Source organism: Rhodophyticola sp. CCM32, from assembly GCF_004751985.1.
GTDB lineage: Bacteria > Pseudomonadota > Alphaproteobacteria > Rhodobacterales > Rhodobacteraceae > Rhodophyticola.
In genome coordinates this window covers 288358-345705 of the sequence record NZ_CP038492.1, presented here as the reverse complement: position 1 = coordinate 345705, position 57348 = coordinate 288358, and the positions used below count along the sequence as shown (strand labels likewise).

At 60.7% G+C, this 57348-nt stretch carries 55 protein-coding genes and 4 pseudogenes (2 of these 59 cut by a window edge); 33 read left to right on the top strand and 26 right to left on the bottom strand.

What is annotated here, in order from left to right; genetic code table 11:
- The 16 genes and pseudogenes from E2K80_RS01710 to E2K80_RS01635 all read left to right on the top strand — a co-directional run.
- Nucleotides 1-1403: the 3' portion of a CTP synthase gene (locus E2K80_RS01710; RefSeq protein WP_135372162.1), read on the top strand. Its footprint begins 241 nt before the window's first position; the window shows 1403 of its 1644 coding nt (coding positions 242-1644); the start codon falls outside the window, past its left edge; its stop codon occupies nt 1401-1403.
- Between the two features lie 658 nt (nt 1404-2061).
- Entirely contained in the window at nt 2062-2640 is a 579-nt protein-coding gene (locus tag E2K80_RS01705; protein WP_135372160.1) for an outer membrane protein, read from the top strand.
- A 272-nt stretch (nt 2641-2912) separates the two neighbouring features.
- On the top strand, nt 2913-3800 hold the full coding sequence (locus E2K80_RS01700) for a PhzF family phenazine biosynthesis protein (RefSeq protein WP_135372158.1): 888 nt from the start codon (nt 2913-2915) through the stop codon (nt 3798-3800).
- 60 nt (nt 3801-3860) lie between these two features.
- Nucleotides 3861-4304, top strand: coding sequence for a tellurite resistance TerB family protein (locus E2K80_RS01695; protein WP_135372156.1), 444 nt, complete (start codon nt 3861-3863; stop codon nt 4302-4304).
- Entirely contained in the window at nt 4301-5041 is a 741-nt protein-coding gene (locus E2K80_RS01690; RefSeq protein ID WP_135372154.1) for a phosphate/phosphite/phosphonate ABC transporter substrate-binding protein, read from the top strand. Before E2K80_RS01695 ends, E2K80_RS01690 begins: the two co-directional genes overlap by 4 nt.
- Before the next feature lie 121 nt (nt 5042-5162).
- On the top strand, nt 5163-5945 hold the full coding sequence (locus E2K80_RS01685) for an ABC transporter ATP-binding protein (protein WP_135372152.1): 783 nt from the start codon (nt 5163-5165) through the stop codon (nt 5943-5945).
- A 27-nt stretch (nt 5946-5972) separates the two neighbouring features.
- Nucleotides 5973-6701, top strand: a complete 729-nt coding sequence (locus E2K80_RS01680) for a transporter substrate-binding domain-containing protein (protein ID WP_135372150.1) — start codon at nt 5973-5975, stop codon at nt 6699-6701.
- Nucleotides 6702-6753: 52 nt separating this feature from the next.
- Nucleotides 6754-7266 (top strand): dihydrofolate reductase family protein, encoded by a 513-nt coding sequence (locus tag E2K80_RS01675; protein WP_135372148.1) that lies wholly within the window; start codon nt 6754-6756, stop codon nt 7264-7266.
- A gap of 6 nt (nt 7267-7272) precedes the next feature.
- Nucleotides 7273-8154, top strand: a complete 882-nt coding sequence (locus E2K80_RS01670) for an ABC transporter permease (protein WP_135372146.1) — start codon at nt 7273-7275, stop codon at nt 8152-8154.
- The gene (locus tag E2K80_RS01665) at nt 8151-8990 is read left to right on the top strand and encodes an ABC transporter permease (protein WP_135372144.1); all 840 of its coding nucleotides are present in this window, start codon (nt 8151-8153) and stop codon (nt 8988-8990) included. The genes E2K80_RS01670 and E2K80_RS01665 overlap by 4 nt, the downstream gene beginning before the upstream one ends.
- Nucleotides 8987-10320, top strand: a pseudogene (locus E2K80_RS01660) (glutamine synthetase family protein). The gene E2K80_RS01665 and the pseudogene E2K80_RS01660 overlap by 4 nt, the downstream one beginning before the upstream one ends.
- 62 nt (nt 10321-10382) lie before the next feature.
- Nucleotides 10383-11068: pseudogene (locus E2K80_RS01655) on the top strand (type 1 glutamine amidotransferase).
- On the top strand, nt 11061-12413 hold the full coding sequence (locus E2K80_RS01650; protein WP_135372142.1) for a glutamine synthetase family protein: 1353 nt from the start codon (nt 11061-11063) through the stop codon (nt 12411-12413). The pseudogene E2K80_RS01655 and the gene E2K80_RS01650 overlap by 8 nt, the downstream one beginning before the upstream one ends.
- A 3-nt stretch (nt 12414-12416) precedes the next feature.
- Nucleotides 12417-13705: pseudogene (locus tag E2K80_RS01645) on the top strand (NAD(P)/FAD-dependent oxidoreductase).
- A gap of 314 nt (nt 13706-14019) precedes the next feature.
- Nucleotides 14020-15216, top strand: a complete 1197-nt coding sequence (locus tag E2K80_RS01640) for a DegT/DnrJ/EryC1/StrS family aminotransferase (protein ID WP_135372140.1) — start codon at nt 14020-14022, stop codon at nt 15214-15216.
- Nucleotides 15217-15327: 111 nt separating this feature from the next.
- Nucleotides 15328-16695 carry an aminotransferase gene (locus tag E2K80_RS01635; protein ID WP_135372138.1) on the top strand — a complete coding sequence of 456 codons (1368 nt, stop codon included), beginning with the start codon at nt 15328-15330 and terminating at the stop codon, nt 16693-16695.
- A gap of 53 nt (nt 16696-16748) precedes the next feature.
- Here E2K80_RS01635 and phaR read toward each other — a convergent pair whose 3' ends face one another.
- From phaR to phaC, 3 genes are all read right to left on the bottom strand, one after another.
- Nucleotides 16749-17315 carry a polyhydroxyalkanoate synthesis repressor PhaR gene (gene phaR, locus E2K80_RS01630; RefSeq protein ID WP_135372136.1) on the bottom strand — a complete coding sequence of 189 codons (567 nt, stop codon included), beginning with the start codon at nt 17313-17315 and terminating at the stop codon, nt 16749-16751.
- Nucleotides 17316-17485: 170 nt separating this feature from the next.
- A complete protein-coding gene (locus E2K80_RS01625; protein WP_135372134.1) occupies nt 17486-17929 on the bottom strand; it encodes a phasin family protein in 444 nt (147 codons plus the stop codon).
- Nucleotides 17930-18069: 140 nt separating this feature from the next.
- A complete protein-coding gene (phaC, locus tag E2K80_RS01620; protein ID WP_135372132.1) occupies nt 18070-19872 on the bottom strand; it encodes a class I poly(R)-hydroxyalkanoic acid synthase in 1803 nt (600 codons plus the stop codon).
- Between the two features lie 119 nt (nt 19873-19991).
- Here phaC and phaZ point away from each other — a divergent pair, with 119 nt between their 5' ends.
- Nucleotides 19992-21275, top strand: coding sequence for a polyhydroxyalkanoate depolymerase (phaZ, locus tag E2K80_RS01615; protein WP_135372130.1), 1284 nt, complete (start codon nt 19992-19994; stop codon nt 21273-21275).
- Between the two features lie 24 nt (nt 21276-21299).
- Here the strand turns inward: phaZ and E2K80_RS01610 are convergent, their stop codons facing one another.
- From E2K80_RS01610 to E2K80_RS01555, 12 genes are all read right to left on the bottom strand, one after another.
- Nucleotides 21300-22001: an alpha/beta fold hydrolase gene (locus E2K80_RS01610; protein WP_135376438.1), complete on the bottom strand. Its 702-nt coding sequence runs from the start codon at nt 21999-22001 to the stop codon at nt 21300-21302.
- 91 nt (nt 22002-22092) lie between these two features.
- Nucleotides 22093-22851 carry an SDR family NAD(P)-dependent oxidoreductase gene (locus tag E2K80_RS01605; RefSeq protein ID WP_135372128.1) on the bottom strand — a complete coding sequence of 253 codons (759 nt, stop codon included), beginning with the start codon at nt 22849-22851 and terminating at the stop codon, nt 22093-22095.
- Nucleotides 22851-23510 (bottom strand): hypothetical protein, encoded by a 660-nt coding sequence (locus E2K80_RS01600; RefSeq protein WP_238475615.1) that lies wholly within the window; start codon nt 23508-23510, stop codon nt 22851-22853. The genes E2K80_RS01605 and E2K80_RS01600 overlap by 1 nt, the downstream gene beginning before the upstream one ends.
- A gap of 254 nt (nt 23511-23764) precedes the next feature.
- Nucleotides 23765-24814 (bottom strand): ABC transporter ATP-binding protein, encoded by a 1050-nt coding sequence (locus tag E2K80_RS01595; RefSeq protein ID WP_135372126.1) that lies wholly within the window; start codon nt 24812-24814, stop codon nt 23765-23767.
- A 3-nt stretch (nt 24815-24817) separates the two neighbouring features.
- On the bottom strand, nt 24818-26098 hold the full coding sequence (locus tag E2K80_RS01590) for an MGH1-like glycoside hydrolase domain-containing protein (RefSeq protein ID WP_135376436.1): 1281 nt from the start codon (nt 26096-26098) through the stop codon (nt 24818-24820).
- Between the two features lie 5 nt (nt 26099-26103).
- Complete coding sequence (locus E2K80_RS01585) at nt 26104-27318, bottom strand: carbohydrate ABC transporter permease (protein WP_135372124.1); 1215 nt, start codon at nt 27316-27318, stop codon at nt 26104-26106.
- Nucleotides 27315-27554, bottom strand: coding sequence for a hypothetical protein (locus tag E2K80_RS01580; protein WP_135372122.1), 240 nt, complete (start codon nt 27552-27554; stop codon nt 27315-27317). The genes E2K80_RS01585 and E2K80_RS01580 overlap by 4 nt, the downstream gene beginning before the upstream one ends.
- A complete protein-coding gene (locus tag E2K80_RS01575) occupies nt 27551-28789 on the bottom strand; it encodes a carbohydrate ABC transporter permease (protein ID WP_135372120.1) in 1239 nt (412 codons plus the stop codon). Before E2K80_RS01575 ends, E2K80_RS01580 begins: the two co-directional genes overlap by 4 nt.
- An 81-nt stretch (nt 28790-28870) precedes the next feature.
- The gene (locus E2K80_RS01570; protein ID WP_238475614.1) at nt 28871-30229 is read right to left on the bottom strand and encodes an ABC transporter substrate-binding protein; all 1359 of its coding nucleotides are present in this window, start codon (nt 30227-30229) and stop codon (nt 28871-28873) included.
- A 27-nt stretch (nt 30230-30256) separates the two neighbouring features.
- A complete protein-coding gene (locus tag E2K80_RS01565; RefSeq protein WP_238475613.1) occupies nt 30257-31342 on the bottom strand; it encodes a LacI family DNA-binding transcriptional regulator in 1086 nt (361 codons plus the stop codon).
- A 97-nt stretch (nt 31343-31439) separates the two neighbouring features.
- Nucleotides 31440-32414, bottom strand: coding sequence for an alpha/beta hydrolase (locus tag E2K80_RS01560; protein WP_168193069.1), 975 nt, complete (start codon nt 32412-32414; stop codon nt 31440-31442).
- 21 nt (nt 32415-32435) lie between these two features.
- A complete protein-coding gene (locus E2K80_RS01555; RefSeq protein WP_135372116.1) occupies nt 32436-33182 on the bottom strand; it encodes an alpha/beta hydrolase in 747 nt (248 codons plus the stop codon).
- A gap of 153 nt (nt 33183-33335) precedes the next feature.
- Between E2K80_RS01555 and E2K80_RS01550 the strand changes: the two genes are divergently transcribed.
- The 3 genes from E2K80_RS01550 to thrS all read left to right on the top strand — a co-directional run bounded on the left by E2K80_RS01550 (nt 33336) and on the right by thrS (nt 36544).
- Complete coding sequence (locus tag E2K80_RS01550; protein WP_135372114.1) at nt 33336-34079, top strand: ArsR/SmtB family transcription factor; 744 nt, start codon at nt 33336-33338, stop codon at nt 34077-34079.
- The gene (locus E2K80_RS01545; protein ID WP_238475612.1) at nt 34079-34489 is read left to right on the top strand and encodes an MAPEG family protein; all 411 of its coding nucleotides are present in this window, start codon (nt 34079-34081) and stop codon (nt 34487-34489) included. The genes E2K80_RS01550 and E2K80_RS01545 overlap by 1 nt, the downstream gene beginning before the upstream one ends.
- Nucleotides 34490-34597: 108 nt before the next feature.
- Nucleotides 34598-36544, top strand: a complete 1947-nt coding sequence (gene thrS, locus E2K80_RS01540; RefSeq protein ID WP_135372110.1) for a threonine--tRNA ligase — start codon at nt 34598-34600, stop codon at nt 36542-36544.
- Between the two features lie 166 nt (nt 36545-36710).
- Here the strand turns inward: thrS and E2K80_RS01535 are convergent, their stop codons facing one another.
- Nucleotides 36711-37487 (bottom strand): Stf0 family sulfotransferase, encoded by a 777-nt coding sequence (locus E2K80_RS01535; RefSeq protein ID WP_135372108.1) that lies wholly within the window; start codon nt 37485-37487, stop codon nt 36711-36713.
- A 121-nt stretch (nt 37488-37608) separates the two neighbouring features.
- Nucleotides 37609-37977 carry a hypothetical protein gene (locus E2K80_RS01530; protein ID WP_135376433.1) on the bottom strand — a complete coding sequence of 123 codons (369 nt, stop codon included), beginning with the start codon at nt 37975-37977 and terminating at the stop codon, nt 37609-37611.
- Between the two features lie 355 nt (nt 37978-38332).
- Here E2K80_RS01530 and E2K80_RS01525 point away from each other — a divergent pair, with 355 nt between their 5' ends.
- From E2K80_RS01525 to E2K80_RS01510, 4 genes are all read left to right on the top strand, one after another.
- Nucleotides 38333-38680, top strand: coding sequence for a BufA1 family periplasmic bufferin-type metallophore (locus tag E2K80_RS01525; RefSeq protein ID WP_135372106.1), 348 nt, complete (start codon nt 38333-38335; stop codon nt 38678-38680).
- 64 nt (nt 38681-38744) lie between these two features.
- Nucleotides 38745-39599: an MNIO family bufferin maturase gene (gene bufB, locus E2K80_RS01520; RefSeq protein WP_443216543.1), complete on the top strand. Its 855-nt coding sequence runs from the start codon at nt 38745-38747 to the stop codon at nt 39597-39599.
- Nucleotides 39600-39604: 5 nt separating this feature from the next.
- Nucleotides 39605-40351, top strand: a complete 747-nt coding sequence (locus E2K80_RS01515) for an HvfC/BufC N-terminal domain-containing protein (RefSeq protein ID WP_135372104.1) — start codon at nt 39605-39607, stop codon at nt 40349-40351.
- A complete protein-coding gene (locus E2K80_RS01510) occupies nt 40348-40905 on the top strand; it encodes a DoxX family membrane protein (RefSeq protein ID WP_135372102.1) in 558 nt (185 codons plus the stop codon). The genes E2K80_RS01515 and E2K80_RS01510 overlap by 4 nt, the downstream gene beginning before the upstream one ends.
- Here the strand turns inward: E2K80_RS01510 and E2K80_RS01505 are convergent.
- Nucleotides 40898-41224, bottom strand: a complete 327-nt coding sequence (locus tag E2K80_RS01505) for an arsenate reductase family protein (RefSeq protein WP_135372100.1) — start codon at nt 41222-41224, stop codon at nt 40898-40900. The two genes, E2K80_RS01510 and E2K80_RS01505, sit on opposite strands and share 8 nt — an antisense overlap.
- Before the next feature lie 223 nt (nt 41225-41447).
- Between E2K80_RS01505 and E2K80_RS01500 the strand changes: the two genes are divergently transcribed.
- Complete coding sequence (locus E2K80_RS01500; RefSeq protein ID WP_135372098.1) at nt 41448-41654, top strand: cold-shock protein; 207 nt, start codon at nt 41448-41450, stop codon at nt 41652-41654.
- Between the two features lie 174 nt (nt 41655-41828).
- Here the strand turns inward: E2K80_RS01500 and E2K80_RS01495 are convergent, their stop codons facing one another.
- The 3 genes from E2K80_RS01495 to thyX all read right to left on the bottom strand — a co-directional run bounded on the left by E2K80_RS01495 (nt 41829) and on the right by thyX (nt 44611).
- Nucleotides 41829-42230 carry a DUF2177 family protein gene (locus E2K80_RS01495; RefSeq protein ID WP_135372096.1) on the bottom strand — a complete coding sequence of 134 codons (402 nt, stop codon included), beginning with the start codon at nt 42228-42230 and terminating at the stop codon, nt 41829-41831.
- 285 nt (nt 42231-42515) lie between these two features.
- Entirely contained in the window at nt 42516-43565 is a 1050-nt protein-coding gene (locus E2K80_RS01490) for a type I restriction endonuclease (protein WP_135372094.1), read from the bottom strand.
- Between the two features lie 131 nt (nt 43566-43696).
- Nucleotides 43697-44611: an FAD-dependent thymidylate synthase gene (thyX, locus tag E2K80_RS01485; protein ID WP_135372092.1), complete on the bottom strand. Its 915-nt coding sequence runs from the start codon at nt 44609-44611 to the stop codon at nt 43697-43699.
- A gap of 251 nt (nt 44612-44862) precedes the next feature.
- Here thyX and E2K80_RS01480 point away from each other — a divergent pair, with 251 nt between their 5' ends.
- The gene (locus tag E2K80_RS01480) at nt 44863-45291 is read left to right on the top strand and encodes a VOC family protein (protein WP_135372090.1); all 429 of its coding nucleotides are present in this window, start codon (nt 44863-44865) and stop codon (nt 45289-45291) included.
- A complete protein-coding gene (locus E2K80_RS01475) occupies nt 45288-46013 on the top strand; it encodes a DUF1194 domain-containing protein (RefSeq protein ID WP_238475611.1) in 726 nt (241 codons plus the stop codon). The genes E2K80_RS01480 and E2K80_RS01475 overlap by 4 nt, the downstream gene beginning before the upstream one ends.
- A 90-nt stretch (nt 46014-46103) precedes the next feature.
- On the opposite strand, the gene E2K80_RS01470 is transcribed toward E2K80_RS01475, so the two are convergent.
- The 5 genes and pseudogenes from E2K80_RS01470 to yajC form a co-directional block, all read right to left on the bottom strand.
- Nucleotides 46104-46472: an Mth938-like domain-containing protein gene (locus tag E2K80_RS01470; RefSeq protein ID WP_135372088.1), complete on the bottom strand. Its 369-nt coding sequence runs from the start codon at nt 46470-46472 to the stop codon at nt 46104-46106.
- A gap of 20 nt (nt 46473-46492) precedes the next feature.
- Nucleotides 46493-47245, bottom strand: a complete 753-nt coding sequence (locus E2K80_RS01465) for a sulfite exporter TauE/SafE family protein (protein WP_135372086.1) — start codon at nt 47243-47245, stop codon at nt 46493-46495.
- Entirely contained in the window at nt 47238-48209 is a 972-nt protein-coding gene (secF, locus tag E2K80_RS01460) for a protein translocase subunit SecF (RefSeq protein WP_135372084.1), read from the bottom strand. Before secF ends, E2K80_RS01465 begins: the two co-directional genes overlap by 8 nt.
- Before the next feature lie 3 nt (nt 48210-48212).
- Nucleotides 48213-49880, bottom strand: coding sequence for a protein translocase subunit SecD (secD, locus tag E2K80_RS01455; RefSeq protein WP_135372082.1), 1668 nt, complete (start codon nt 49878-49880; stop codon nt 48213-48215).
- 25 nt (nt 49881-49905) lie between these two features.
- Nucleotides 49906-50192: pseudogene (gene yajC / locus E2K80_RS01450) on the bottom strand (preprotein translocase subunit YajC).
- A gap of 152 nt (nt 50193-50344) precedes the next feature.
- On the opposite strand from yajC, the gene E2K80_RS19730 reads away from it, so the two are divergent.
- The 6 genes from E2K80_RS19730 to E2K80_RS01420 all read left to right on the top strand — a co-directional run.
- Complete coding sequence (locus E2K80_RS19730; RefSeq protein WP_135372080.1) at nt 50345-52447, top strand: pentapeptide repeat-containing protein; 2103 nt, start codon at nt 50345-50347, stop codon at nt 52445-52447.
- A 108-nt stretch (nt 52448-52555) separates the two neighbouring features.
- Nucleotides 52556-53848, top strand: a complete 1293-nt coding sequence (gene serS / locus E2K80_RS01440; protein WP_135372078.1) for a serine--tRNA ligase — start codon at nt 52556-52558, stop codon at nt 53846-53848.
- Nucleotides 53826-54587, top strand: a complete 762-nt coding sequence (locus E2K80_RS01435) for a hypothetical protein (protein WP_135372076.1) — start codon at nt 53826-53828, stop codon at nt 54585-54587. Before serS ends, E2K80_RS01435 begins: the two co-directional genes overlap by 23 nt.
- A gap of 115 nt (nt 54588-54702) precedes the next feature.
- A complete protein-coding gene (gene surE / locus E2K80_RS01430) occupies nt 54703-55488 on the top strand; it encodes a 5'/3'-nucleotidase SurE (RefSeq protein WP_135372074.1) in 786 nt (261 codons plus the stop codon).
- Nucleotides 55489-55492: 4 nt separating this feature from the next.
- The gene (locus tag E2K80_RS01425; protein WP_135372072.1) at nt 55493-56134 is read left to right on the top strand and encodes a protein-L-isoaspartate(D-aspartate) O-methyltransferase; all 642 of its coding nucleotides are present in this window, start codon (nt 55493-55495) and stop codon (nt 56132-56134) included.
- 123 nt (nt 56135-56257) lie between these two features.
- A protein-coding gene (locus tag E2K80_RS01420; protein ID WP_135372070.1) for a M23 family metallopeptidase crosses the window boundary here: on the top strand, nt 56258-57348 show its 5' portion. It continues 34 nt past the right edge of the window; the window shows 1091 of its 1125 coding nt (coding positions 1-1091); its start codon is at nt 56258-56260; the stop codon falls past the right edge of the window.

Here is a 57348-nt window from a genome sequence, read left to right as displayed (position 1 = left end):
TCGCCGCGCGCAACACCGACAGCGTCTCGTCAGGGCGGATTTATTCCAATGTGCTGGAAAAGGAGCGCCGTGGCGATTACCTGGGCAAAACCATTCAGGTGATTCCCCATGTCACCAATGAGATCAAGGATTTCATCGCCATCGGCGAGGATGAGGTTGATTTCATGCTGTGCGAGATCGGCGGCACCGTTGGCGATATCGAGGGGTTGCCGTTTTTCGAAGCGATCCGCCAGTTCGGGCAGGACAAACCGCGCGGCCAATGCGTGTTCATGCATCTGACGCTGCTGCCCTATATCAAGGCAAGCGGAGAGCTGAAAACCAAGCCGACCCAGCACAGCGTCAAGGAAATGCGCTCCATCGGGCTGGCGCCTGATATTCTGGTCTGCCGGTCCGAGGGGCCGATCCCGGAAAAAGAACGGGAGAAACTGGCGCTGTTCTGCAATGTCCGCCCCGATGCGGTGATCGCCGCGCAGGATCTGAAATCCATTTACGAGGCGCCGCTGGCCTATCACCGCGAGGGGATGGATCAGGCGGTGCTGGATGCGTTCGGCATTGCGCCCGCACCGAAACCCAATCTCAGCGTCTGGGAAGATGTGGCCGACCGCGTTCACAACCCCGAGGGGGAGGTGCGTGTGGCCATTGTCGGCAAATACACCCAGCTTGAAGATGCCTATAAATCCATTGCCGAGGCCCTGACCCATGGCGGCATGGCCAACCGGGTGAAGGTAAAGGCCGAATGGATCGACTCGGAAATTTTCGAGCGCGAAGACCCCGCGCCCTGGCTGGCAGGGTTTCACGCCATCCTGGTGCCCGGCGGGTTCGGAGAACGCGGCACCGAGGGCAAGATCAAGGCGGCGGAATTCGCCCGCACCCGCGGCATTCCCTATCTGGGCATCTGCCTTGGCATGCAGATGGCGGTGATCGAGGCGGCCCGCAATCTGGCCGATCTGGGCGATGCCGGATCGGAAGAGTTTGACCATGAGGCGGGCAAGAAACGCTTCACCCCCGTGGTCTATCACCTGAAGGAATGGGTGCAGGGTAATCACAAGATCAAACGCAAGCTGGGCGACGACAAGGGCGGCACCATGCGCCTTGGGGCCTATGACGCGGTGCTGAAAGAAGGCTCCCGCGTGGCCGAAGCTTACGACGCGGTGGCCATCGAGGAACGCCATCGCCACCGCTATGAGGTCGATATCCGCTACCGCGAGGCGCTGGAGGATCAGGGGCTGATCTTTTCCGGCATGTCGCCCGATGGCCGCCTGCCCGAGATCGTCGAGGTCAAAGACCACCCCTGGTTCATCGGGGTTCAGTTCCATCCAGAGCTGAAATCGAAACCCTTCGCACCGCATCCGCTGTTCCGCGATTTCGTGCGCGCGGCCAAGGATAATTCCCGGCTGGTGTGATCTTCGCTAAGGTTGAGCACCGCAGTGGAGGCGGCAACAGCCATCTGCTGTGCATCGCACGCATATACCGCGCCACTGATCTATGAATTTGCGGGTTCAGCCTGAAGTTATAACGCCGGACTGAAATTCTGAACCACCCCGTATCATCTTGTCGCCCGGCGGCTCTGCCGGGCAGCGTCTGAACCGCCTCCACGGTGTGCGGGCGTTTCTCGCCCTCCTCTCGGTTCGGGCTCTGCCCTCTGCGCAATGCCTACAGCCCCCCGCCTTTAAAACACCCTGCCTTAAACTTGAATCACAAATACCCTGCCACGCTTCGCGTTCTCGGGACATTTGTGATGCGCGATGTCTCGGGTGTAAGGCAGCATGCTGTAATTTGAGCCATGACATATCGCCACTGCCCCGAGAACGCCAAAGGCGCGGCAGGGCAATGGTGATGCGGGGTTTAAGGCGGGGGCTGTAGGCGATGCAGAGCTTTTGCCTGCGCTCTAACCATATTGAAAATACGCGTTTAAACCGACGTCGACAGGCCGCATTTTCCGATACAAGGCTTACTCGAAACGCTTCCATTCGGTACGGGTTTTGAACCATTTTTCCATGCCGTCCGACAGACAGGCGAACCCTGACATTTATGCCAGGGCGATTTTAGGAGAAATTTGAGATGTCAAAATTCATTAAAACCCTTACCGCCGCTGCGGCTGTTTCTGCTGCCGTAGTCGGCACGGCCTCTGCCCAGGACGCGTTGCAATGGCAGGGCTTCTATGGCGGTCTGGAAATCCAGTCGATTAACCCGGACATGAGTAGCCTCAATCTCCCGTTTGGCAGCGACGAAAACGTCGTGCTGTTTGGCGGCTATAATCACGCCCTTGGTGGGGACTGGGTTGTCGGTGGTGAGTTGAGCTATGGCAGCGACGCCACCGCAACGGCAATCCCGGGCCTTGATCTGACCCTGGAAGACACGATCACGCTGCGTGGCCGGGTTGGGTATACCATCGGGAATGTGTTGCTCTACGGCAGCCTGGGCTATGTAGACACCGATGTGTCGCTTGCCGGCCTATCCGGTGATCTGTCCGCGGATGGCCCCGTCTTCGGTCTGGGCTTTGAGGCGATGATCGCCAACAATATTTCCGCCCGGATTGAATATTCCCGTTCGAGTATGGACCTGTCCGGCGGCGGTGTGCCCCCAGGGTTTGATATTGATACAAACGCAGTTTCACTTGGCGTGGCCTATCATTTTTGATCCCATATATCTCATCCTCAAGCAGGGGCGCCGTCTGGTGCCCCTGTCGCGCTGCGGCAAGTCTGATCGGGTTATGGGTATATACGTTCTTTAGAGTACCCTGCCTTAAACCTGAGACATCGCGCATCACAAATACCCTAGGAACGCGAAGCGTGGCAGGGTATTTGTGAGTCAAGTTTAAGGCAGGGTGCGTTAGCTTGCCATTCCTCTTGGCCCGGCCAATTCTGAATATCGCCCGGACCCCGTGAGCCGCTTGCCGAAGGAACCGTAAGATGTTGAAGTTTTCCACCTATGACGTGTTCGCCGACCGGGGGTTTGCGGGCAACCCGCTGGCGATTGTCGAAGGAGCTGACGCGCTTGGCACATCGCAGATGCAGACCATCGCGCGGGAGTTCAACCTGTCCGAGACCATATTCGTCCAGACCCCGGACGATCCGGCCCATACCGCCAAGGTCCGCATCTTCTTCCCGACCGATGAGATTCCCTTTGCCGGCCACCCCACTATCGGCTGCGCCATTCATCTGGCGACAACAGCCCGGCCCGAGGGGGACTTCGAGACCTTGATCACGCTGGAGGAGCGCGCGGGCCTGGTGCCGGTCACCGTGATCCGCGCAGGGTCGGCCATCACTGCGGAATTCACCGCCCCGAAACAGCCCGTGGCCCTTCCCGGCAAGGCGGAACCGGCGCAGATTGCTGCGGCCCTTGATCTACCCGAAGACGCCATTGGCCCACATAAGCCCGGCATATGGCAAGCCGGTCCGGCCTTTATTTATGCCCCGGTTGCCGATCTTGATGCGCTGGCCCGGGCCCGCCCGGTTGAACCCCATTGGTCGCAAATGGTGGCTGCCGCCGGGCTCGACAGTGTCTATCTTTATACCGGTATCGGGCAGGACAGCTATCAGGCGCGTATGTTCGACCCCGGCGCGGGTATTCCCGAAGACCCTGCAACCGGGTCGGCCAGCGCCATTCTGGCCGCGCAATTGCTGGCCAATGGCGCGCTTGGCGATGGCACGATGGTGACCCATCTTTCCCAGGGCATCGAAATGGGCCGCCCCAGTCAGATACGCCTGACCACCGAGATCTCGCGCGGCAAGATCACTGCGATCCGCGTCGCGGGCAGCGCAGTGCCAATCTCTTCAGGGCGTATCAGATGCCCCTGAGGCGGGCATCTGAGACAGGGCCAGCTTTACGCGGGCCGCAAAATACCCATATGAAGGCCCATGTTTGGTGATTTCATACGCCGCCTGACGGCGCCCGAGCCGGAACCCCTGTCCGATCCCGATGCGCGGCTGGCCCTTGCCGCGCTTCTGGTGCGGATTGCCCGGACCGATGGCGAATACGCCCAGGCCGAGATTGACCGGATCGACCGCCTGCTGGCCAGCCGCTATGGTCTGTCCCCGTTCGAGGCCAGCAAGTTGCGGACAGATGCGGAAACCGTTGAGGCGCAGGCCCCCGATACGGTGCGCTTCACCCGCGCGATCAAGGATGCCGTCGCCTATGAAGACCGCGAACAGGTGATCGAATCCCTTTGGGAAATCGTGCTGGCCGATGGCATCCGCGATCAGGATGAAAACGCCTTGATGCGGCTTGTGGCCCCGATGCTTGGCGTCAATGACCGCGACAGCAATCTGGCCCGCCAGCGGGTGACTGCCCGCCGCCCATGATCGCCGCCCTGCCGATGTATGACCGGGCCGAGACGCGGGGCGCGACCGACCGGTTATGGGCGCTGATCGCCCGGGCCCTGCAGGATCAGGGGGTTGATGCGCCCGCCACGCTGATCCGCGACACCGATCCCTGGGAGATCTGGCAAAGCCCCGATCTGATTCTGGCGCAGACCTGCGGATTGCCCTATCGCGCCCGGCTGGCGCCCCATGTCACGCTGATCGCCACGCCTGATTATGCCCTGCCGGGCTGTCCACCCGGCCATTACAACAGTGTCATCATCGCCCGGGCGGCTGATGCCCCTGCCGGGCCAAGCCCCGCGCCGCACCCGGCGGTCAATGATCCGCTCAGCCAGTCGGGCTGGGCCGCGCTCTCAGTCTGGGCCATTGAGAGCAAACTTGACCTGAAGACACCCCTGATCACCGGGGCGCATGAGGCCTCGGCCCGCGCCGTGGTTGACGGGCAGGCCGATCTGGCCGCCATTGATGCCCAGACTTGGCGGCTTTTGACCCGCTATGCCCCCTGGACCGCCAATCTGACAGAGATCGCCCGTACCGCGCCGACACCGGGGCTGCCGCTGATCTCTGCCAAAACCCGGGATCCTGAACCGATCCGCAAAGCGCTGCACAATGCGCTGGAGGCACTGGCACCCGCAGACAGGCAGATGCTGGATTTGCAGGGTTTCCCGATCATCCCGAAAGCCGCTTATCTGGCGCAACCAATCCCGCCCGCGCTTTAGGCATGCGCTGATTTTTTGGGCGCATACGCGCCCTTACCCAAGGTCTACTTGCCAATAATTCATTGCAATTGACCCGATTCTGAGGACAAATCCCTGAAACAAACAGGGAAGCTGCCGCCCCGTGACTTCTGTGCCCCCGCCGGTGATCGAAATCTCTGGCCTACATAAAAGTTTTGGTGCTCTGGACGTGCTGCGCGGTGTCGATCTGCGGGCTGAGGCGGGCGATGTGGTGTCGCTGATCGGGTCGTCCGGGTCGGGCAAATCCACGCTTCTGCGCTGTGCCAATCTGCTGGAAGACAGCCAGCAGGGCGAGATTCTGTTTGAAGGGGAAGCGGTGCATTGGCGCGGCACCGGGAATATCCGCCGCCCGGCGGATGCGGCCCAGGTGACCCGCATCCGCACCAATCTTTCCATGGTGTTCCAGCAATTCAACCTCTGGGCCCATATGACCATCCTCCAGAACGTGATGGAGGCCCCGGTCACGGTTCTGGGTGAGGAGAAGACGCAGGTAGAAACCCGCGCGCGTGCCCTTCTCGACAAGGTCGGCATCGGCTCCAAATGCGCGGCCTGGCCTGCGCAGCTTTCCGGCGGTCAGCAACAGCGCGCCGCCATCGCGCGGGCACTGTGCATGCAGCCGCGCGCCTTGCTGTTTGACGAACCCACCTCGGCCCTTGATCCGGAGCTTGAGCAGGAAGTTGTCAAGGTTATCAAGGATCTGGCCACGGAAGGCCGCACCATGATTCTGGTCACCCATGACATGCGCTTGGCCCGGGATGTCAGCGACCATGTCATTTTCCTCCATGAGGGCCGCATCGAAGAAGAAGGCCCGCCCGAGCAGATTTTCGGCGCCCCCAGATCACCGCGTCTTCAGCAATTCCTCAGCCATGGCCATACCGCCGCCTGAGGCAATACCAACCAGGGAGTATCAAAAATGAAAAACATCATCCTTTCCTCCGTCATTCTGGCGATGTCCGCCGGTGTCGCGCTGGCCGACGGGCATTCGGTTGTCCGCATGGGCACGGAAGGCGCCTATCCTCCTTACAACTTCATCAATGATGATGGCGAAGTGGACGGGTTTGAACGGGTTCTGGGCGATGAGCTTTGCGCCCGCGCCGAGCTGACCTGTGAATGGGTCACCAATGAATGGGATTCGATCATTCCCAATCTGACCTCGGGCAATTACGACACGATCATCGCGGGGATGAGCATCACCGATGAACGTGATGAAGTTATCGACTTCACCCAGAATTACATCCCGCCCGCCTCGTCCCTGTTCATCGCGCTCAGCGATGATGCGGATCTGGAAAGTGGCGTGATCGCGGCCCAGACCAACACGATTCAGGCGGGCTATATCGCCGAGACCGGCGCGGTATTGCTGGAATTCGCCACCCCCGATGAAACCGTTGCCGCCGTCCGCAATGGAGAGGCCGATGCGGTGTTTGCAGATGGCGATTTCCTGCTGCCGATTGCCAATGAAGATGCGGATCTGCGGGTTGTGGGCGACCCGGTGCAATTGGGTGGCGGTGTCGGCATGGGCCTGCGTGAAACCGATACGGACCTGCGTGACACATTCAACGCCGCGATCCAGTCGATGAAAGATGACGGCACGCTGAACACCCTGATTGTGGAATGGTTCGGCGAAGACGCCGAAACCTTCTGATCTGACGAAAGACTGCCCCGGTTTTCCGGGGCAGTCACAGTTCGGGGGCAGGATGCTTCGCGGCTATATCTCTTGCAGCGCAGATGGGTATGTGGCCGACACCGATGGCGGTGTCGGGTTTCTGGACCCGTTTCAGGATGTGGCCTTCGGCCATGACGCCTTTTTCGCCGGGATTGATACGGTGGTCATGGGGCGGCACAGCTATGATCAGATCATCGGCTTCGATGTGCCATGGCCCTATGCGGCGAAAACCGGCTATGTCGTCACCTCGTCTCCGCTTGGCGACCCGCCCGCTGATGTAACCCGCTGGAGCGATAGTCTGGAAAGCTTCGCCGGGGCGATGCGGGATCATCAGGTCTGGGTTGTCGGCGGTGCCCGCCTTCAGGCCGGGTTTATCTCTCTTGGGCTGCTCAGCCGGCTGGAATTGTTCATCATCCCCGTTCTTCTGGGCGCGGGTATCCCGCTTTACCCGGCCGGAACGGCGCAGGCGCTGCGCCTGACCGACACCGAAATATTCGACAAGGGAATCGTGAAGCTGGATTATCAACTGGCAAACGGGGTCTGAGCCGCAATGTTCGAATTCTGCGCAGACCCGGACATGTTGGACAATTTCCGGTGGTTCAGCTGTTATCTGACCAACGGCGTGCATCTGCGCTTTTACGAAAGCTTTCTGACGGTCCTATTTCTGCTGGCGGTCACCGCACCGACCGCGCTGGCCTTCGGCTTTGTCGGCGCCATGGCGTCGCGGTCGCAGGTCGCGCCCCTGCGCTGGCTTGGCAAGACCTATACCGCCATGGTGCGCGGCGTGCCCGATATCGCGTTTTTCCTGTTCTTCGTGATTGCGCTGGATCAGGGGCTGGAATGGATCAAACATCAGGTGATCTGCCCCGACTGGACCGACCCGATCCGCCAGGGCGCGAATTTTCTGGTCTGTAGCGCGGCGAAAATCCCGCAAAACAACGCCCCGCAATGGGTGCATGAAACCTATAATTTCACCCTCGCGGTCTTTACCTTCGCCATCGTCTTTGGTGCCTTTGCCGCCAATCTTCTGTTCGGGGCGATGCGGGCGGTGCCGCGCGCGCAACTGGAAACCGCCGAGGCCTATGGCATGTCGCGGCGGCAAAGCTTCTGGCGTATTCTGGTGCCGCAAATGTGGATCTATGCGCTGCCGGGCCTGTCGAACCTGTGGATGATCCTGATCAAGGCCACCCCGCTTCTGTTCCTGCTTGGGGTCGAGGATATCGTTTATTGGGCGCGCGAGCTTGGCGGCTCGCGCACCTCGACCTATCAATACCCGCATCCTGACTGGCGGCTGTGGTATTTCCTTGGGCTTCTGGTGTTCTATCTGGGCATGACGCGGATTTCGGAAATCGTGCTGGGGCGTCTGACCCGGCGATTGTCTCACGGGCAGGCGACCATGGCGGGCGAAGACCAGCGGAAGGCCGCGTCATGAGTTGCTGGCAGACCCTTCAGGATTACGGGCTGCGCAGCCTCGGCTATGGCGAACGGCTGCTGCCGCGCGGTGACATCACCCTGTGTGAACAATTCACCCTGATCGGATCAGGCATGATCTGGAACATCTATTTCGGCACGCTGGCCCTGATCACCGGTTTCTTCTTTTCTGTCACCCTGGCCGTCGCCAAGAACACACGGTCAAGGCTGACCCGCAAACCCGCCGAATGGTTCATCTTTGCGTTCCGGGGCTCACCGCTCTTCATCCAGTTCTTTCTGGCCTATGAGCTGTTCGTGCTGTTGCCGCGCCTCGGGGTCGACATCCATCTGGGATTTACCGAGATCACGGTCGAAACCCGCTGGCTGGCCCGCGCCTGGCTTGGGGCGCTGATCGTTCTGTTCTTCAACACCTCTGCCTATGCGGCCGAGATTTTCTATGGCGCGCTCCGCTCGGTCCCCAAGGGCGATCTGGAGGCCGCCGACGCCTATGGTCTGACCGGCTGGTCACGGTTTCGCCGCGTGGTCTTCCCCACCACCATGCGTCTGGCCTGGCCGTCTTACACCAATGAGGCGATCTTTCTGTTCCATGTCACCACGCTGGTCTATTTCTCGGGCTTTCCGGCGTTCCAGCAGAAGGGGGATGCGCTTTACTACGCGCAGTATTTTGCGGATCGCACCTTCAACCCGTTTGTCCCCTACCCGATCGTGGCGGGGTATTTCGTTATGCTGACCCTCTGCATTATCCTGCTGTTCGGGGTTATCAATGGCCGTCTCAATCGGCACCTTCCGTCCGAAACCCGGTCCCGCATCCGTTATCGTCCGAACCTGATCAGATGAGCAGCTATCTTGACGAGCACCCTGAAGTGACATCGATCCGCGTCGCTGCCGCCGATCTCAACGGGCAGGCGCGGGGCAAGCGGATTGCGCGGCGCTATGCGGGCAAGGTGGAACGGGACGGAACCCGCTTTCCCTATTCGGTGATGAATCTCGATATCCGGGGGAGGATATCGACAACAGTCCACTGGTCTTCGACAGTGGCGACCCGGATGGCGTTCTTTACCCGACCGAACGGGGGTTTCTGCCGATGCCCTGGCTTGCCTCCCCCTCGGCATTGCTGCCGATCTGGATGTTCCATGAGGATGGCCGCCCCTATGAGGGCGATCCGCGCCAGGCGCTGGCCCGGGTTCTGGAGCGCTATACCGCGCGCGACCTGACCCCGGTGGTCGCGACCGAGCTTGAATTCTACCTCATCGATGATCAGGGCCCCGATCTGCGGGTGCCGAAATCTCCGGTTTCCGGCAAGCGCCGCCATCAGGCGGAAACCCTGGCCATGCGTCAGTTGGATGCGTTTGATCTGTTCCTGACGGATCTCTATGACGCCTGCGAGGCGATGGATATTCCCGCAGACACCGCGATTTCCGAGGCCGGGCCGGGCCAGTTCGAGATCAACCTGATGCACCAGCCCGACGCGTTGAAAGCCGCCGATGACGCCTGGCTTTTCAAGCTGATGGTGCGCGGTCTGGCCCGCACACACGGGTTCGCCGCCAGTTTCATGGCCAAGCCCTATGCCGATTACGCGGGCAATGGGCTGCACAGCCATTTCTCGATCCTTGATGCGGACGGGCAGAATATCTTTGACGATGGCACAGCCAGGGGCTCTGCCCGTTTGCACCATGCCGTTGCCGGTTGTCTTGCCGCCATGTCCGGTTCGATGCTGATTTTTGCGCCCCATGCCTCCAGCTATGACCGGTTTGTCACCGGCTCTCACGCCCCTACGGGCATCACCTGGGGATATGAAAACCGGACCACGGCGCTGCGCATCCCCGCCGGTGCGCCCGCGGCCAAGCGGATCGAACACCGCGTCGCGGGGGGGGATATCAACCCCTATCTGTTCATCGCGGCCATTCTTGGGGCAGCGCTGAACGGTATCGAAGACGCCGCCCAACCTGCCCCGGCGCTGACCGGCAACGCCTATACCCAGATGCCCGACCAGCTTCCCACCACATGGGAGGCCGCAATCGACGCCTTTGCCACAAGCCCCCATATCACGCGCATTTTCCCGCGTGAACTGGTGACCAATCTGCTGGCCACCAAACGCCAGGAACTGCATTATATGGCTGATCTGACCGCGGAAGAGCAGCGACGCCTCTATCTCGACACCGTGTAACACCTCTTGTCGCGCCCCCGATACAGACATAGCTTTGCGGCAGAGACAGCAAGCGAGCCCCCATGATCATCGGCATTCTGCAAACCGGCCACCTGCCTGAGGAAATTCAGTCCAAGGGAGGCAATCTTGATGCACTGTTCATGCGTCTTCTGGACCGGCAGGGCTTTACCTTCCGTACCTTTCCCGTGATCGATATGGTCTTCCCCGCCGGGCCGGAAGCGGCGGATGCCTGGCTGATCACCGGCTCCAAACACGGCGCATATGAAGATCATCCCTTCATCCCGCCGCTGGAAAATTTGATCCGTGCCATCCGGGATGCAGGCCCCCCTTGATCGGCATCTGTTTCGGGCATCAGATCATCGCCCAGGCCCTTGGCGGCACAGTTGAAAAATTCTCCGGCGGCTGGTCCGTCGGGCGGCAAAGCTATCAGATGGGCGGGCGCGAGATTATGCTGAATGCCTGGCATCAGGATCAGGTCACCACCCTGCCGGAGGGTGCCGAGGTCATCGGCCATTCCGATTTCTGCGCCAATGCCATGGTGACGTATGGCGACAGGATCATGACCGTGCAGGCACATCCGGAATTCGATATCGACCATGTGCGCGGTCTGATCGCCCATCGCGGGGCGGGTGTCATTCCCGATGCACAACTGGATCAGGCCCGCCGCGACCTGTCCAAACCTGTCGACAATGCCGATATGGCAGCGATGATGGTGGCCGTGCTCAAACAAGCCCGCGCCGATGCGTGAGTTCATCGAAAAGCTGCCTGAAACCGCCCGGACCTATCTTGATGGCCACATGCTGGACGAGGTCGAATGCATTGTGTCGGATCTGGCCGGTGTCGCCCGTGGCAAAGCCATGCCCGGCGCGAAATTCGCCAAGCAAAGCCGGTTCTACCTGCCCAATTCGATCTTTTTCCAGACGATCACAGGGGATTGGGCCGATGCCACGCCAGAGGGCTATACCGAGCCTGATATGGTTCTGACCCCCGATTTCGACACGGCCATGCCCGCCCCCTGGACTGCCGACTGGACCCTTCAGGTGATCCACAATATCGACGACCAGCAAGGTCGGCCCGTGCCCTACGCCCCCCGGAACGTGCTGAAACGGGTTGAAGCGCTTTATAACGCCCGGGGCTGGCAGCCGATTGTGGCCCCGGAAATGGAATTTTTCCTTGTTGCCCCGAATACCGATCCGGGCCAGTCGATCAAACCGCCCATGGGCCGGTCGGGTCGGCCTGCGGCCGCGCGGCAGGCCTATTCCATGTCGGCGGTGGATGAATATGGCCCGGTGATCGACGACATCTATGATTTTGCCGAGGCACAGGGGCTGGAGATTGACGGTATCCTTCAGGAAGGCGGCGCCGGCCAGATCGAGCTGAACCTGCGCCATGGCGATCCGGTCAGACTGGCCGATGAGATCTTCTTTTTCAAACGCCTGATCCGGGAGGCCGCCCATCGCCACAACTGCTATGCCACCTTCATGGCGAAACCGATCGAGGGTGAACCGGGCAGCGCGATGCATATCCACCATTCGGTTCTGGGGGTGGATGGCCGGAATATCTTCTCTGACCCCGACGGATCGGAAACCGCCGCGTTCGGCCATTTCATCAGCGGCATGCAACGGCATCTGCCTTCGGCAATTGCCCTGCTGGCGCCCTATGTGAACAGCTATCGCCGCTACGTTCCCGATTTCGCGGCACCGATCAATCTGGAATGGGGCCATGACAACCGCACCACGGGCATCCGCATCCCGATCTCTGACGCAAATGCGCGGCGTGTTGAAAACCGCCTGCCGGGGATGGATTGCAACCCCTATCTTGGCATCGCAGCCAGCCTTGCCTGCGGCTATCTTGGCCTGACCGAGGGGCAGGACCCGGCGCCTGAATGCATCGGTGACGCCTATGCCTCGGAGGATGCGGTCCCCCATGGGCTTGACGCAGCGCTGGAACTTTTCACCGCAAACACGGCCATGGCCGATGTGCTGCACCCGGAATTCTGCCGCGTCTATGCCGCTGTCAAATCTTTGGAATACAAGGAATTCCTGCAAGTCATCTCCCCATGGGAACGGGAACATCTGCTGCTGAATGTTTAAGAGATGAATCTGCTTTTCACCAATGATCAGCAAGGACATTACCCGCCCAGCTGGTATGCGGATGTCACCCCGGCCCTGCCCCCTTCCCCACCCTGCGCGGAGAGAGCCGGGCAGATATCTGTGTCATCGGCGCGGGCTATACCGGCCTGTCCGCTGCGCTCCACCTTGCGCGCGCGGGCCGCAAGGTGGTGGTGCTGGAGGCCCATCGCGTGGGGTTCGGCGCCTCGGGGCGCAATGGCGGGCAGGTTCTCGGCGGTCAACGGCTGGACCAGATCAGGCTTGAACGCATGGCGGGCCCTGACGATGCCCGGAAACTCTGGGAGACCGCATCGGCCTCGGTGCACCTGGTCCGCGCGCTGATCACCGAGGGCGGCATCGACTGCGACCTGCAACCCGGCGCGATCTCTGCCGAGGTTACAGCCAAAGGCGCGGCAAGGCTTGCCGAATATGCGGCGGTTCTGGCCGACCGGTATGGCGCTACGGATATCGAGATACTCGATGCCGATGGCATCCGCCGCTACATCCATTCAGAGGCATATGCCGGCGGCATTCTTGATCACGGCTCTGCCCATCTGAACCCGCTGGCCTATGTGATCGGTCTGGCCCGGATGGCAAAGGCCGCAGGTGTCACGATCCATGAAAACGCTCTGGTCCATCGCGCCCTGCCCGGGCTGGTCACCACTGCCACCGGTCGGGTGATCGCCGATCAGGTTGTGCTGGCCTGCAACGGGTATCTGGGGCGTCTGAACCGGCACATTGCCGCCCGAGTGATGCCGATCAACAATTTCATTGTCGCAACAGCCCCCCTGCCCGAAGGGGCCGCCCTGCACAGGCGTATCTGCGCCGCCGACAGCAATTTCGTCGTCAACTACTACCGGACCACCCCGGATAATCGCCTGCTGTTTGGCGGCGGCGAAACCTATGGCTACCGGTTCCCCCGTGATATTGCGGCATTGGTGCGCAAACCGCTGGCCCGGACCTTTCCGCATCTGGCGGATGTGCCCCTGACCCATGCCTGGGGCGGCACATTGGCGATCACGATGAACCGGATGCCCTGTTTTGCGCAACCTGAACCGGGGCTCTGGTCTGCCTCGGGCTATTCCGGCCACGGCGTTGCCATGGCCACGCTTGCAGGCAAAATGATCGCGCAGGCGATCCGGGGCCAGAGTGAGGGTTTTGATCTGATGGCGCGCCTGCCCTCCGCAGGATTTCCCGGTGGCGCCGCACTTAGATCGCCGCTGCTTGCCTCGGCAATGGCCTGGTACAGATTGCGTGACACATTCGGCATCTAGAGTACCCTGCCTTAAACCTGAGACATCGCGCATCACAAATGTCCCGGGAACGCGAAGCGTGGCAGGGTATTTGTGATTCAAGTTTCAGGCAGGGTGCTTTAGGGTCAGGACCCTAAAGCCTTTCGGGTTTTCATTGAGACATGATCATCGCTTTTCGCGTTCGACCGAAAGAAGAGGCCGCGAACAAGCGATTCAATGTTAACTCGAAAGACTATAACTGCCAAAAAATGACAGATCCATACAAGCTTTTCTGGTCAGCCCGGGCATCAGGGTGTAAATATTTATGGAATGAAAGTTTTCAAAAAGGTGAAATGATGGCCCTCGCCCCCAATGTTTATGACGCTGAACCGATCCCCGATACCGCGCGTGCCGAGATTGACCGGCTGCTGCAATCCGGTGACCTGTTCCGCTACACCGCGCCCGAAAACGCACCGGTGGCCCTGCTGGAACAGGAATTTGCCGCGCTGATGGGCAGCAAATACGCGCTGGCTGTTTCCTCCTGCTCTGCCGCGCTGTTCCTGTCGCTCTGCGCCCTGGACCTGCCAAAAGACGCGCGTGTCCTGATCCCGGCCTTCACCTTCGCCGCTGTCCCCTCTGCCGTGGTTCATGCCAATTGCCTGCCCGTTCTGGTTGAGGTTGCCGGGAATTATCGCATCGACATGGAAGATTTCGCCGCGAAACTGCCCGGCGCGGATGCCGTGATCATCAGCCATATGCGCGGCCATACCTCGGATATGGATGCGATCATGGCGCTGTGTGATGCCGCCGGCATTCCGGTGATCGAAGACGCCGCCCATTCCCTTGGCACCACCTGGAACAACCGCAAGATCGGCACCATCGGGCGGGTCGGATGTTTCAGCTTTCAATCCTACAAGCTGGTCAATGCGGGGGAAGGCGGCATTCTGATCACCGATGATGCGGATCTGGTGGCCCGCGCGGTCATCATGTCCGGCGCCTATGAACATAACTGGAAGAAACATGCCGTCCTGCAAGAGGTCTTTGCCCGCTGGCAGAACCGCTTGCCGCTGTACAATATGCGGATGCAGAACCTCTCGGCGGCGGTCATTCGCCCGCAACTGGCCGAAATTGCCCGCCGGGTTCGTGATGGCCGGGCCAATCATGATTATGTGGCCACAGCCCTGAACAGTTCCCCCTGGCTGCACGTGCCCGATGCCCTGCCGCCGGAACAGCGCGCGCCGGATTCAATCCAATTCAATCTTGTCGGGGTTGAAACCGATGATGCGGCCCGCGCCTTCGCCCGGGCCGCCGAGGCGCGGGGTGTCAAAGTGCAGGTTTTCGGCCTGTCCACAGACAATGCACGCGCCTTCTGGAACTGGAATTTCATCCCCGGTGATACGCCTGACCTGCCACAAACCCGGACCATGCTGATGCGCGCCTGCGATGTCCGCCTGCCCGCCCGCCTGAAACGGGAGGAGCTTGATTTTATCGCCGATGCGCTGATTTCAGCCGCCGAGGATGCCATGGGAGAGGAGCGCGCATACGGCACCTGAGCGCGCCAACAGTCCGGGATAAGCCGATCAGGCCCACCCCGGGATAATCCCGATTGCAGCACCCCGGTCACAGGCGTAGCGTATCGCGAAACTGCCGTCACGAGGTGCCCTATGCACGACCATCCCGCCAATTCCTGGGAAAGCCGGGCTGCGCGATATTCCCTCTATGGGTTCACCGATCTGCCCTCGGTGGCCGAGCGTGGCACGGTCGTTCTGACCCATGGGGAAGGGCCTTATGTCTTTGATACCAATGGCAAACGCTATCTCGACAGCAATTCCGGCCTGTGGAATATGGTTGCGGGTTTCGACCATCCAAACCTGGCCGAGGCCGCAAAGGCGCAATATGACCGGTTCCCCGGGTATCACGCGTTTTTTGGCCGGATGTCGGACCAGACCGTGGAATTGTCAGAAACGCTGATAAACGTTTCCCCGTTCCCGCGTGGAAAGGTATTTTACACAAATTCCGGGTCCGAGGCGAATGACACCATGGTCAAGATGCTGTGGTTCCTGAACCGTGCGGAAGGGCGCACGCAGGCCCGTAAAATCCTGACCCGGAAAAACGGCTATCATGGTGTGACCATCGTATCCGCCTCGATGACGGGCAAACCCTATAATGAGGTTTTTGGCCTGCCGCTGGACGGGTTCCACCATCTGACCTGCCCGCATTACTGGCGCGAGGGGCAGGAGGGCGAAAGCGAAGCGGCCTTTACCCAACGCCTCGGTGCCGAGCTTGAGGCGGTTATCCAGGCGGAAGGCGCTGACACGATCGCGGGGTTCTTTGCCGAACCGGTGATGGGCGCCGGTGGGGTTATTCCGCCGCCAGAGGGCTATTTTCAGACCATCCAGCCAATCCTGAAACGCCATGGCATCCCATTGATCTCTGATGAAGTGATCTGCGGCTTTGGGCGCACGGGTGAGACATGGGGCGCAACCACCTATGGTTTCACCCCGGACGCGCTGATCAGTTCCAAAAACCTCACCGCCGGGTATTTCCCCATGGGTGCCGTTCTTCTTGGACCGGAATTGAGCGACCGGATGCAGGTCGCCATCGACGGGATCGGGGAATTCCCCCACGGGTTCACCGCCTCGGGCCATCCGGTTGGCTGCGCCGTGGCGCTGAAAGCCATCGACCTGATCCTGAAAGGCGGGCTGATGGACAGGGTGCGTGCCGGTGCGCCGCGCATGCAGGCGGGGCTGGCGGAAATCGCCACACATCCCAATATCGGAGAGCTGCGCGGGATCGGGTATATGTGGGCGCTGGAAGCGGTGCGCGACCGGGCCAGCCGACAGCCGTTTGAGGCGGATCTGTCAATCTCGGAACGGATCGCCAATACCTGCACCGATCACGGGCTGATCTGTCGCCCGCTTGGCCAGTCGGTGGTGCTGTGCCCGCCGTTTATCCTGAGCGATGCAGAGATGGATGAAATGTTCGATAAGCTGGACGCGGCGCTGAAACAGGTCTTTGCCGGGCTTGCCTGAACCGGTCGATGCCTCCGGCGGGCGTATTTGGGACAAGAAGAAGGGCGGGTGCGTTACATTTTCGAGAGTTTCGACTGCAATTCCGCCAGTTGTTTCTTGATCTCGTCCAATTCTTCTTCCGGCGCGGCCTCAACCTCTTCCCCCGCCACATCATCGGGGGATGGCCCGCTCCACTGGCTGCCAAGCCCGCCGGTCAGCGCCTTGAAAAAGGCTTCCTGCTGCGCGCGCATCGTTTCAAAGCCCGGCATGCTGGTCATCGGGTTGATGGCCGCCATATTCTCCACGATTTTTGACTGCCCGTCTTTCAGCATGTCAAAGGACATCGCCAGAAAATCGGGCACGACACTTTGGGCCTGGGTCTTGTAGCTGCGGACCAGATCGGTCAGCACGCCAAGGGGCAGGACGTTTTCGCCCTTGCTTTCGTGTTCGGCAATGATTTGAAGCAGATACTGCCGGGTCAGATCATCGCCGGATTTCAGATCGACGATCTGCACCTCGCGCCCGGCACGGATGAACCCGGCGATATCTTCCAGCGTCACATAATCCGACGTTTCGGTATTATACAGTCGCCGGCTTGCATAGCGTTTGATCAGCAGTGTCGTTTCCGCGTCTTTTGCCATGGATCTGCTCCCTTTACCTGCACTGCAGCATAAATCAGCCTAAGCAGTTGCAGAAGAAAAGCAATCACAGGATTTGTTGTATAAGAAAAGGGCGGGCCCCGATGGGACCCACCCTTTCCGTGTTACACCGGCGGGGAGGACACCGGTGAAGCATTTCAGCGCTGATGCGCTTACTTCGCGGTCGCTTTTTTGGCGGCTGTGGTCACTTCGGAGGTGGCTTTTTTCACAGCGGCAGTTGCTTCTTCCGAAGCTTCCTTGCCAGCAGCCATCATCAGTTCAACGGTTTCCATCTGCACTTTTTTCGCGATCTCTGCGAAGGCAGCCATGGTTTCAGCCGCCATTTCCGCCTGAGACGAAGCGAAATCGGTCAGCGATTTGCTGTAATCGGTTGGCTCATCCTTGACGGAGGCGACGTCCCCCATTTTGGTGATGGTGTCTTTGGTCCATTTCGAGGAAATCTCGGTGGATTTCTCAGCGGCTTCCAGAGCCACTTTGGACATTTTTTCGCCCATTGCGGCGGAGGTTTTGAACGCATCGTTCATGGCGCTCAGATCTACGGGATATGCGGCCATCATTTCGCTCATGTATTTGGTGAAATCATTGGTCTTGGTCATTGGTCTTTTCTCCTGGTCATGCCCGGGGGCGGGGCGCTTTGCTGCGGGTGCACAGGATATACGTGCTGCGTCGCAGCATTTCAAGTCTTTTTTCTGCGACGCAGCGTAAATTGAGGGGCGCAGATTTTACGTAAATAAAATCAGCTACCTGCGCGTTCCAAAACATAGGTTCCGGGGGCAGGTGCAAGCACCTCATACTCCGACTCACCCGGGGTTCGGGCCTTGACCTGCGCCCCCGACCGCTTTTTCAGCCAGACCTCCCACAGGGGCCACCAGGACCCTTCATGATACTGGGCCGCCTCTTTCCAGGCACCGGCATCGCCGGTCACGTCGGGGTTGGTGTAATGGCCGTATTTCTTTTTCGAAGGCGGGTTCACGATCCCCGCGATATGGCCCGATTCCGACAGGATGAACGTCTTGTTCTTTGATCCCATCTGCACCACGCCCCGGAAACTGTCTTTCCAGGCGGCGATATGATCCGTCTCGCAGGCAATCGCACAAACCGGCACCGTCACATCCGAGATATGGGCGCGCGTGCCCAGAACCTCAAACCCCTCCCCGGCCAGCGCATTGCCCTGGCAAAGCCCGCGCAGATATTCGACCGCCATCCTGCCGGGCAGATTGGTGCTGTCGCCGTTCCAGTACAGCAGGTCAAAGGCCGGCGGCGCCTCGCCCATCATATAGCTGCGCACCGCGGGCCCATAGACCAGATCATTGGCGCGCAGAAAGCTGAAGGTCTTGGACATGTAATAGCTGTCCAGAATGCCGTCCTGCTCCACCTGGCGCTGAATGGCATCGACAAAATCATCATCCAGAAACACGCTGAATTCGCCTTGATTCGAGAAATCCGTAAGCGTGGTGAAAAACGTTGCCGATTTCACCGATTTGTCGCCCCGCGCCTTCAGCAGCGCCAGCGTGAGGGTCAGCGTCGTGCCCGCGATGCAATAGCCGATGACATTGACCTGCTTTTCACCGCAAATCTCCCTGGCGACGCGGAATGCCTCCAGATAACCCTCTTCTACATAGGTTTCCATCGCCACATCGGCGTAAGAGGTATCAGGGTTCTTCCAGCTGACCACAAACAGCGTATAGCCCTGATCGACGATCCAGCGGATCAGGCTGTTCTGCTCTTTCAGGTCCATGATGTAGAATTTGTTGATCCAGGGCGGAAAAATGATCAGCGGCGTCTTGTGGACCGTCTCGGTTGTCGGGGCATATTGGATCAGTTCCATCATCCGGTTGCGAAACACCACTGCCCCCTTGGCCGTGCCGATATTCTCACCCAGTTTGAAGGCGTCCGGGTCTGCCAGGGTTGGCAGCACCTCGCCCTGATTGGTCTCGATATCGCGCACAAGGTTTTCCAGCCCCTGCACCAAACTTTGCCCGTCGGTTTCCACCGCGCGTTCCAGGGCATCGGGGTTCGTGGCCAGATAATTGGTCGGCGAAAACAGGTCGATGATCTGTCCGGAGAAAAACGCGACCCGCTGCTTGTCTTTCGCATCCAGCCCTTCAAGCTCCTCAACCGCTGTCTCGATCGCGGCCGAGGAGATCAGATATTGCTGCTTGATGAAGTTGAAATACGGGTGGGTCTTCCACATCGGGTTGGAAAACCGGCGATCTTCCGGCGTGGTATCCTCGGGTGCGGCCAGATGTCCGCGAACCAGTTCCTGCTGTGCGTCCATGAAATGGGTCAGGGTCTGGCCCCAATACTGCACCTGCTGTTCCATCAGCTTTGCAGGGTTGGTCATCATCTCTTCAAGATAGGCGGCGCCTGCCTTCATATACAGGTCTTTCCCCGGTCCCTGTAGCCCCGCATCGCCCGGGTCATGGGCACTGATCGCGGCCACCATCCGCTTGCTTAATTCCTCCATTTTCGCAAGGTTCGCATTCAACCGCTCCAAGCTTCCGCCCATCTCGCCATCCTCCCCTTCGATCCCGGACATACTTGCTTTTACCCCTCAAATGCTGCATTCGCATTCATAACGATGCCGAGGTGAGGCGGCAAAGCGACGAATAGACCCGGTATCATCATATTCGGGAGAATCTTAGCTGGAGTACCGGTATGAACCACCTGCTCACCTATGATCTCATGGAATCGATCCGTGTCACCAACCAGTGGATGGGATCGACTGCGCGCGCCATGTGTTCCTACCCGCAGCTTGGTCTTATCGCGAATCCCGCGATCCAGATTGCAGGCGCCTGGGGCGAAGTGATGGAACGCAGCTTTGCCCGTATGGTGGCCAAGCCCGACTGGAACATCCACTCTCTGGCAGGCGATGATGGCCGCGACCATCCGGTGCTGATTGAAACAGTGGTCAGCCGCCCCTTTGGCGATCTGATCCGCTTTGACGTGCAGGGCCGCGCATCTACCGGTCGCAAGGTTCTGCTGGTCGCGCCGATGTCCGGTCACTATGCCACGCTCCTTCGCTCAACGGTGATCAGCCTGATGCCTGATTGTGACGTCTATATCACGGATTGGCACAATGCCCGTGATATTCCCGTCAGCTGCGGGAAATTCGATATCGAGGATTACACTCTGTATCTGGTTGATTTTCTGCGGGAAATGGGCCCCGACACCCATGTGATCGCGGTGTGCCAACCCGCACCTCTGGCCCTTGCCGCCACCGCCTATCTGGCCGAGGAAGACCCCAAAGCGCAGCCGCGCAGCCTGACATTGATCGGCGGGCCGATCGACCCCGATGCCGCGCCGACCGATGTCACCGATTTCGGCAATCGCGTTACCATGGGCCAGCTGGAGCGGCATGTGCTGCAACAGGTCGGCTTCAAATATGCCGGGGCCGGACGCAGGGTCTATCCCGGCCTGCAACAGCTCGCCAGTTTCATGGCGATGAATGCGGAAAAGCACGGCAAGGCCTTCGCCACGCAGATCATGAATGTCGCCAAGGGCGACGCATCGGACCATGACAAACACAACAAATTCTATGACGAATATCTTGCCGTCATGGATATGACGGCCGAATTCTACCTTTCCACCGTGGAACGCATTTTCAAAGACCTGGAAATTGCCCAGAACCGTTTCTCAGTCGCGGGGAAACCGGTTGATATCGGCAAGATCACCACTGTCGCGGTGAAAACCGTCGAAGGCGGCAAGGATGACATCTCGGCACCGGGCCAATGTGTTGCCGCGCTGGATCTGTGCACCGGCCTGCCCGACAGCAAGAAGGCCAGCTATATCGAGCCGAATGCCGGGCATTACGGCATCTTTGCCGGGAAAAGCTGGCGCAACAAGATCCGCCCTCTGGTGCTTGATTTCATCGACGCGAATTGCGATGCGCCGAAAGCCCCGGTAAAATCCCCTGACCCCGATGAGATCGCCGCCGCATAGAGGGCGCATCTATAGCGGGTTGCCTCAGGCCCCGGCCTCCAGCCAGGTTTGCAGGGCCCGCGTGCTGGCACCCGGCTGTTCCAGGGTCGGTAAATGCCCGCTCCCCCCGATCACCTCCAGTGTTGCGCCGGGGATCAGATCGGCCATGAATTCATGGCGCCGCACCGGGCAAAGCGCATCATATTCCCCGCAAAGCACCAGCGCGGGCACGGATATCCGCCGCAAGACCGCCTGCTGATCCTGCCGCCGCTGCATCGCCCTGGACTGCGCCACAAATATATCCGGCCCCAGCCCCTCTGCCATATCCAGCGCAAGTTCCATCACCGCGCCTTGCGCGGTCCCCGATGTCAGCCCGCTGGCCTGTATCTCATCGCATATCACCTGATCCAGCCGCCCGGCCTTGGCGGCGACAATCTGCGGCTCCCGCGTTGCGGCCACAACGGGCGTTTCGGCAAGCGGGGTCGTGTCCATCAAAGCGATCCGGCTGATCCGGTCGGGTGCGCGGCGATACATTTCCATCGCCACGACACCCCCCAGGCCAAGACCTGCCAGGGCAAACCGCTCAGGGGCACCCTCCAACACCTGCGCGGCAAGGGTTTCCACATGTGCCGCACCGGTGATCGGGGCCATATGCATCACATATGCCCCTGAAAGGGCGGTCATCTGTGGCCACCACACCCGGGCATCACACATCATCCCCGGCAACAATACCAGCGGTTCCGCCACGGCCTGCACCCTTTCTTCTTGTTCCAAATACGCCCGCCGGAAGCATCCGGCAGAAACCCGCACGCACCCATTGTGAGTATAGGGCGAGACCCTACCCCGCCGTCCAGCCACCATCGACCAGAAGCGATGTGCCTGTGACCATGGCGCTTGCATCGGATGCCAGAAACACAACCGCGCCCATGATATCCTCGATCCCGGCCACGCGCGGCAGTTTGATCTTGCTCTCGATCCAGGCCCGCGTATCCGGGTCATTGAAGCTGGGCTCCGACAGCGGTGTCCGGACAAAGGTGGGGCAGATCGTGTTGACCCGGATATTTTTCGGCCCCCACTCAATCGCCATCGCTTTGGTCATGCCCTCAACCGCGTGTTTCGAGGCGCAATAAACCCCCCGGTCCGGCCCGCCCACATGGCCCATCTGGCTTGAAATCTGAATGATCGACCCGCCGCGATCCTGCATCGCATGGGCCGCGCCCACAGCCAGAAAATAGGCGGCGCGCAGATTCACATCCATGACCCTGTCATAATCTTCCGGCCGGGTCTCCAACGCCGGGGAATGGCGGGCAAACCCGGCGGAATTGCACAGGATATCAAGCGGGCCCAAAGCGCTCAGCGCCGCGCGATGCGCTGCCAGATCCGTCACATCCAGCACCAGCCCCTCGGCATTGAGCCCGGCATCTGTGATCGCAGCCACCGCAGCCTCGACCTGTGCCGCCCCGCGCGCGGCGATCACCACATGCGCGCCCGCCTCTGCCAGCGCCATGGCGCAGCCCAGACCGATGCCCCGAGACCCGCCGGTCACCAGCGCCTGACGGCCGTCCAGCCGGAAAGAAGGGGTGCGGGGCAGGGTCATCAGGGTCTCTCCATGGGGTGATCCGGGCAGGCAAACCGATCCGGCGGCGCGGGAAAGGCCAGCCCCCGGAAAGCTGGAAAATCCGCATAGCGGGCCGGGGCATCCGCGATATCCTTCAACTCCCCCTTCGGGGCGATATAGGAAAACACCCGCCCCGCCGGATCATCGCGCCACCCCAGATTGAATGCACAGAGTTTGGGGAAAAACCAGATATCGTGAAAGCACAGATGGTCGCGCATCCAGCAGGCCAGATCACGCCAATCGCGCCCTTGCGCATACTGATCGGCGAACCAGGGGATCACCACAGAGCTACAGGCCCCTTTGCGCCCCTTGTGATCGACGAAATCCCAGATATGGCGCGCCCAGTTATAATCATTGCGCGCGCAATTCAGCCCGTTTTCATTGCCAAACCGGTTCAGTTCCGGGCTGCGGTAGCCCGACCGGACAGAGACCACACCAAAGGTTTCCACCAATGGATCAAGCAGGGTTTCACATAACACACGACCGGTCTCTATCGCCATATCCGGGTTCTGGGGAATGTTGCTGATCCTGTGGATATTGCCGATCTCGGAATAGAGAAACTCACGCATGAAGAAATGCCGGCCAAGACGCACCCGGCCAAGCGTTTCAAGGCTCCACATGCTTTGCGGTTGCCGCATCCCGCCCTCTCCTGCCTCCGCATATGCAGAGTGCTGTTATAGCGAAATCGTTTTATTCTGCACGACCGCTCCACCGAAAACCGCTTTCAGGCGGAATTCTCCAGAATTCCACGTGGAAAACTGGAGTTTTCCACCCCGCGCCGCATATGGCACCATAGCGTTTCACCTGAAACCCGAAACACCTTAGATCAGCAAACTGCTGATCCAGAAGGCGCATTTCGATGCACGGTCGTGCAGAATAAACAATTTCGCCCCTAACGCAGGGCCACACCCTCTGCATCGAACAGATGCAGTTTGCGATCGTCGAATTTCAACCCCACGGGCGCACCGGGTGTCAGCGTGGTTTCCCCATCGGTTCGCAGGGTCAGACTGCCCGACGCCCCGCAATCAATGATCAGATAGGCATCCGCGCCCAGATATTCGGTCACATCGACAATACCATCCACATGGCCCGTGCCGGGCGCCACCAGATCAATCGCCTCGGGCCGGATGCCCAGTTGCGTGGCCCCCTCACCGCCCGAGACCGGCCCGCCACCACCGCCTGCCAGGGCAAACGCCCCGTCCGAAACGGTGCAGGGCAGGATATTCATCTTCGGGGAGCCGATGAACTGCGCCACAAACAGGTTCGCCGGATGGTCATAAAGCTCCCGCGGGCTGCCGACCTGTTCGATCCGGCCCGCGCTCAACACCACAATCCGGTCGGCCAGGGTCATCGCCTCGACCTGATCATGGGTCACATAGATCATCGTCGCATCCAGCGCCTGATGCAGTTTGGCGATCTCATAGCGCATCTCCACGCGCAGCGAGGCGTCCAGATTGCTCAGCGGTTCATCAAACAGAAAGGCGGTCGGATCGCGCACAATAGACCGCCCGATGGCCACCCGTTGCCGCTGCCCGCCGCTCAGATCCTTGGGCCGCCGCTCCAGATATTCCTCCAGCCGCAGGGCGCGGGCCGCCTCGGCCACCTTCTCCTCCTGCTCGGCCTTCGGCGCGCCTGCGGTTTTCAGGGAAAACCCCATATTCTCCTTCACCGTCATATGCGGATAAAGCGCGTAAGACTGGAACACCATCGCCAGACCGCGTTTCGAGGGCGGCTCTGCCGTCGCATCCCGCCCGTCAATGATGATCTCCCCGCGCGAGGTTTCCTCCAACCCGGCAATCATCCTGAGCAGGGTGGATTTCCCGCAGCCCGAGGGGCCCACGAAGATCACAAATTCACTGTCATCAATGGTCAGATCCACACCCTTGATGACCTGTATGTCACCAAACCATTTCTCGACCGCCTTCAGCTCAATCTTGCCCATATCCTAACCCTCCCCGGCGGATGGCGAGGCCCAGGCCAACCAGATCGCCGCCGTCCATGTGAATGTCGCGCCCCCGGCCGGTGTGCCGTCCTCGGGGCTGAAATATTCCGCAAACCCGTTCTCGGCGATCAGCCGGGCAGTGTCGGCACGGATACGCTCCGCCTGTGCTGTCAGCCCCTGTTCGGCCATGCCGACACCGGCAATCATGTTCATCACGCCCCAGACCGGCCCGCGCCAATAGCGCAGCGGGTCGAATTTCGGATCACCCGGGTCGAAGCTTGGCAGGCCATAACGCGCCGCATCCAGCACCCGCTCCAGCACCGGCAGGGACCGCCGGTCCTCCAGCCCGCCCCACCAGCACAGGAACGAGGCGTTCGAGACCGAACCGGCCAACTGCCCGCTGCACAAATCGCGGCTGTCATAGGTGCCGGTTTCCGCGTTCCACAATGTCTCGGCGCCCTCTTCCAGATAGGCGATCCAGCCATCGATCTCGGATGTCGCCTCGCCCAGAACCCCGGCGGCCAACCGCAAATCCCGGCAGGCGCGCATCAGGGTGAAGGTCAGCGTCGGGTCGGCCACGCGAAACGGGCTTTCCGCCGCAATCGCCGCATCGTCCCAGCCCCGTTCCCGCCCGAACTGAACCAGCCAGATATAGCGGTCATAATCCTCTTTCGTGGGCCGCATGCGCGGGTTGACATGGCCCGTATCGCGCCGCGTGTAAGGGGCCACACCCTCCGGCGTGATACCCGCCATCGCCGCGTCCCAATCGGGGGCATTGTCGCGCCCGGCCTCCCAAGGGTGGGTGATCGCCACCGCCCCGCTTTCGGCGCGGGCGGCGATGAACCAGCGGTGAAACGCCATGAGACCGGGGAACATCGCCCGCAGCCGCGCCAGACCCGGGCCCGGATCCCGCTGATACATCCGCCAGGCAAAACTGGCCGCCACCGGCGGCTGGCTGATGCCCGAGGATTGCACGCGCCCGGCCCCCTTGCCCGGCGCATCCTCGGTGCCCCAGACATCCGCACCGGGAAAATACCCCGGATCGGGCCGATGAAACAGGATATGCGGCACCATCCCGTTTTCCCACTGGCCGGACATCAGGGTTTCCAGCTCTCTCCAGCCCCGGTCGATATCGAAACAGGCAAAGCCCAGACCGGCAAAGGCGCTGTCCCAATTCCACTGATAGGGGTAAAGCCCGGCGGTCGGCACCGTGTATCCGCCCTTGTCATTCAGCCGCAGAATGCGCCGCGCCTCTGCATCCAGAGGGGAGGTATCGGTCCTCATCATCGTCATCCTTTGACACTCCCCGCGGTCAGGCCCCGCGTCATGAATTTCTCAAGCCCCAGGAACAGCGCCATCACCGGCACGGTCGCAATCACCGCCCCCGCCATCAGATGCTGGCGCGGAATTTCCGAGGAGTTGAGCGAGGCAATCCCCCGGGTCAGGGTGAATTTCGACGGATCATCCAGCAGCATGAAGGCCAGCAGAAACTCGTTCCAGGCGATCATGAAAACATACAGCGATACCGAGGCCAGCGCCGGCAGCGACAAGGGCAGGGTGATCTTCCAGATCACCTGCAACCGGTTTAACCCGTCCATCAGCCCGGCCTCTTCAATCTCGGCCGGAAGCCCGCGGAAATACCCCTGCAACATATAAAGCGCCACCGGGATCGTGGTGACCGGATAGATCATCACGATCCCCATAATCGAGTTGCGCAGACCGGTCATCGAAAAGGCGATATAGATCGGCAGGGCCAGCACGATCATCGGCACCATATAGATCAGCAGGATCGACCGGCTCAGCGCCGTCTGCCCCTTGAATCTAAGCCGCGCCACCGCATAGGCCCCGGGGATCGAGAAGGCCAGCGTGATCGCCACCGTCAGGATCGAGATATAGAAACTGGTCCACAGATAGCTGCCGAACCGGAAATCGCGAAACAGCTCTTCATAGCTGCGCAGCAAGGCCCAACCCTGGCTCAGATCAATGGTGAAATCCAGCGGATTGGCAATCAGCTGCCCCTGGGTTTTCAGGCTGGTCATCACCATCACGTAAAACGGAATCGCGACAGCGGCGGTAAAGAAGATATAGCCGAACCCGGTCAGAAACCGGATCACCGCGTCCTCCCATTCATGGCGTGTCAGCACGCCTTTGGGGCATCCCCGCAGGATCACCGCCATCGGCCATCCCAGCGCCACACCAAACCCGACCCCGGCCATCACATGCTGCACCAGCCCGGCATCCCCCGAGACATGGATCGCGCTGACACCGGTATAGCTCATCACCACGGCCAGAACCGACACACCGGCCACCAGCAGCCCGGCCATCCGCGTCTCCAGCGCCGCAACACCGACCAGCCCGCCCAGGATCACACAGCCGATCAATCCGGGCCGAAACGCTGCCCCGGTCATGAAGGACAACAACACCGCAACACTGGTCGCCACGATCAACGCCCAGAACAGGCCCAGAAGCGGCCCGGTGATGAAACTGTTCCAGAACATTCTCATATCCGTCCCCCCTTCTCTGCTTCAAAAATATCCCGGGGGGTGCGGGGGGCCGCGCGCCCCGCCGGATCGGCGCCGAAGGCGGCGAAATCCATCCAGCCACGGGGCGCCGCCCGTTTTTCACATGACAACGCCGCCGGACCGTTCATCGACATCGTCGAACCACCATGCCGGGGCGCCGCCCGCTGTTCGCTTGATTGCTCCACAGGAGCAATCATTTGCTGCGCAAAACCGCTCACAGCCCCTCCTCCTTCGACATGAATTTGAAGAAGAACCACGAAAAACACAGCAGACAGACCAGGATCACCACCGCCACAGCGGCCCCCGCCCCGATATTGCTGAGCGCAAAGGCCTGTTCATACACATTCACCGTCAGCGTCCGGGTTCCCGCATTGCCGCCGGTCAAAAGGAAAATGTCGTCGAATTTGTTGAAGGTCCAGATGAAGCGGAGCAGGAACAACACGCTCAAAATCCCCATCAGCATCGGCAGGCTGAGATAGCGGAATTTCTGGAAGGGCGAGGCCCCGTCCACATCCGCCGCCTCATACATATCGGTGTCAATCGACTGCATCCGCGCCAGAATGAACAGGAAGGACAGGGGGAAATACCGCCAGATTTCAAACACTGTCACCATGATCAGCGCCAAGGGCCGCTGGCCGAAGAAATTGATTGCCTCATCGGTCACACCCATCTGGATCAACAGCGCATTCACCGATCCCGAAAACGGGTCGAACAGAATGATCCAGGAAAACGCGACCGCGATCACCGGGGCGACATAGGGGAACAGGTACAGACCGCGCAAAATCCCCTGCCCGCGAAACTCCTTGTTCAGCAACAGGGCCGCCATCAGCCCTACAAGCAACGCCCCGACCGTTCCGAACACGGTGTAGAACAGCGTCGCACCGATCACCGTCCAGAATTCGCGCGCATCGAACAACTCGGCGAAATTCTCCAGCGTGAACTCGCCGCTGGTCAGCACATTTCCCGCAACCCCGGTGATCTCCGGCGGTGTCCCCGCCTCGATATCCGCCTCGGCAGCGTCGATTTCGGTCGGCAGACCCACCGGGATTTCCAGCGTCACCCGCCCGCCGGGCTCCAGCGTGTCCAGATCGCAGGTCAGGTTCTGGCCGTCCAGCACACATTCCGCAGGCAGGTCCATCACAGCCACGCGGCCGGGGATCACGTCGCGCAGCACCACATCGGCAATCGGATCGGCCTGACTGGAATTGCGGATGCGATAGCGGATAAACGGCGCGGCCTCATCCGCATCGCGCAGATCCTCGCGGACAACCGGGGCTGCGGCCCGCAGATCGGCCAGCCCCACGGGTTTGAAACTGATCCAGAAGATCGCCAGCAAGGGCAGAACCACCACCAGCATCACACTGGCCAGTGTCGGAAACAGCAGCCCCCAGGCCAGTCGCGCCTCGCGGCGGGCCAGCGGGCCGGTTCCCTTGGGTGGGCTTGCGGATGTCATGGGCATAGCTCCGGCAGCAGAAGAAAGGATCGCCCGGGCGGGCAAAACCGCCCGGGCAAAAAATCATCAAAGGACAGGCGGTTATTCGATCCGCGCCAGTTCCTCATTCATCAGTGCGACCGTGGCCGGGGCATCGCGCACCCCATCCATATATTCCCGCACCAGCCGGTTGATGATCTGGCTGTTGATGATGCGCGAGGCCAGCGCCAGCTGCCCATCGGCCACCCCCCAGCGCTGCGCCACATCCAGGCCGCCGACAATCTCGTCGATCATCTCCTGGGCATAGAGATCCCCCAGAGGCGCGCGCCGGTCGACACCCACATCAAGCTGGGCCCAGGCATCGGTGAAGGCGGTCGGGTTGTCCCCGGTGCCGCGACGGATCGGGAATTTCCCTTCCGGTGCGATGGCCAGGGTCTGGGTATAGCCCTCATTCATCGAGTATTCGACAAATTCCATCGCCGCATCGGTATTGGCATCCGCCGTAATCCCGAAATAGCGCACATCGCCCCAGGCCGCGCCATCAGGGTTCGACGGGCCCGCGAAATTGGTCACAATCCCCGTGGCCGCCGCCAGCGCGGGCGAGGTCGGATCATCATTGATCGTCGGCGGGGCGCTGTCGCGCAGACCGGCCAGTTCATCCAGAATGAAGGGCGACCAGATGATCATCGCCGCGCGGCCCGCGAAATACAGCTCTCGGGATTGCTGCCAGAACAGCTCCCCATCGGGGGAGGCCTCGACAATATCGCGGTAGAATTCCAGCACCTCTGTGGTTGCGGCCTCATCCAGCGGCTGAAACCCGTCGGGGCCGACAGGGCTGACCCCATTGGCCAGGAACACATGTTCCAGCACCTGACTCATGAAATTCTCATCCACCTTGGTCGCGGCCACAAAACCGAACATCTCGGGCGGGTTGTGCAGAACCTCAATCGCGGCCAGCACGTCTGCATATGTGGTTGGCGGCGCCAGGTCGTTTTCCTCGAACAGGTCCGCACGATAGACGATCATCTGCGTCCAGCCATCCACCGGCACAGAGGCATAGCCGTCAGCCATTGCCGCCATACCCAGCGCGCCGGGCGCAAAACTATCGGCGTCCAGATCCTCGATCACATCCGTGGCCGCATCCGTGTCCAGAATGCCCGCTTCCGCCCAGGGCAGCGCATATTGCAGCGGATGATAGATCACATCCGGCAGATCGCCCGCGGCAAAGGCCGCGGTGGCCCGGGTGCCCAGATCACTTTCGGTCACCGGGATCACCTCGACCGCGACGCCGGAGGCGGCGGTGAACTCGGCGGCCATCGCCTCCTGCCGGGCCAAACGCTCGGGCTGTTCTTCGGTGGTCCAGAAACGGATCGTGTCCTGCGCCGCCGCGACGGATGCAAGCGCAAGGCTTGAGGCCGCCGCCATCAGGGCCAGTCGGGCCCCTTTCATCATCATGGTCATGGTATCTCCTCCCATTGATTTGAGTATTCACATGGCATGGTCCGGCTGTGCCGCCGGATCACTGTCATAGCTTGCGATATCGGAGCCGCGCGCAATCAGCCGTGCGGGCACCTCTTCGCGCAGGCGGGTGGGGTCGGCCCCCCGGATACGCGCAAATAACAGCCTGGCAAGCCGCGCGCCTGCGGCCCGGCTGTCCACGGCATAGGTGGTCAGGGGCGGATGCGCGGTGGCGGCTTCGGGGATGCCATCATAGGCGATCACCGCCAGATCGGGGCCGATCCGCACCCCCCGGCGAGCGGCGGCGCGGTACAATCCAAGTGCCGCCAGATCCAGCGCACAGACAATCGCACTGGGCCGGTCTGGCAGATCAAGCAACACCTCTCCCTGCGTCTCGCCCTGGGCCATGGTGATCGCATCGCCGGTCATCAGTTCCGGGGCCACATCCAGACCGGCCTCTGCCAGCCCGGCCAGATATCCCTCGCGCCGCAGATGGGCATAGGTGTAATCCAGCGCCCCGTTGATGAACCCGATACGCCGGTGCCCGCGCCCGGCCAGCCGCAACACGGCGGATTTCATCGCATCCTCCCCCTTGATGTCATGCCAGGCGCAGCCATCGGGGTTGGCGGTTCGGCCATAAAGCACAAAGGGCACATCGCGGCCACGCAACAGATCAATCCGCGCATCCACAAGCCGGGGCCGGGGCAGGATGAACCCATCCACCTTCCGCTCCTCGATCAGCCGCGCCATGGTGGTGACCTCATCGGCCTCATCCTCGGCCGTGGCAACGGTCAGCGACCAGCTTTCTTCCGAGGCCGCGCGGGAAATCCCATCCAGGAAATCGGTCAGAAACGGTTTATGGGCATCATCGCCGCCCGCGTTCAGAACCAGCCCCAAAGCGCGCGCCCGCCCGGTGCGGATCGCCTGCGCCTGGGCCAGCGGGCGATAGCCCATCCGCTCAGCCGTGCGGGCCACCCGCTTTCGTGTTGTTTCCGCGATGTCAGGGTATCCGTTCAGCGCCCGGCTGACCGTGCCTTTTGCCAGTCCCAAATTCCGCGCAAGATCATTGATCGTCACCCGCGCAGTGCGCATTTCAGACGGCTTTGCATCTGGCATTCATCTCACTCCCCGACTCAGAAAATTCCTTCCGAAACCGGTTTCGGCAAGGGATAATTACAAAAATCGTCGCTGCGACGCGGAAAGAGGTCTGGGATCAGAGGCCTTGCGCCGCCACCCAATCGAGGATTTGACCGGTGACCGAAGCACTCATGGCCGGGCTTAGGATATCGCCTGCGATCACATGATTATAAGGGTCAACGCCCTCTTCCGGCAGGGTTTGCGGGGCCAGTGTCACCGCCCCGCCCCAACCGCCTGCAAAACCGCGTGCCGCAGATGCCGAAATCACCTGATCCTGTTCGGCGAAAATTGACAAAAGCGGCACCGAGACGCCCGTATAATCCCGCCCGCGCGCGTCCCGCATCATCGCGGCCAGCGGCAGGGCCGCAACCGTGGGATAAGAGGTTGTCCAGTATCGGCCGTGATTTGCGTTCTGTATGGCAAAGCTGCGGGTTGCGCCCGTGATCCAGGGCACCCAGAGCCGCGCCGCAGGCCATTCCAGCATCACACCCGCCGGGTTTGCCAGTCTGAAATTGGCCGAGATCATCACAACCCCGGCAACCCCTTCGGCCATATCCGGTTCGGTCATCGCGATGGCCGCCAGCGTCGCGCCGGTGGATGTGCCGATGACCAGCACCCGATCGCCCACCGCCCGGGCCACCGCCAGCGCCTCGGCGGTATCGTCGATCCAGTCCCCCGCCGTCGCCTCGGCCATCGCAAATCCGGGGCGGCCATGACCGGTCAGCCGGGGATAGACCAGATTTGCCCCAAGAGCGGCGGCCACATCATCGGGAACCGGGCGGATTTCCTCGGACGTGGCCGAAAACCCGTGAATATAGAGCAATGTCAGAGGCGTCCGCGCACCCGCATCCCCGGCCCAGATCACCCGTGCCTCGGTGCCCGGGGTGATATCGTCAAACTCTGCTTCACGGGCGGCGTAATAGGCCTCGGGGTCCCTCACATCGCCGATGAAAGGACCCGATCGCAGCACCGGTTCGGTCGGGCCGAACACCCAGACCGCGCCCAATAGCAGCGCCAAACCCGCCATCAGCAGTATCAATGCCAGAAACATCCGCCTTACCATGTGCCAAAGCTATGCATCGGCCAGCACATCCTCCACCGCCCGGGTGATCAGCGCCAGACAGGGATCATCGGAAAACCGGTGATCGGCACCCTTGACCAGGTTCAGCCGGATATCCGACCCCTCCAGATGCTCCAGCAGACGCAGCGCCACGGACATCTCCACATCCATATCCGCCGTGCCCTGCAACATCCTGACCGGCACGGAAACCGCCAGCGGGTCACGCAGCACCAGATGCCTGCGCCCATCCTCGATCAGGCGTTTGGTGATGATATAGGGCTCACCATAATCCGATGGCAGAGCGATCTGCCCGACCTCGTCCAGCTTTGCCTTCTGCGCGTCGGAAAACCCTGCCCACATGCTGTCTTCGGTGAAATCCGGGGCGGCGGCGATGGTTACCAGACCGGCCAGCTTTTCCGGGTGTCGTTTCGCCATCAAAAGCGAGAGCCAGCCACCCATGGACGACCCGACCAGCACTTGCGGCCCCTCGGTCAGGCCCAGTATCGCGGCAGAGGCATCCTCGGCCCAGTCGCCGATCGCCCCTTCGGTGAACTCTCCCGAAGATGTCCCGTGACCGGAATAATCAAACCGCAGAAACGCCCGCCCGGCAGACCGGGCCCAGGCCTCAAGATGCAGAGCCTTGGTGCCCTCCTTGTCGGATTTGAACCCGCCCAGGAACACCACACCGGGGCCTGTGCCCGCGATTCGGTTATAGGCCAGCCTTCGCCCCTGAACCGTCTCAAACACACCGTCTGTCATCACAAAACGCCTCTCTCATCCGGCGTTTATTACTGCACCCATGGCCCGGGACAGGCAAGAAAAACCCTGTTTTTCAAAGCAAAACGCCCCAACGTCATGATATTTTACGTTTCCATATTGTCACGTGACTAAATAATCACCTATAAAACATCCATGGATATGATCTTCAAAGCCCTCAACGATCCGACCCGGCGTACCCTGCTTGACAGTCTGCGCCGCAAGGACGGGCAAACCCTGACCGATTTGGAAGACCAACTCGACATGACCCGCTTTGGCGTCATGAAACATCTCAAACTCCTTGAAGACGCACATCTAATCATCACGTGCCGCCATGGGCGTTTCAAACATCACTATCTCAACCCCCTACCCATGCAGGAACTGCTCGACCGTTGGGTTGCGCCCTTCCTGCAACCCCAAAGCCGCGTGTTAAGCGAACTGAAAACCAAACTTGAAAGAGAGACCATTATGGGAAAACCCGATTTCATGATGCAGACCTTCATCCGCTGCACGCAGGATGCGCTTTGGGACGCCTTGACCAAGGCCGATCAAATGGCCGCCTATCACTTCATGTGCAATGAGGTGCGCGGCGACGCCAAACCGGACAATGTGACCGAATTCATTCAACCCGATGGCAGCACGATGCTGCGCCAGGTCACCAGCGAGATGGACCCGAAATCCCGCATCGCGATGACATTCGAACCCCTGTTCATGGGCCCCGATGCGCCGCATTCGCATATGGTCTATCTGATCGAACCCCAGGGCGAGACCTGCATGCTGACCGTGGAGCATTACGATATGGCACCCGGTCAGGAGGGCTTTGCCGAAGGCTGGGCCCGGATGACATCCTCTCTCAAATCCTATCTGGAAACGGGCACCGCCCTGAAAGGAGCCGCATAATGGAATTCCCCACAGAGTTGGGCATTCTCACCTGCCTGATGATCTTCGCCGCCTCGATGTGGATACCTTATGTCATCGGCATCAGCTCGGACCCCGCTGAAGAGGATGCCTTTGACACCCCGGCCACTATCAGCAGATTGCGCCCCTGGGTACAGCGCGCCCATCGTGCCCATCTGAACCTGCTGGAACAGGGCATTCCCTTCGCCATTCTGGTTCTGCTGGTGGACCGGATGGATGGGTTCACCGCCCTCACCTATTGGACGGCGATTGCGTTTTTCTGGATCAGGGTTGCCCATGCGGCCGGCATGATCTCGGGCATGGCACGGATGCCGCTGCGCCCGATCCTGTTTACCGCCGGATGGATCTGTTGCCTGATCATGGCTTACGCGGTGTTCACGGCACAGATGTGACGCACACCCCTTGACGCGGCCCCGATGCCCCGGCATTGAGGCCGCGTCACCACATATACCCGCAACCGGGCGTTCCGTAGGCGCCAAACTGACGAGGAGATGGCCCCAATGGCCCGGATTTCCCTGACTTTCCCCGATGGCAATGCACGCGATTATGCAGCAGGCGTGACCCCTGCCGAGGTCGCCGAAAGCATCGCCCCCTCGCTCGCCAAGAAAGCCATTTCGGCCTTGGTCAACGGCACCCATTGGGACCTGTCCTGGCCCATCAAAGCGGATGCCGAGATCGCCATCAACACGATGAAGGATGAGGCCCCGGCGCTGGAGCTGATCCGCCATGACTGCGCCCATATCATGGCCCGCGCCGTGCAGGAGCTTTGGCCCGATGTGAAAGTCACCATCGGCCCGGTCATCGACAACGGGTTCTACTATGATTTTGACCGGGCAGAGCCCTTCACCCCGGAAGATCTGGGCGTGATCGAGACGAAGATGAAAGAGATCATCAACCGCCGCGACCCGGTGACCACCGAGATCTGGGAGCGGGACCGCGCGGTCGCCTATTACAAGGCCAATAACGAGCCTTACAAGGTCGAACTGATCGAGAGCATTCCCGGCACTGAACCCCTTCGGATGTACTGGCATGGCCATTGGCAGGATCTTTGCCGTGGCCCGCATCTGCAACATACCGGGCAGGTGCCTGCCGATGCGTTCAAACTGATGAAACTGGCTGGGGCCTATTGGCGTGGCGACAGCAACCGGCCGCAATTGCAACGCATCTACGGTGTCGCCTTCCAGAACCGGCAACATCTGAAAGATCATCTGCATTTCCTGGAAGAGGCCGAGAAACGCGACCACCGCCGCCTTGGCCGCGAGATGGAGCTGTTCCATTTTCAGGAGGAAGCCCCCGGCATGGTCTTCTGGCACCCCAATGGCTGGTCGATCTATCGCGAGCTTGAGGATTATATGCGCCGCAAGCTGACCAGGGCGGGATATGCCGAAATCAAAACCCCGCAGGTGGTGGATCGCAAATTATGGGAGGCCTCGGGCCACTGGGATAAATACCGTGAAAACATGTATATCACGGAAATCGACGAAGAGCATGCAAACGAAAAACGTGTGAACGCGCTGAAGCCGATGAACTGCCCCTGCCATGTGCAGGTGTTCAATCAGGGCATCAAATCCTATCGCGATCTGCCGCTCAGACTGGCCGAATTCGGCTCCTGCCACCGCTACGAGGCCCATGGCGCTCTGCACGGTCTGATGCGGGTGCGCGGGTTTACCCAGGATGACGCCCATATCTTCTGCACCGAAGATCAGATCGAGGCGGAATGCGCTGCTTTCATCGACCTGCTCAGCGGGATCTATAAAGATGCAGGTTTTACCAGTTTCGACATCAAACTTTCCACCCGGCCCGAGGTGCGTGTCGGCTCTGACGAGATCTGGGACAAGGCCGAGGATGCGCTGGAAAAGGCCATTCTCAGCGTGCGGAACGATTATGAGGTGGACCCCGGCGAAGGCGCCTTCTATGGCCCGAAGCTTGATTTCAAACTGACCGACGCGATTGGCCGCGAATGGCAATGCGGCACGTTCCAGGCCGATTTCAACCTGCCCGAACGGCTGGATGCCACCTATGTCGGTGAAGACGGCGCGAAACATCGCCCGGTCATGCTGCACCGGGCGATTCTGGGCTCGTTTGAACGCTTCATCGGCATCATGATCGAGAATTATTCCGGCAAATTGCCCTTCTGGCTGGCCCCGCGTCAGGTGGTGGTTGCAGCAATCGTGTCGGAGGCGGATGAGTATGTGCTGGAGGTGACCCGGATGCTGAAAGATGCCGGCATCCGCGCCGAGGCCGACATTCGCAATGAAAAGATCAACTACAAGGTCCGCGAACATTCGGTCGGCAAAGTGCCCGTCATCCTCGCCATTGGCCGCAAAGAGGTGGAAGACCAGAGCGTGACCCTGCGCCGCCTGGGGGAGAAACAGACCAGCGTGCTGCCCACCGACCAGATGCTGAGCCACCTGACCGCCGAAGCCGTGCCCCCCGATCTGCGCTGACCGGCAGATGCCCTGCAAGGCAGATGACTGACTTGCAGGGCAAAGCATATCTCAATCCGGTTCCGTTATCCGCAGCTCTGCGACACCTGCCTTGCGTAACACCCAGATCGTCATGATCCGTGAAACAGCCGCGATCTGCCCAACCGGAACGGAGTGCCGGGACCCCTCACATATATTGACCATGCCGCTTTTCCGCACGAAACCGTTCCGCCCAGATGCGATTGGTTGCGTCAGCAAGTTTGGCCACCGGCGGTTCGATATCCTGCGCCATGTCCTGGTCCAGCCCAAGCGCCTCCAGAATTTTTGCAAGCATCCCCGCAGGATCGTCCGAAAGCGCCTCATAGGAAATCCGCAAGGGGTGCAATTTCTCTCGCTCAAACCAGGTTTTCCAGGCCGTATCCAATGCGGATAATCCGGCAAGCTGGCCTGCAATCTCATCTGCGTCATAAACCGGGTCCTGCGGTGCTGAAAGCCGCTCCAGCTCTGTCCCGTCTGCCGCCCTGTGCCACAATCCTGTCTGGGTCGCTTTGACAATTGAAATGGCCTGATCAAGCTTGTTTTCGCGCGTCAGATGAATGAATAGCGTGCTTCCAAAAGCCGCTTGAATACGGTCGAGATCACTTTTCTGATCCGGATAAAGAAGGCCCGCCTGTTGCATGAAATAGTCAAAACTTCCTCTCTGCAATCGCAAGCCGAATATCCCGGTATCCCCTGTCCCGCGTTTGCGCGCCACCTCGAATATCGCCTTCAAGGCATCGCGGTCTGATGCGAAATCGGCTGCGGAAAGCGCAAACGTCTTCAGCCAGCTTGAGAGTGAGGGTTTATGGAAATGAGAGTCGGGCTGTCCCGATCTGCCGGTTGCTGCAAGCATCCTGCACAGCAAAGTGCTGCCGCTGCGCGGGCTTGTGCAGATGATGTAGGATGTGTAGCGCGCGTTCCGCATGGGGTCGGCTCATTATCTGGCGGTTTGCCGGATCATATCCCGGCCCTCTTTGCATCGCCACCACCAGTGCGGTGTCACACAGGGCGTTTTTACAACTTTCCGGGTTTACCCCTGACACGCCTCAGAAATGCGCCTTCTCCTCATCCGGCTTGCCTGCGGCCAGCGCCAGCACCCCGGCCAGACCGCAAAACGTGATCGGGAACATGGTGGCCACGTTGAAGCCAAAGGCGTGATACATGCCCGCGGTCGAGATCAGCAGCAGAATTCCGCCCCAAAGCGCCCGCGCCCGGGCCATCGCGCCGCCTGCGATTGCCAGAAGCGGGGAGAGTATCGACACGGTCTGTAACAAGTGCGGATCCTCGACCTGCTGCGCGAGATCGGGCACGTCACCGAAATGACCTATGAACTCCACATATCCGTAGACAAAGAAGCCCACGATCATGCACAGAACCCCGCCGATAATCCCTAAAACCATGGCCGCATTGCGCATCTGATCCATCCTTTATCTGCACGCTCTGCCCTGGATGTAGCCATCGCGACACCCCAATCCAAGATCCTGCACCCAACGGCCCCGGGGTGAAACATTTGTGCAGATTCCCCCCCGAAGCTTTCCCCCGGCCCGGCATGGAACGCCGCCAAAACCTGCCGGGCTGTATCTCTGTCAAAACACCTTGTTTCCATGGCTTAGGGGGCAGCCTGACAGGGCCTGAACCGGCTCACATCCGCTCACAGGCCCGTGGGCCACGGGTCTGTGATTGGCCAAAACCGGGTCTGGTCCGATACACATACAGATATCGCGATTTCCCGCGATCTTGCCGTCTAACCAATTCTGGAGAGTTTCTGACATGACCACCCATGTAAAATCCCTGGCGCTTCTGGGGGCCGCTGCTGCCGTTGTGACTGCCCATGGCACCGCCCCGGCGCAGGCCCAGGCGCAGGAAAAATGCTATGGTGTGAGCCTCGCAGGCGAAAACGACTGCGCCGCAGGCCCCGGCACAACATGTGCGGGCACCTCAACCGTGGATTATCAGGGCAACGCCTGGACATTGGTGCCCGCAGGCACCTGCGCCGAGATTGAACTGCCCGATGGCCGCGTCGGCGAAGCCGAAGCCTCGCTGGAAGCCGATGGCTATCAGGGCCTGAACCGTGATCTGCCCGCCGATACCGACACCACAGTTCTGCGCACGCTCTGAATATCCGTGACTTTGCGGCCTCCGGCATGTCCGGGGGTCCATTCCACCCCGATCCGGTGCTATCATGCGTGACATGGCTTTTCCTACGCGACTGCCCCTTGCTGCTGGTATCGGTTACAAGGCCCAGCATTATACCGCGCTTACGGCTGCGCCGGGTCCGGTCAGCTGGCTGGAAATCCATGCCGAGAATTATATGGGGGATGGCGGGCGCCCGATTGCCCAGCTTCGCGCCCTGGCCGAACGGTTCCCGATCTCCGTCCACGGTGTCGGCCTGTCGATCGGCGGGGAGGCCCCGCTTGACCGGGATCATCTTGCGCGCCTGAAACATCTTTGCGACTGGCTTGACCCCGCGTCTTTCTCGGAACATCTAGCCTGGTCAAGCCACGATATCGGCTATCTCAACGACCTGCTGCCCCTGCCCTATACAGAGGCGACCCTAGCCCGTGTCGCGGCCCATATCGACCAGGTGCAGGACAGTGTCGGGCGCCGGGTGCTGCTTGAAAACCCCTCCACCTATCTGGCCTTCGAGGACACCACGATGGCGGAGGTTGAGTTTCTGGCGGAACTGGCCCATCGCACCGGCTGCGGGCTTCTGCTGGATATCAACAATGTCTTTGTCTCTGCCACCAATCAGGGCAGCGATGCCCGCGCCTATATCGACAGTTTCCCGCTCCACCATGTGGGAGAAATGCATCTGGGTGGCCATGATGAGGATCAGGATGATCAGGGGCGTCCGCTGCTGATCGACAGCCATGGCCGCGAGGTCGTCGATCCGGTATGGGCGCTTTACCGATATACCATCGCCAAAACCGGGCCCTGCCCCACCCTGATCGAATGGGATACCGATGTGCCCGGCTTTGACATTCTGAAGGCCGAGGCTGCCCGCGCCGATGCGATCCTGTCACCGGTTGAGGCGTAACCCGTATGTCGGCAGAGCAAGCCAGCTTTACCAATGCCATTCTGGATGCGGGCCATCCGGTTCCCCCGGGTCTGACCGATGCCCATGGCGGCCCTGCGGGCAAACGGTTCGATGTCTATCGCAACAATGTTGTCGTGTCCCTGACCGAGGCCCTGGAAACCGGCTTTCCGATCCTGCGCAAACTGGTTGGCGACGTGTTTTTCAAAGCCATGGCCGGTGCGTTTGTCCGCGCGCATCCGCCGGAACATCCACGCCTGCAACTCTATGGCCAGCGTCTGCCGGGTTTTCTTGCCAGCTTTCCGCCCGTGGCCCATCTGCCCTATCTGCCCGATATCGCCCGGCTGGAACTGGGCCTGCGCCAATCCTATCACGCGGCGGATGCCAAACCGCTTTCGGTTCAGGGCAGGGATCCGAACGAGGTCCTGACCCTGAAACCGCGTGTCGCCCCTGCCACGCTGGTGGTTCAGTCCCGCTATCCGATCTTTGCGATCTGGCGCGCCAATACCGCCGCCGATGCGCCCAAAGCCGCAGGCGGCGGTCAGGATATCCTGATCACCCGGCCCGGTTTTGACCCGGCACCGCATCTGCTACCGCCCGGCGGGGTTGCCTTCGCCCGGCTTCTGAAAGGCCGGATCAGCCTGGCCGAGGCCATGGCCGCCACACTTGCCGACACCCCCACCGCCGATATCTCTGCGCTTTTGTCGCTTTTCATCAGCACCGGCGCCCTGACACTTGAACGGAAAGACCCATGAATGCTCTGATTTCGCTCCATAACCGTTTCTTCACCGGGCTTGAGGCTTTGGTGGCCCCTGCCCTTATACCCACCCTTGCCCGGCTGGTCTTTGCCGCCACGCTCCTGTTCTATTACTGGAACTCCGCCATGACCAAACTGGGCGACGGGTTTTTCGGCTTCTACAATGTCGATTTCGGCGCCTATACCCAGATCACCCCGCGCCTGTTCGAGGCTGCGGGCTATGACCCAGGTCAGATGGGCTTTCTCGTCCATATCCTGGTGGTCGCCGCGACAATCGGCGAATTCACCCTGCCGTTTCTGCTGTTGATCGGGCTTCTCACCCGGCTGGCCGCCCTTGGGATGATCGGTTTCGTGGTCGCGCAAAGCTGGGTCGACATCTTCGGCCATGGCATCGGGGCAGAAGATATCGGCACCTGGTTCGACGGCACCCCGGGCAGTCTGATCCTGGATCAGCGGGCATTCTGGGTGTTTGTATTGCTGGTTCTGGTGTTCCGGGGGGCAGGCCCGCTTTCGGTGGACGCGCTGCTGCGCGGGCGTATGTCCGCTACATAAGCGCCGCCTGCACTTTCGCATCCCAGCCCAGATAAAGCTGCCCGCCTGCCGCTGCGATCACCGGGCGTTTCATCAGGGCGGGATGCGCAGATAACAAATCTTCGGGTGCCGTCTCCCGCTCGGCATCCGACAAACCGCGCCAGGTGGTTGACCGCCGGTTTACCAGCGCCGCGCCGAATGCATCCAGAAACAGCGCCAGGTCTGCCGCGCTCAACGGTTCGGCCCGTACATCCCGCAGCACCACATCATGCCCCGCCGCCAGCAGTTCTTTCACCGCTTTCCGGCAGGTGTCACAGGTTTTAAGCCCATAAACGATCATCTTTTATGCACCTTTCGCCATTTACAGTCGCGAATTGATGCCAGCCAGAGGCCAGCCGCAACCCTTCTCTTGCCTTTTTCCGATTTCGCATCACAATTTTTACCGTGATACCAGATGAGTGCTGAACCGCCCTTTCAAGAAGGCATTGCAACAGGACGGCCCTGACGACACCGCGCCCCGCATCCCCGCGGGCACGACATCTTGAGAAGGAAAGACCACGACAATGCCCACAGGCACAGTAAAATGGTTCAACACGACCAAGGGATACGGGTTCATTGCCCCCGATGATGGCGGCAAGGACGTCTTTGTTCATATCTCGGCTGTGGAACAGGCAGGCATGACCGGCCTGGCCGATAATGAGAAGGTCAGCTATGACCTGCGCGAAGGCCGCGATGGCCGCGCTTCTGCGGTGGATCTGGTCAAACTATAGACCCGCGCGCCGGATTGCAGACAAAAGGCATGCCGCACGGGGGCAAAGCCCGGGCGGCACCAGAGATTTGGTGCGTCTATCGCCATTGGCCTTTTATATAAGGCAACCCCCTCGAAAATGCGTTTGAGCCGAACGAGAAGCGACGTTTTTCGGTTCAGATCAAATAAAAACGCCTCAACTCAACGCGCGCGCCACCATCACCCCGCCCCAGGCCGCCCCCGCCGTCAGCACCGTGCCCCAGGCCATGTCAAGGATCACGATCTGCGGATGCCAGTCGCGCATGACCGCCCAGGAGGTCAGCTCATACGTGCCATAGGCCACAAAGCCCAGCACCGCCCCGTTGATCAGCGCCATATGCGGCACCCCGTCCCGCAGCGCAGGCCAGCCTGCAAACCAGATCACCCCGAACATGAAGGTGAAATAGAACAACACCGCCGGCAGCAGCCGGAACCCGCCCTCATACAGCCCCGCACCCAGATGCCGGGCAAAAACCGGCTGGATCACAGTCGACAGCATGATGGCATCGGCCAGAAGAAAAATCACCGAGGTGGCGAGAAAAAGGATCAGAAGAGACATGAGGGCGAAGGCTCCGGTTGCGATCCCAGACAGGTAGCACGGATTGCAGCGGCGTCTATGCCGGAGGGTGGACAAGCGGGTTTCCAGAAAACCGCCTCGTGAACAGTTTTGCTTTGTTGGGCCACTGAGGGCAGCGCCCGAGCCTGAGCGAGCGTATCGCAACGGTGGAACTGCATGCGCGCGCGCCAAAACGGCTAAGCACTGATCTTCTGGAAACCTCGCAAAAGCGCCCTCCCGGGGGGAGGGTCGGGCGCTGCTCTAGAATTTTCCACTACAGCTAAACGTTTAAGTATCGTATTTTGCGGCTGTTGCGACCAGTCGATCCTGTAACGGGATAATGTCGTCCAAAGATGTCACTTGGACCCTCTCTTCCTGATCGCCATCAAACAACCCTAAATACTTTGAGCGACCATTAAAGTGCAATCGCGCAAGAGGTTTTCTATTGTTGTCATCAAGCAGAATAGCACAGTAAGATTTTGCATCTCTTATTGCCACCCTTTCTACATCCACGGCCCCCCGAAGAAGGGCTTTCACCAAAAGAAATCCTTCCATCTCCTCTTCGGTTGTTTCAATATCCCTGCCCTTAATCTGCGCTTCTTTTTCCAAGGTCTCATCACTTGGGTCCTCAAGCGCGCTAGACAACCGCGTCTGCAAACGGTCCCTGACGATCTCACGCATCGCGGTGACTATAACTTTCGAGAGCACCTCTCTAACTTGTGCAGTAACCCGGCCACTATGAATCTCGTTGGCAACCAGTTTGATAAGTTCATCAGGCGGCGCGTCAAACCAGTCATGCAAGAGGCGTTTGGCGGCAGAGACGTAACGAAGCCTTTCCGCCTGCGCCAAGATGACATCAACACTAAATTCACTTCTAGAGAACTTATTCAATTCGCTAATTGAAGACGGTGAAAAGTTAAGTAGATCAAATACAAAAAATGGCCTTTCATCCATCCTATTCGTCTCATCCAGATCCGTGAAAAACTGGTATTCCTGTCCATTGGTGAGCAGCGCAAAGCGCGTCTTAGTGACTGAAAAGTAGCGAAACAACTGCCCCAAGTGGCGTTGGTTGAGCTGGGTGCTCAAGCCCTTACACTCGATCAAAAGCAACATCTCGCCATCTTTCTGGATGGCGTAGTCGACCTTCTCCGCACGTTTACCGGGAGTATCGGCCGTAAACTCTGGAATTACCTCAGCGGGATTGAAGACATCATAGCCCAAAGCCCGCAAAAAAGGCAGAACAACAGATGTTTTTACTGCCTCTTCTGTCTGAATCGTCTCCGAGTGCTGGCGCACTCTTTCAGCCAAAGCAGAAATAGATGTATCAAGATTACTCACTGTCGCCTCCCGAATTTGCAGACAGTGAAAGGCAAAACCATTAGCAACGTCAATAGTCTGGCATAGACAAGTGCACAAAATAAGTTTCCGGTTTCAATTCAAACCGCACTATAGTGGAGATTTACCCCGGCTCATCCCGGATCACCAAACACCCCCTCAAACTCCCGCCATTCGCCTTTGCTCATGCCGGAATTCTCCTGCGTCACCACTTCCCCCGCCAGTCGCCGCCGCAGAACCTCAACCCCTTTCCCGCTCACATTCACACCGCCCATCCGGTAATCCTCGAACGCCCCGTAAGCCGCCGGGACCCAGTCTTTCACCATCCCGGCAATCGCATCCGCATAGACCCGGATTTCATATTGCGCATGGGCATCCGCGCGCAGGCGCAGGAAATGGAACAGGTTGTGCAGATCCACCTTCCAATACCATTGCGTATAGACATTCGCGGGCAGGTTCATCCGCGCCAGCTCACGCGCCAGCCCGGCCTGGCCGTCCTGGCTCAGCATCTCCTCATAATGGTCATAGGCGCGGCCCGCATCGGTCTTCAGCACCTCCAGCACGCGGGCGGCTTCCGCGCCTTGCAGCACCTCCCCCCGGCCCTGATTGTTGATCGTGGATTGCGCCGCCAGATGTTCCGGCGCGGGGATATAAAACTCCCGGTCCAGAATCGAATAGCGCGCGGAATATTCGTTCACATTTGCCGTCCGGTGCCGGATCCATTGCCGTGCCACGAAGACCGGCAGTTTCACATGCAGTTTGATCTCGCACATCTCGAACGGCGTGGAATGCCAGTGCCGCATCAGATAGCGGATCAGCCCTTCGTCATTCTGCACCGCCTTGGTGCCCTTGCCATAACTCACCCGCGCCGCCTGCACGATGGCGCTGTCATCGCCCATATAGTCGATCACCCGCACAAAGCCGTGGTCAAGTACGGGGGCTGCCTTGTACAGGTGCTGTTCCATCCCCGGGGCGACAGCACGCAACGTGGGTTGGGGGGTCTGACGGCTCTCTTCAATTTCGGCCAGTTGCTCAGGGCTCAGCGACATGTCTCTGCTCTTTCTTTCCAGATATTCAGGCGATCCAGGGATTCGGAACCTACAACATCTTGCATCACCGGGTATAGAGCACGCAAGATAAAGGGTGCCATGGCGGGTGGAGCGGGCGACATTTTCCCTTGGGTCGCCTGTCAGCAACCATATGGAAATCACCGTCGCCCGAAAAATTTACCACTCTTAAAGCGTGCGGTTTTGAGTTGGACGCGCTAGGCTGATCCAGATCCAAACAGGGAGATACCGCAATGGGCCTGAAATACCTCCACACCATGGTCCGTGTGAAAGATCTGGAGGCCAGCATGGCCTTCTATCAGCAGCTTGGCCTGCATGAGACCAAACGCATGGACAGTGAAGGCGGTCGCTTCACGCTGGTGTTCATGGCCCCCCCGGGGCAGGAGGACTGCCCGGTGGAGCTGACCTATAACTGGGATGGGGATGAGGGCCTGCCATCCGACAGCCGCCATTTCGGCCATCTGGCCTATCGCGTGGACAATATCTATGAAACCTGCCGGCAATTGATGGAGGCCGGTATCACCATCAACCGCCCGCCGCGCGACGGCCATATGGCCTTTGTCCGCTCCCCTGACAATATCTCGGTCGAGCTGTTGCAGGAGGGGGAGCATCTTGCCCCCGCAGAACCCTGGGCCTCGATGCCCAATACCGGCCATTGGTGAGGCCCAGCAGGACCCTGACGCTTCCCGGCCCGGCCCTCGGTCTGGCCCTCGGTCTGATTTTGACAGCAACCCTGCCCGTCAAAGCGCAGGAGCAGTGCCGCCTGGCCCTGCTTCTGGCGCTTGATGTCTCTGCCTCGGTCGATCAGGCGGAATATGATCTGCAAATCAACGGGCTGGTCTCGGCACTGTTATCGCCCGAGGTGCAGAACGGGTTTTTCAACGGGCCCGGGCCGGTCGCACTTGGCATCTATGAATGGAGCGGGCGGTTCCAGCAGGATATTCTGGTCAACTGGACGCTGATCGAAACCCAGGCCGATCTGATCGGCGTCACCGAACAGGTTGCGGCGGCCACCCGCACCCATGCAGATTTCCCCACGGCCCTTGGCTATGCCATCGGCTTTGCCGCCGAACGGTTTGCCGAGGCCCCGTCCTGTCTGTTCCAGACCCTCGATATCTCGGGCGACGGGCAGAATAATGACGGGTTCACCCCTCAGGCGGCTTATGAACACTTCGCGCTGAACGGGGTCACGGTGAACGGGCTGGCCATTGGCGGGGCCTCTCGCGAGATCGAGCTTTATTATGAAGATGAGGTGATCCGCGGCCCCGGCGCCTTTGTCGAACATGCCCTGAACCATGATCATTTCGAAGAGGTCATGCGCCGCAAACTGGAACGGGAATTGCGGGTGCTGATCCTGGGCGTGCTGGAGGAGTTGGAGGAATAGCCGCTCCCATGGGTATGTGTCGACAGGTCAGAATTTTGCGTATTTGGAACAAGAAGAAGGCATGCAGAGCGCCCGGGATCCTCTTTGGCTTCACGTCTCGCTGTCGCTCAGGGGCAGCAGCGCCGCGCCGATCCGGCGGCCTTCGGCCAGAAGCACATTATAGGTCCGGCAAGCGGAAGGGGATGACATCACCTCCACCCCGATCCCCGCTGCCTCCAACGCATGGCGGAGCGCGTCGGGGATATGGGTAATCTCTGCGCCGGTGCCAATCAGCAGCACGTCGATTTTATCACCCGCCGCCAGCAGGGGGTGCGGCGCGTCATATCCATCCCAGGGGCTAACGCCCGAAGGCAGCAGCAGCACAGCGCCCTCGATCACCACGCCGCCTATGCGAAAGAACCCCGGCCCATAGCCATCGACCGGCTTGCTGTCATCATACTGCACTTCATTCAGCCGCATCCGCCTACTGCCCGTCTCCGCTACTGCCAGACCGGCAGGCCCATCACGCCCGCCAGGGCAATGATACCATAGGCAACCTGACGATACAGGGCCTCGCGCCTAGGGTTGAACAGCATCTGGCCAATCCGTGTGCCCAGCGCGTAAACCGGCATCATCACCACACCCAGCCACAGGGCATCCACGCTCAATATCCCCTGCGCCGCCATTTGCGGCAGCACCAGAATGCTGATGAGGGTCAGAAAGATCAGCGTGTTGGCCCGCATCACCTCGGCCCGGGCGCCCGCCCCCAGATTGAAGAGGATCACAATCGGCCCCATCAGCCCAGTCAACCCGCCCAGAACACCCGTGGCTGCCCCCACACCCAGCCGCGTGGCAAAGCCGGGCCGTGTGGCATAGCGCCAACCGGCCATCAGCGCCGCCAATGTCACCAGCACCGTGACCGCCACGGCGATGCGCACCCAATCCACATCCAGCACGCGCAACAGATAGATACCCAGAGGGGCGCTGACGAAGGCCGCCCCGATCAACGTGAACACCGCCGGTTTTTCAGCCACATGCCAGGCCCGCGGCACCACGGTGAACAATGACACCAAAGCCGACAGCGAAAAGGCGGCAATCGCAAAGGCCGGTTCCAGCCAGATCGTGGCAAGCGGCATATAGATCAGGGCCGAACCAAACCCTGCAAACCCGTAGACCACACCGGCAAGCGTGGTTGCCCCCAGTATCCACACCAGCCCCTCCAGGGCCAGCGCAGCATTGAGTGCCTCAGGCATCTATTCTGGAGAATTGTGTTCCGGCTTTCCCGTCCGGCTTTGACCAGTCGCGTTTGACGCCGATCATCAGCACGACATTCTTGGCCACATAAATCGAGGAATAGGTGCCCACGATCACCCCCCAGAAAATCGCAAAGACAAACCCGCGGATCACATCGCCCCCCAGGATCAGAAGCGCCAGAAGCGCCAGAAGCGTGGTGCCCGAGGTCATCAGGGTCCGGCTGAGGGTTTCATTGGCGCTGAGATTCATCACCTCGCGAAGCGGCACCTTCTTGTATTTTCGCAGATTTTCCCGCAGCCGGTCGAAGATCACCACCGTGTCGTTGATCGAATAGCCGATGATCGTCAGCAGGGCGGCGATGGTCGCCAGATCAAACCGGATCTGCAGCAGGGAGAAGACGCCGATTGTCAGCACCACATCATGGATCAGCGCCGCCACCGCTCCCACGGAAAACTGCCACTCAAACCTGAGCCAGATATAGAACAGGATCGCCCCCAGCGAGATGCCCACCGCCAGAAGGGCAGTGGTGATCAACTCACCCGAGACCTTGGGGCCCACACTTTCAACCGAGGGGAAGGTCATGCCCGGGTCAATCGCCGCCTGCAACGCCTCCTGCACCATACGCACGATCTCTGGCGTCACACTCTCCTGCCCGTCCTGGGCCTGAATGCGGACCATCGCCACATGGCGGCCTGCCTCGAAAGTCGGGTCGAACACCTCGGTGATCGACACATCGCCCAGGCCCAGCGGGTCCAGTGCCGCGCGATAGGCCGCGACATCCACCTCTTGCGTGCTTTCCACCCGCAGGGTGGTGCCGCCCAGAAAGTCGATCCCGAAATTCAGGCCCATCGCCAGCCAGAGGCCAATCGACAGCACCATCGCCACCACCGAGGCCCCGAAAGTCAGGCGGGCATATCTGAAGAAATCAATCTTTGTCTCGTCGGGAACCAGGCGCAGACGCATTTCTCAGACCTCGATTGTCTTGGGACGCCGGCGGTCAAACCAGGTCACAATCAGCAGACGGGTGACATAAATTGCGGTGAAAACCGAGGTCATGATCCCGATCCCAAGGGTGACCGAAAACCCCCTGACCGGGCCGGAGCCGACCGTAAACAGGATCACCGCGATGATGAAGGTTGTCAGGTTCGCATCAATAATCGCGCTGAGCGCCCGTTCATACCCAAGCTGAATCGCCCGGGACGGCCCGCGCGCGGTTTTCAGCTCTTCGCGGATTCGCTCAAACACCAGCACATTGGCATCCACCGCCATCCCGATGGTCAGCACGATACCCGCAATCCCCGGCAGGGTCAGCGTGGCCCCGATCAGGCTCACCACTCCGAAAATCAGCCCCACATTCAAAAGCAGCGCGATATTGGCGAACAGTCCGAACAACCCATAGCTCAGCCCCATGAACAGCAACACCGCGACAAAGGCCACCAGTGCTGCGACCTGCCCGGCGGCGACACTGTCAGCGCCCAGTTCCGGGCCGATGGTGCGTTCCTCCAGAAAAGTCATCTCGGCCGGCAGGGCACCGGCCCGCAGCAGAACCGCCAGATCAATGCTTTCCTGCACATTGAAATTGCCGGTGATCTGACCCGACCCGCCGCAGATCGCCTGCCGGATCGAGGGGGCAGAGATCACCTCTTCATCCAGCACGATGGCAAAGGGCGCGCCCACATTCGCCGTGGTGTACACGCAGAACAACTGCCCGCCATGGGGGTTGAAACGGAAGGTCACACTGGGCTGGCCGGTCTGCGCGTCAAAGGCGGGCTGCGCATCCATCAGATCATCACCGGTCACCACCGGGGTTTCCTCCAGCACGTAAAACACACCCTCCTCGTCGATCGAGGGCAGCACAATCTGCCGCGCCCCGGGCGTCTCATCGGCGGATGCCGCCCGCCCCACCACCGGGTGAAAGGTCAGCCGCGCGGTGGTGCCGATCAGATCCTTCAGCTCCTCGGCCGAGCCGAGACCGGGCACCTGGATCAAAATCCGCCGGTCGCCCTGACGTTGAATCGTCGGCTCCCGCGTGCCCACCTCATCCACCCGGCGGCGTACAATCTCTACCGATTGCTGCATCGTCCGGTCATTGGTCGCCTGCTGCTCGGCGGCGCTCAGCGTCACGATCAGCATATCAGTCTCGCCGCGCACATCCAGCGTGCTTTGCGCAATCCCGGTCAGGCTGACCACCGGTTGCGCAATCGCCCGCGCGGCGGCCACCGCATCGGCCATCCCCCCGGGCTGGGAGATCTGCACCCGCAACTCTCCCGCAGGGGCGTCCTGCCGGCGGATCGTTCCGACAGTCTCGCGCCGCTCGCGCAGGGCATCGCGCAGCTCGGGCCACAGGCTGTCCATCCGCTGCGCATAGACATCCTCCACCTGCACCTCGGCCAGCAGATGCGCCCCGCCGCGCAGGTCCAGCCCCAGATTGACCAGCGTCCCGGGCAGCCAGCCGGGCCACAGCGCCCGGTCCGCCTCAAGCGCATCGGTCGTGGCACCGGTCTCCTCAATCATGGCGACCGCATCATTATGCCGCTCCACCCGGTCATAGAACAGGTTCGGCATCGCCAGAAGCAGCCCGGCCAGAACCACGGCCCAGATCAGCGCCCGGTTCCAAAGGGGGATATTCAGCATCGCAAGGGCGCTCCCAAAGGGCGGATCAGGCGGTTTCGGCCGGTTCGGTCTTCGACAGGACCTGCACAATCGTCGCCCGCGCCACGCGCACCTTCACGCCATCGGCAATCTCGACCTCAACCTCGGTCTCATCCTTGACCTTGGTCACCTTGGCATAGAGCCCGCCCTGGGTGATCACCTGATCCCCCGGCGCAGGGCATCCACCATCGCCTTGTGTTCTTTCACTTTCTTCTGCTGCGGGCGGATCAGCAGGAAATACATGATCGCGAAAATCAGGATCAGGGGGAGAAACTGGGCAAATGCACCATCCATGGAAGAGGTCCTCTTTGTTGAGCCAGGGCGGGCCAGCCCGCGAAATCGGCGGCAAGATACGGGCGCGACCCGGGGAAGGCAATGGCAAGCCGCAGGTGATTTCCCGGTTCCCATAAACCACCCTTCTGCGGCATATGGGAAGGGTGTGGTGAATGACAACCGGGAAAGACATGGTGGAGAGTAGCGGGACAATCACATTGCCGATCCCGGAACAGACCTTCTGGACGATGCTGGTCCTTGCCGGTGTGATCCTTGCCAGCCTTGTGGTCTACACAATCCTGCCCCGCACCGGCGAAACCCGCATGGCCCAAAAGATCGAGGCGCTTAAATCCTGGCTTGGCTTCGCCGGGGCCTCGCGCCTGACCACCACGGTGATCTTCGGTCTTGGCCTTGTCTATCTGCCGCTTTTCGCCTTCGCACTGGCCGCCGCCTTCCTGATAATCTGGGAGGTGATCACCGGCATCCCGGCTGATCCCGGCAACAGCCCCGGCCAATCCCTTGGCTTTGGTGCGCTTCTGGTGGCGCTGATCTCGGCCCCGTTTGTGATCTGGCGCAGCATCGTGGCGCAGAAAACCGTGGATGTGACCGAACAGGGCCTGATCACCGACCGGATCAACGCGGCGGTGGCCGGTTTAGGGGCTGAGCGTAAAGTCGATCAGATCGGAAGGCCTGTTGTAATCTTCACCGGCAAAAGCAGAGTGCTCAACTATTCAGCGAACAACCAGAAAGACTTTGAACTTCCTGAATTAAGCTTGCAGCGCTCACTCGAAAACATCGCGCATGCGAACCCTCCAGATTCCAATAATGTATTTCCCGTGTCCATTGCAGTTGAAACTTGGCCTCGCTCGCGAACGACAATAGAATGGCAGGGCAAAGATCTCTTCCTCGCGGACAGCGAAGCCGTTGGCGCCGTTGATAAGTGGCAGATCTTTTCTGAAACCCTCCCCAATATGGAGGTCCGCATCGGTGCGATCTATGCGCTGGAACGTATTGCCCGCGAAAATCTCGATTTCCATGTCCAGATCATGGAAATCCTCTGTGCCTATATCCGTGAAAACAGCCCGGCGGAACAGGCGGAACCGCTGCATATGCCGCAAATGCCAGCCAAAGACGAGGAAAACCCGCATGAAGCATGGGCGCGTTGGAAAGACGGGTATGAAGATGAGGGCGGCACCTGGCATGACGGCCTGAAACAGGCGCTTGATGAGTTGAAAGAACGCATCACCACCCGCACCGATATTCAGGCCGCGCTTGAGGTTCTGGGCCGTCGGACCGGGGCACAGCGGATGCGGGAAGCCGGCTGGCCCGATCCGAAAAAAGACGGGGCGTTTGTCTTTGATCAGGTCTTTCCCGCACCGCCCGCCTATCCCAAACCCTATTCCGCCGCCGCCCATGAAGATTGGGCAACCCGGTTTGAAACCTATAAAATCCGGCACCGGCAGATCCGTCGCGAGCATGACGCCTATCAGGGCTATCGCCTCGACCTGCGGCGCAGCAATCTGCAAGGCTATGACCTAAGCCGCCTGCATCTGAACGGGGCCAGATTCGAGGGCGCGAAGATGCAGGGGGCAGGCCTCGTGGGCGCAAAGATGCAGGGGGCAGGCCTCGTGGGCGCGGAGATGCAGGGGGCAGTCCTCAGGGGCGCAGAGATGCAGGGGGCAAACCTCGGGTTCGCGGAGATGCAGGGGGCAGTCCTCAGGGGCGCGGAGATGCAGGGGACACGCCTCGGGTTCGCGGAGATGCAGGGGGCAGACCTCAGGGTCGCGGAGATGCAGGGGGCAAACCTCAGGCGCGCGGAGATGCAGGGGGCAGACCTCAGGGGCGCGAAGATGCAGGGGGCAGACCTCAGGGGCGCGAAGATGCAGGGGGCAAACCTCAGGGTCGCGGAGATGCAGGGGGCAGACCTCAGGGTCGCGGAGATGCAGGGGGCAGACCTCAGGCGCGCGGAGATGCAGGGGGCAGTCCTCTGGTACGCGAAGATGTCGGAAGAAACGGATCTCACTGAAGCTACTCTTCTAGGTGCTGCGGTGAGATCCGTTGATGATACAACCATAGCAAAATTGCGGGATTTCTGGGAGGATATTTTCGCTGATGGTACGGTTCAGGTGCCGGACGGCCAGCGGCCGGGTCACTGGCCCGGCCATAAACTTGATTTCAAATCCTCTGACGAGGCAGACTCCCCCTTCCATATCGAATGGCGCAGATGGCTGGCCGACCCGGAAGGCTACATACCCCCCGACCCGCCGGAAGATTGACCGGACCTTTCCTTGCCTCACACATATCCCGGCGCGCGCGAGGGGCTGGCCCCTCGCCCGCCAATCAGGCATATCACCGCCATTGAGAACCCGAGCCCCGAGGCCCCCATGCATGATATCCGCGCCATCCGCGACAATCCCGCCGCTTTCGACGCCGCCCTTGCCCGCCGGGGGCTGGCCCCGCAATCCGCCGCCATCCTGACCCTTGATGAGGCGCGGCGCGCCTGCATTCTGGCCGCTGAGACCGCACAGGCTGATCGCAATGCGGCCTCCAGGGATGTGGGCCGCGCCAAGGCCAGCGGCGATGAGGCCGGGTTTGAACGTCTGCGCGCGCTGATGGCGGAAAAGAAAGCCGAAATCGCCCGGCTGGAGGAGGAGGCCAGAACCGGGGATGCCGCCCTGACCGACATGCTGGCCGCCCTGCCCAACCTGCCCTATGACAGCATCCCCGATGGCGATAGCGAAGACGATAATGTGGAAATCCGCCGCCATGGCAGCCCGCGCAATTTCAGCTTTGCGCCGAAAGAGCATTTTGATCTGGCCGCCACCCGGGACGGCATGGATTTCGAGGTGGCCGCCAAGCTTTCCGGCAGCCGGTTTGTGCTGCTGAATGGCGGGGTGGCCCGCCTGCACCGGGCGCTTGCCCAGTTCATGCTGGACACCCACACGCTTGAAAACGGCCTGACCGAGGTGAACGCCCCGGTGCTGGTGCGTGACGAGATGATGTATGGCACCGGGCAATTGCCCAAATTCGGCGAAGACAGCTATCAGACCACAAATGGCTGGTGGCTGATCCCCACCTCCGAGGTCAGCCTGACCAATATCGTCAATGATGTGATGATCGAGGAAAGCTATCTGCCGCGCCGCTACACCGCCCATTCCCTGTGTTTCCGGTCGGAAGCGGGCAGCGCTGGGCGTGATACATCCGGCATGTTGCGCCAGCACCAGTTCGAGAAGGTCGAAATGGTCTCGATCACCCATCCCGACCGCTCCGATGCAGAGCTTGAGAGGATGACCCGATGCGCCGAGGGCATATTGGAAAAGCTGGGCCTGCCCTATCGCACGGTTGTGCTGTGCACCGGCGATATGGGGTTCGGCGCGCGGCGTACCCATGACATCGAGGTCTGGCTGCCGGGGCAGGATACCTATCGGGAGATCAGTTCCTGCTCCACCTGCGGCGATTTTCAGGCGCGCCGGATGAATGCCCGGTTCCGCCCCGCAGGCGGCGGCAAGCCGGAATTCGTGCATACGCTGAACGGCTCCGGTCTGGCCGTGGGCCGCTGCCTGATCGCGGTGCTGGAAAACGGGCAGCAGGAGGACGGGTCCGTCAGTCTGCCTGATGTGCTGCATCCCTATCTGGGTGGCAAAACCCGGCTTGATGCAGAGGGCAGACTTGTCTGATCCGGGAAACCCCGATGACCCGCAGGATGGCGCCAGGCTAAAGGCGATCCTGCTGGTCTGTGCCGCACTCGCCTTTGCCGCGGCACCGCTGATGACCCGGCCCTTCACCGGGTTCGCCCCCGATCAGTTCCCCAACCCCACGCCGCCCCTGCCCCTGCAACCGGCGGGATATGCCTTTGCGATCTGGGGGGTGATCTATCTCTGGCTGATCATCTCGGCGATCTATGGCCTGATCAAACGCGATGTGGACCCGGGCTGGGATGCAACACGCTGGCCGCTGTTTCTCAGCCTGGCCCTGGGCGCAAGCTGGATCGGCGTGGCACTTCTGAACCCGCTGATCGCCACATTGCTGATCTTCGTAATGCTGGGCGGGGCGCTGATCGCCATGGCCCGCGCGCCACTGACGGACATATGGCTTTGTGCAGCCCCCATCGGGCTCTATGCGGGCTGGCTGACAGCGGCGAGTTTCGTGGCCGCGGCCACCACATTGGCGGGCTGGACCGGGATCAGCGCCGGGGCGGCAAACTGGATCGGGCTGATTGCTATAGGCGTTCTTGGCCTGACCATCCTGCGCCTGCGCCCGCCGGTCACGTATGCGGTGGCGCTTGACTGGGCGCTGGTCGGGGTGGCGGTTTCCGTTTTCAGCCACACGCCCCTGAACCTGCCCTTCGCATTTGGAATCTGCGCCGCGTTTTCCGCAATCGGGTTCGGTTTTATCCGGGGGCTTCGCAAGGGCTGATCCCTCTGCGCCCGAACGGGGAGGCTTCCCGAATTCCCAACCCATCTGGCCTTTCCCCCGCCCCTCTGGCAAAGCTATTGCAAAACCAGACACAAAACGCAGGATCGGGGCACCCATGCGCATTCTTCTCACCAATGATGACGGCATCAATGCCCCCGGCCTGAAAGTCCTTGAAGCGATCGCCGCCGAAATTGCCGGCCCGGAGGGCGAGGTCTGGACCGTGGCCCCGGCCTTTGAACAATCCGGCGTCGGGCATTGTATTTCGTATATCCACCCGATGATGATCGCCGAACTGGCCCCCCGCCGCTTTGCCGCCGAAGGCACACCCGCCGATTGTGTCCTTGCCGGCCTCTATGATGTGCTGAGCGAGACCAAACCCGATCTCGTCCTTTCCGGCGTCAACAAGGGCAATAACGCTGCGGAAAACGTGCTGTATTCCGGCACCATCGGCGGCGCGATGGAGGCCGCCCTGCAGGGCCTGCCCGCGATTGCCCTGTCGCAGTATTTCGGGCCCGGCAATGCCCATCTTGATGACCCGTTCGAGGCCGCTGTCCAGCATGGCGCCGGGGTTGTCCGCGCGCTGGTTGATCAGGGTCATTGGGACCAGGCCGATTACCGGATATTCTATAATGTGAATTTCCCGCCGGTTGCCGCGGCCGAGGTCAAGGGCCGGAAAGTCACCGCGCAGGGGTTTCGCACCGAAACCGGCTTTGGCATGGCCCCCCACACAGCCCCCAATGGCCGCCGATTTCTGTGGATCACCGGCGGGCCGCAACATATCCCGACAGCACCCGGCACCGATGCCCATGCCAATCTTGACGGCTATATCTCGATCACCCCGTTGCGCGCCGATCTCACCGCCCATGAAGCGCTGGATGACCTGAAAACCGCCCTGGAATGACCCGATGACAGCCGATGCCGAGCGCAAGATGCAATTCCTCTTCTCTCTCCGCTCCAAGGGCGTGACAGACCCGCGCACGCTTGGCGCCATGGAAAAGGTCGACCGGGGGGAATTTGTGCGCGGGCATTTCGAGGATCGGGCCTATGACGATATGCCTCTGCCGATTTCCTGCGGGCAGACCATATCGCAACCCTCGGTCGTGGGCCTGATGACACAGGCGCTGAACGTTCAGCCCCGCGACAAGGTGCTGGAGGTCGGCACCGGCTCCGGCTATCAGGCGGCCGTGCTCAGCCATCTGGCCCGCCGGGTCTATACAATCGACCGCCACCGCGCACTGATCCGCGAAGCCGAAAGGCGTCTGGCCGCACAGGATATCACCAATGTCACCGTGATGACCGGCGATGGCTGTTTCGGGGTGCCGGAACAGGCGCCTTTTGACCGGATTCTGGTCACCGCCGCCGCCGAAGACCCGCCCGGCCCGCTTCTGGCGCAACTGAAAGAGGGCGGGATCATGGTGGTGCCCGTAGGCCAGTCCGATGCGGTGCAAAGCCTGATCAAGGTCACCCGTGAGGCTGACGGGCTGCATTATCACGAGCTTTTGCCGGTGCGCTTTGTCCCTCTGATCGAAGGCTTGGCCCCGGATTGAGACGCGGCAGGGCTGGCGTTAACCTGCCATTCTGGTGTAAAACCCTGTTCAATGACGTGCGAGACCCCGACAAACGGGGCAGACGCACGCTAGGCGAAATGATCTTTGAGGAATACCCGAGCAATGCCCGCGTCCAGATATCTTCTGCTTGGTCTCTGTCTGCCACTTCTGGCCGGTTGTGCCAGCGCCCCTGGCGGTCTTGATTTCGATTTTCGCGGCAACGCGATCTCGAACACGACAGCCGATGGCGCAACCGCTCCCCGACCGGAAGCGGATGCAAACGGGCTGATCACCTATCCCAACTATCAGGTCGCCGTGGCGCGCCGGGGTGATACGGTCAGCAGCGTCGCCACCCGTCTGGGCCTGGACCCGCAGGAACTGGCCATATTCAATGGCCGCGAGACCGAAGATACGTTGCGTGCTGACGAAATCATTGCATTGCCACGCCGGGTCAGCCCGGGCGGGGGTACAGGCACCGACATCACCTCCATCGCCTCCGCCGCGATTGACGCCGCCGATGCCGATACGCCCACCGCACCTGTCGCCGTGCAACCGGGCACAGAGCCCGTGCGCCACCGGGTGACACGGGGCGAAACCGCCTATTCCGTGGCCCGGCTCTATGGTGTTTCGGTCCGCGCCTTGGCGGAATGGAACGGGCTTGGCCCGGATCTGTCCGTGCGGGAAGGCCAGTATCTGATCATCCCGCTGGTGCTTGAAGAGGCCGGTCCGGTCAGTGATGGCAATGCCCCGGGCGCATCCATTACCCCGGTGCCACCCTCCGCCTCAGAGCCTTTGCCGGACCCGATCGCAACGGAGCCGCTGCCCGACACCCCCGATCTCAGTGACGCGTCCCAACCCGCGCCAGCCCCTGAACCGGCCCCCACGCCTGCGCCCGCCTCGACCTCGCAAATGCAACGCCCGGTCTCCGGCGCGATCATCCGACCATTTTCCGCCAGCAATGAAGGGATTGATATCAGCGCGGGCACGGGCAGCGCGGTTCTGGCCGCCGCCGATGGTGAGGTCGCTGCCATCACCCGCGACACTGATCAGATCCCGATTCTGGTGATCCGGCATCCGAACAACCTGCTGACGGTCTATGCCAATATCCAGAATATCCGGGTGGCCCGTGGGGATACAATCACCCGTGGACAAACCGTTGCAGATGTCGGTTCGGGTGATCCGTCCTTCCTGCATTTCGAAGTGCGACGCGGGTT

Coding starts and splice junctions, on each gene's coding strand:
- E2K80_RS01705 (WP_135372160.1), top strand. CDS start 2,062: ATGTCAAAATTCATTAAAACCCTTACCGCCGCTGCGGCTGTTTCTGCT.
- E2K80_RS01700 (WP_135372158.1), top strand. CDS start 2,913: ATGTTGAAGTTTTCCACCTATGACGTGTTCGCCGACCGGGGGTTTGCG.
- E2K80_RS01695 (WP_135372156.1), top strand. CDS start 3,861: ATGTTTGGTGATTTCATACGCCGCCTGACGGCGCCCGAGCCGGAACCC.
- E2K80_RS01690 (WP_135372154.1), top strand. CDS start 4,301: ATGATCGCCGCCCTGCCGATGTATGACCGGGCCGAGACGCGGGGCGCG.
- E2K80_RS01680 (WP_135372150.1), top strand. CDS start 5,973: ATGAAAAACATCATCCTTTCCTCCGTCATTCTGGCGATGTCCGCCGGT.
- E2K80_RS01675 (WP_135372148.1), top strand. CDS start 6,754: ATGCTTCGCGGCTATATCTCTTGCAGCGCAGATGGGTATGTGGCCGAC.
- E2K80_RS01670 (WP_135372146.1), top strand. CDS start 7,273: ATGTTCGAATTCTGCGCAGACCCGGACATGTTGGACAATTTCCGGTGG.
- E2K80_RS01665 (WP_135372144.1), top strand. CDS start 8,151: ATGAGTTGCTGGCAGACCCTTCAGGATTACGGGCTGCGCAGCCTCGGC.
- E2K80_RS01650 (WP_135372142.1), top strand. CDS start 11,061: ATGCGTGAGTTCATCGAAAAGCTGCCTGAAACCGCCCGGACCTATCTT.
- E2K80_RS01640 (WP_135372140.1), top strand. CDS start 14,020: ATGGCCCTCGCCCCCAATGTTTATGACGCTGAACCGATCCCCGATACC.
- E2K80_RS01635 (WP_135372138.1), top strand. CDS start 15,328: ATGCACGACCATCCCGCCAATTCCTGGGAAAGCCGGGCTGCGCGATAT.
- phaR (WP_135372136.1), bottom strand. CDS start 17,315: ATGGCAAAAGACGCGGAAACGACACTGCTGATCAAACGCTATGCAAGC.
- E2K80_RS01625 (WP_135372134.1), bottom strand. CDS start 17,929: ATGACCAAGACCAATGATTTCACCAAATACATGAGCGAAATGATGGCC.
- phaC (WP_135372132.1), bottom strand. CDS start 19,872: ATGTCCGGGATCGAAGGGGAGGATGGCGAGATGGGCGGAAGCTTGGAG.
- phaZ (WP_135372130.1), top strand. CDS start 19,992: ATGAACCACCTGCTCACCTATGATCTCATGGAATCGATCCGTGTCACC.
- E2K80_RS01605 (WP_135372128.1), bottom strand. CDS start 22,851: ATGACCCTGCCCCGCACCCCTTCTTTCCGGCTGGACGGCCGTCAGGCG.
- E2K80_RS01600 (WP_238475615.1), bottom strand. CDS start 23,510: ATGCGGCAACCGCAAAGCATGTGGAGCCTTGAAACGCTTGGCCGGGTG.
- E2K80_RS01595 (WP_135372126.1), bottom strand. CDS start 24,814: ATGGGCAAGATTGAGCTGAAGGCGGTCGAGAAATGGTTTGGTGACATA.
- E2K80_RS01590 (WP_135376436.1), bottom strand. CDS start 26,098: ATGAGGACCGATACCTCCCCTCTGGATGCAGAGGCGCGGCGCATTCTG.
- E2K80_RS01585 (WP_135372124.1), bottom strand. CDS start 27,318: ATGAGAATGTTCTGGAACAGTTTCATCACCGGGCCGCTTCTGGGCCTG.
- E2K80_RS01575 (WP_135372120.1), bottom strand. CDS start 28,789: ATGACATCCGCAAGCCCACCCAAGGGAACCGGCCCGCTGGCCCGCCGC.
- E2K80_RS01570 (WP_238475614.1), bottom strand. CDS start 30,229: ATGACCATGATGATGAAAGGGGCCCGACTGGCCCTGATGGCGGCGGCC.
- E2K80_RS01565 (WP_238475613.1), bottom strand. CDS start 31,342: ATGCCAGATGCAAAGCCGTCTGAAATGCGCACTGCGCGGGTGACGATC.
- E2K80_RS01560 (WP_168193069.1), bottom strand. CDS start 32,414: ATGTTTCTGGCATTGATACTGCTGATGGCGGGTTTGGCGCTGCTATTG.
- E2K80_RS01555 (WP_135372116.1), bottom strand. CDS start 33,182: ATGACAGACGGTGTGTTTGAGACGGTTCAGGGGCGAAGGCTGGCCTAT.
- E2K80_RS01550 (WP_135372114.1), top strand. CDS start 33,336: ATGGATATGATCTTCAAAGCCCTCAACGATCCGACCCGGCGTACCCTG.
- E2K80_RS01545 (WP_238475612.1), top strand. CDS start 34,079: ATGGAATTCCCCACAGAGTTGGGCATTCTCACCTGCCTGATGATCTTC.
- thrS (WP_135372110.1), top strand. CDS start 34,598: ATGGCCCGGATTTCCCTGACTTTCCCCGATGGCAATGCACGCGATTAT.
- E2K80_RS01535 (WP_135372108.1), bottom strand. CDS start 37,487: ATGCGGAACGCGCGCTACACATCCTACATCATCTGCACAAGCCCGCGC.
- E2K80_RS01530 (WP_135376433.1), bottom strand. CDS start 37,977: ATGCGCAATGCGGCCATGGTTTTAGGGATTATCGGCGGGGTTCTGTGC.
- E2K80_RS01525 (WP_135372106.1), top strand. CDS start 38,333: ATGACCACCCATGTAAAATCCCTGGCGCTTCTGGGGGCCGCTGCTGCC.
- bufB (WP_443216543.1), top strand. CDS start 38,745: ATGCGTGACATGGCTTTTCCTACGCGACTGCCCCTTGCTGCTGGTATC.
- E2K80_RS01515 (WP_135372104.1), top strand. CDS start 39,605: ATGTCGGCAGAGCAAGCCAGCTTTACCAATGCCATTCTGGATGCGGGC.
- E2K80_RS01510 (WP_135372102.1), top strand. CDS start 40,348: ATGAATGCTCTGATTTCGCTCCATAACCGTTTCTTCACCGGGCTTGAG.
- E2K80_RS01505 (WP_135372100.1), bottom strand. CDS start 41,224: ATGATCGTTTATGGGCTTAAAACCTGTGACACCTGCCGGAAAGCGGTG.
- E2K80_RS01500 (WP_135372098.1), top strand. CDS start 41,448: ATGCCCACAGGCACAGTAAAATGGTTCAACACGACCAAGGGATACGGG.
- E2K80_RS01495 (WP_135372096.1), bottom strand. CDS start 42,230: ATGTCTCTTCTGATCCTTTTTCTCGCCACCTCGGTGATTTTTCTTCTG.
- thyX (WP_135372092.1), bottom strand. CDS start 44,611: ATGTCGCTGAGCCCTGAGCAACTGGCCGAAATTGAAGAGAGCCGTCAG.
- E2K80_RS01480 (WP_135372090.1), top strand. CDS start 44,863: ATGGGCCTGAAATACCTCCACACCATGGTCCGTGTGAAAGATCTGGAG.
- E2K80_RS01470 (WP_135372088.1), bottom strand. CDS start 46,472: ATGCGGCTGAATGAAGTGCAGTATGATGACAGCAAGCCGGTCGATGGC.
- E2K80_RS01465 (WP_135372086.1), bottom strand. CDS start 47,245: ATGCCTGAGGCACTCAATGCTGCGCTGGCCCTGGAGGGGCTGGTGTGG.
- secF (WP_135372084.1), bottom strand. CDS start 48,209: ATGCGTCTGCGCCTGGTTCCCGACGAGACAAAGATTGATTTCTTCAGA.
- secD (WP_135372082.1), bottom strand. CDS start 49,880: ATGCTGAATATCCCCCTTTGGAACCGGGCGCTGATCTGGGCCGTGGTT.
- E2K80_RS19730 (WP_135372080.1), top strand. CDS start 50,345: ATGACAACCGGGAAAGACATGGTGGAGAGTAGCGGGACAATCACATTG.
- serS (WP_135372078.1), top strand. CDS start 52,556: ATGCATGATATCCGCGCCATCCGCGACAATCCCGCCGCTTTCGACGCC.
- E2K80_RS01435 (WP_135372076.1), top strand. CDS start 53,826: ATGCAGAGGGCAGACTTGTCTGATCCGGGAAACCCCGATGACCCGCAG.
- surE (WP_135372074.1), top strand. CDS start 54,703: ATGCGCATTCTTCTCACCAATGATGACGGCATCAATGCCCCCGGCCTG.
- E2K80_RS01425 (WP_135372072.1), top strand. CDS start 55,493: ATGACAGCCGATGCCGAGCGCAAGATGCAATTCCTCTTCTCTCTCCGC.